This window comes from Streptomyces sp. NPDC048197, from assembly GCF_043202395.1.
In the GTDB taxonomy this organism is placed as follows: domain Bacteria; phylum Actinomycetota; class Actinomycetes; order Streptomycetales; family Streptomycetaceae; genus Streptomyces; species Streptomyces siderophoricus.
In genome coordinates, this window is sequence record NZ_JBIDAJ010000031.1 from 55,589 (window position 1) to 97,518 (window position 41,930).

The 41,930-nt window shown below is 71.3% G+C and carries 51 protein-coding genes and 1 riboswitch (1 of these 52 cut by a window edge); of the genes, 38 read left to right on the forward strand and 13 right to left on the reverse strand.

The window, feature by feature from the left end; translation table 11 throughout:
• The 21 genes from ACGF4C_RS30490 to ACGF4C_RS30590 form a co-directional block, all read left to right on the forward strand.
• On the forward strand, nt 1–317 hold the 3' portion of the coding sequence (locus ACGF4C_RS30490; protein WP_393570477.1) for a DUF2637 domain-containing protein. It extends 586 nt beyond the left edge of the window; 317 of the gene's 903 nt are visible here — the last part of the coding sequence; the start codon falls outside the window, past its left edge; it ends in the stop codon at nt 315–317.
• 135 nt (nt 318–452) lie between these two features.
• Entirely contained in the window at nt 453–974 is a 522-nt protein-coding gene (locus ACGF4C_RS30495) for a helix-turn-helix domain-containing protein (protein ID WP_393570479.1), read from the forward strand.
• A gap of 4 nt (nt 975–978) precedes the next feature.
• Nucleotides 979–2,226, forward strand: coding sequence for a PBSX family phage terminase large subunit (locus ACGF4C_RS30500; protein ID WP_393570481.1), 1,248 nt, complete (start codon nt 979–981; stop codon nt 2,224–2,226).
• Nucleotides 2,227–2,232: 6 nt separating this feature from the next.
• The gene (locus tag ACGF4C_RS30505) at nt 2,233–3,747 is read left to right on the forward strand and encodes a phage portal protein (protein WP_393570483.1); all 1,515 of its coding nucleotides are present in this window, start codon (nt 2,233–2,235) and stop codon (nt 3,745–3,747) included.
• A gap of 16 nt (nt 3,748–3,763) precedes the next feature.
• Nucleotides 3,764–6,025 (forward strand): phage minor capsid protein, encoded by a 2,262-nt coding sequence (locus tag ACGF4C_RS30510; protein ID WP_393570485.1) that lies wholly within the window; start codon nt 3,764–3,766, stop codon nt 6,023–6,025.
• A gap of 8 nt (nt 6,026–6,033) precedes the next feature.
• Nucleotides 6,034–6,201, forward strand: a complete 168-nt coding sequence (locus ACGF4C_RS30515; protein WP_393570487.1) for an Rmf/CrpP fold protein — start codon at nt 6,034–6,036, stop codon at nt 6,199–6,201.
• Nucleotides 6,202–6,277: 76 nt separating this feature from the next.
• Nucleotides 6,278–6,889, forward strand: coding sequence for a hypothetical protein (locus ACGF4C_RS30520; RefSeq protein WP_393570489.1), 612 nt, complete (start codon nt 6,278–6,280; stop codon nt 6,887–6,889).
• A gap of 15 nt (nt 6,890–6,904) precedes the next feature.
• Nucleotides 6,905–7,915, forward strand: a complete 1,011-nt coding sequence (locus ACGF4C_RS30525; RefSeq protein WP_393570491.1) for a major capsid protein — start codon at nt 6,905–6,907, stop codon at nt 7,913–7,915.
• 13 nt (nt 7,916–7,928) lie between these two features.
• On the forward strand, nt 7,929–8,189 hold the full coding sequence (locus tag ACGF4C_RS30530) for a hypothetical protein (RefSeq protein ID WP_393570493.1): 261 nt from the start codon (nt 7,929–7,931) through the stop codon (nt 8,187–8,189).
• 13 nt (nt 8,190–8,202) lie between these two features.
• Entirely contained in the window at nt 8,203–8,583 is a 381-nt protein-coding gene (locus ACGF4C_RS30535; protein WP_393570495.1) for a hypothetical protein, read from the forward strand.
• Nucleotides 8,577–8,897 (forward strand): hypothetical protein, encoded by a 321-nt coding sequence (locus ACGF4C_RS30540; protein ID WP_393570497.1) that lies wholly within the window; start codon nt 8,577–8,579, stop codon nt 8,895–8,897. Before ACGF4C_RS30535 ends, ACGF4C_RS30540 begins: the two co-directional genes overlap by 7 nt.
• A complete protein-coding gene (locus tag ACGF4C_RS30545) occupies nt 8,894–9,247 on the forward strand; it encodes a minor capsid protein (RefSeq protein ID WP_393570499.1) in 354 nt (117 codons plus the stop codon). The genes ACGF4C_RS30540 and ACGF4C_RS30545 overlap by 4 nt, the downstream gene beginning before the upstream one ends.
• Complete coding sequence (locus ACGF4C_RS30550; RefSeq protein WP_393570501.1) at nt 9,240–9,671, forward strand: minor capsid protein; 432 nt, start codon at nt 9,240–9,242, stop codon at nt 9,669–9,671. Before ACGF4C_RS30545 ends, ACGF4C_RS30550 begins: the two co-directional genes overlap by 8 nt.
• A gap of 23 nt (nt 9,672–9,694) precedes the next feature.
• Nucleotides 9,695–10,180, forward strand: a complete 486-nt coding sequence (locus ACGF4C_RS30555) for a phage tail tube protein (protein WP_393570503.1) — start codon at nt 9,695–9,697, stop codon at nt 10,178–10,180.
• Nucleotides 10,177–10,617, forward strand: coding sequence for a hypothetical protein (locus ACGF4C_RS30560; RefSeq protein ID WP_393570505.1), 441 nt, complete (start codon nt 10,177–10,179; stop codon nt 10,615–10,617). Before ACGF4C_RS30555 ends, ACGF4C_RS30560 begins: the two co-directional genes overlap by 4 nt.
• A gap of 254 nt (nt 10,618–10,871) precedes the next feature.
• Complete coding sequence (locus ACGF4C_RS30565) at nt 10,872–13,238, forward strand: hypothetical protein (protein WP_393570507.1); 2,367 nt, start codon at nt 10,872–10,874, stop codon at nt 13,236–13,238.
• The gene (locus ACGF4C_RS30570) at nt 13,235–14,146 is read left to right on the forward strand and encodes a hypothetical protein (protein WP_393570509.1); all 912 of its coding nucleotides are present in this window, start codon (nt 13,235–13,237) and stop codon (nt 14,144–14,146) included. The genes ACGF4C_RS30565 and ACGF4C_RS30570 overlap by 4 nt, the downstream gene beginning before the upstream one ends.
• Nucleotides 14,147–14,162: 16 nt before the next feature.
• Nucleotides 14,163–15,281, forward strand: a complete 1,119-nt coding sequence (locus ACGF4C_RS30575; protein WP_393570511.1) for a hypothetical protein — start codon at nt 14,163–14,165, stop codon at nt 15,279–15,281.
• A complete protein-coding gene (locus tag ACGF4C_RS30580) occupies nt 15,262–16,128 on the forward strand; it encodes a hypothetical protein (RefSeq protein ID WP_393570513.1) in 867 nt (288 codons plus the stop codon). The genes ACGF4C_RS30575 and ACGF4C_RS30580 overlap by 20 nt, the downstream gene beginning before the upstream one ends.
• Nucleotides 16,129–16,142: 14 nt before the next feature.
• A complete protein-coding gene (locus ACGF4C_RS30585) occupies nt 16,143–16,430 on the forward strand; it encodes a hypothetical protein (RefSeq protein WP_393570515.1) in 288 nt (95 codons plus the stop codon).
• Nucleotides 16,427–16,672 (forward strand): hypothetical protein, encoded by a 246-nt coding sequence (locus ACGF4C_RS30590; protein WP_393570517.1) that lies wholly within the window; start codon nt 16,427–16,429, stop codon nt 16,670–16,672. The genes ACGF4C_RS30585 and ACGF4C_RS30590 overlap by 4 nt, the downstream gene beginning before the upstream one ends.
• Nucleotides 16,673–16,816: 144 nt before the next feature.
• Here ACGF4C_RS30590 and ACGF4C_RS30595 read toward each other — a convergent pair whose 3' ends face one another.
• Nucleotides 16,817–17,026 carry a DUF397 domain-containing protein gene (locus ACGF4C_RS30595; protein WP_393570519.1) on the reverse strand — a complete coding sequence of 70 codons (210 nt, stop codon included), beginning with the start codon at nt 17,024–17,026 and terminating at the stop codon, nt 16,817–16,819.
• The gene (locus ACGF4C_RS30600; protein WP_393570521.1) at nt 17,013–17,900 is read right to left on the reverse strand and encodes a helix-turn-helix domain-containing protein; all 888 of its coding nucleotides are present in this window, start codon (nt 17,898–17,900) and stop codon (nt 17,013–17,015) included. The genes ACGF4C_RS30595 and ACGF4C_RS30600 overlap by 14 nt, the downstream gene beginning before the upstream one ends.
• A gap of 232 nt (nt 17,901–18,132) precedes the next feature.
• Here ACGF4C_RS30600 and ACGF4C_RS30605 point away from each other — a divergent pair, with 232 nt between their 5' ends.
• The 11 genes from ACGF4C_RS30605 to ACGF4C_RS30655 all read left to right on the forward strand — a co-directional run bounded on the left by ACGF4C_RS30605 (nt 18,133) and on the right by ACGF4C_RS30655 (nt 23,250).
• The gene (locus ACGF4C_RS30605) at nt 18,133–18,276 is read left to right on the forward strand and encodes a hypothetical protein (RefSeq protein ID WP_393570523.1); all 144 of its coding nucleotides are present in this window, start codon (nt 18,133–18,135) and stop codon (nt 18,274–18,276) included.
• Entirely contained in the window at nt 18,273–18,734 is a 462-nt protein-coding gene (locus ACGF4C_RS30610) for a DUF6415 family natural product biosynthesis protein (RefSeq protein WP_393570525.1), read from the forward strand. Before ACGF4C_RS30605 ends, ACGF4C_RS30610 begins: the two co-directional genes overlap by 4 nt.
• Nucleotides 18,731–18,970: a hypothetical protein gene (locus tag ACGF4C_RS30615; RefSeq protein WP_393570527.1), complete on the forward strand. Its 240-nt coding sequence runs from the start codon at nt 18,731–18,733 to the stop codon at nt 18,968–18,970. The genes ACGF4C_RS30610 and ACGF4C_RS30615 overlap by 4 nt, the downstream gene beginning before the upstream one ends.
• Nucleotides 18,967–19,140, forward strand: a complete 174-nt coding sequence (locus ACGF4C_RS30620; RefSeq protein WP_393570529.1) for a hypothetical protein — start codon at nt 18,967–18,969, stop codon at nt 19,138–19,140. Before ACGF4C_RS30615 ends, ACGF4C_RS30620 begins: the two co-directional genes overlap by 4 nt.
• On the forward strand, nt 19,137–19,343 hold the full coding sequence (locus ACGF4C_RS30625; RefSeq protein ID WP_393570531.1) for a hypothetical protein: 207 nt from the start codon (nt 19,137–19,139) through the stop codon (nt 19,341–19,343). The genes ACGF4C_RS30620 and ACGF4C_RS30625 overlap by 4 nt, the downstream gene beginning before the upstream one ends.
• Before the next feature lie 137 nt (nt 19,344–19,480).
• The gene (locus ACGF4C_RS30630; protein WP_393570533.1) at nt 19,481–19,993 is read left to right on the forward strand and encodes a DUF6624 domain-containing protein; all 513 of its coding nucleotides are present in this window, start codon (nt 19,481–19,483) and stop codon (nt 19,991–19,993) included.
• Between the two features lie 82 nt (nt 19,994–20,075).
• Nucleotides 20,076–20,465 (forward strand): hypothetical protein, encoded by a 390-nt coding sequence (locus ACGF4C_RS30635; protein ID WP_393570535.1) that lies wholly within the window; start codon nt 20,076–20,078, stop codon nt 20,463–20,465.
• A gap of 199 nt (nt 20,466–20,664) precedes the next feature.
• Nucleotides 20,665–21,768 (forward strand): radical SAM protein, encoded by a 1,104-nt coding sequence (locus ACGF4C_RS30640; RefSeq protein WP_393570537.1) that lies wholly within the window; start codon nt 20,665–20,667, stop codon nt 21,766–21,768.
• Between the two features lie 14 nt (nt 21,769–21,782).
• Nucleotides 21,783–21,911, forward strand: coding sequence for a hypothetical protein (locus tag ACGF4C_RS30645; protein WP_393570539.1), 129 nt, complete (start codon nt 21,783–21,785; stop codon nt 21,909–21,911).
• Nucleotides 21,912–21,992: 81 nt separating this feature from the next.
• Nucleotides 21,993–22,793, forward strand: a complete 801-nt coding sequence (locus tag ACGF4C_RS30650) for an aminoglycoside phosphotransferase (RefSeq protein ID WP_393570576.1) — start codon at nt 21,993–21,995, stop codon at nt 22,791–22,793.
• Between the two features lie 13 nt (nt 22,794–22,806).
• On the forward strand, nt 22,807–23,250 hold the full coding sequence (locus ACGF4C_RS30655) for a hypothetical protein (protein WP_393570541.1): 444 nt from the start codon (nt 22,807–22,809) through the stop codon (nt 23,248–23,250).
• Nucleotides 23,251–23,589: 339 nt separating this feature from the next.
• Here ACGF4C_RS30655 and ACGF4C_RS30660 read toward each other — a convergent pair whose 3' ends face one another.
• The 8 genes from ACGF4C_RS30660 to ACGF4C_RS30695 all read right to left on the reverse strand — a co-directional run bounded on the left by ACGF4C_RS30660 (nt 23,590) and on the right by ACGF4C_RS30695 (nt 32,201).
• A complete protein-coding gene (locus tag ACGF4C_RS30660; protein ID WP_393570543.1) occupies nt 23,590–24,561 on the reverse strand; it encodes an exopolyphosphatase in 972 nt (323 codons plus the stop codon).
• Nucleotides 24,558–25,148 (reverse strand): DUF501 domain-containing protein, encoded by a 591-nt coding sequence (locus ACGF4C_RS30665; RefSeq protein WP_393570545.1) that lies wholly within the window; start codon nt 25,146–25,148, stop codon nt 24,558–24,560. Before ACGF4C_RS30665 ends, ACGF4C_RS30660 begins: the two co-directional genes overlap by 4 nt.
• A 137-nt stretch (nt 25,149–25,285) precedes the next feature.
• Entirely contained in the window at nt 25,286–25,747 is a 462-nt protein-coding gene (locus ACGF4C_RS30670) for a septum formation initiator family protein (RefSeq protein ID WP_393570547.1), read from the reverse strand.
• Between the two features lie 178 nt (nt 25,748–25,925).
• A complete protein-coding gene (gene eno / locus ACGF4C_RS30675) occupies nt 25,926–27,206 on the reverse strand; it encodes a phosphopyruvate hydratase (protein ID WP_030414325.1) in 1,281 nt (426 codons plus the stop codon).
• Between the two features lie 312 nt (nt 27,207–27,518).
• Nucleotides 27,519–28,175 (reverse strand): transglycosylase family protein, encoded by a 657-nt coding sequence (locus tag ACGF4C_RS30680; protein WP_393570550.1) that lies wholly within the window; start codon nt 28,173–28,175, stop codon nt 27,519–27,521.
• Nucleotides 28,176–28,182: 7 nt separating this feature from the next.
• Nucleotides 28,183–28,391, reverse strand: a riboswitch (cyclic di-AMP (ydaO/yuaA leader).
• A 213-nt stretch (nt 28,392–28,604) separates the two neighbouring features.
• On the reverse strand, nt 28,605–29,648 hold the full coding sequence (locus ACGF4C_RS30685) for a transglycosylase family protein (protein WP_393570552.1): 1,044 nt from the start codon (nt 29,646–29,648) through the stop codon (nt 28,605–28,607).
• Nucleotides 29,649–29,898: 250 nt separating this feature from the next.
• Nucleotides 29,899–31,242, reverse strand: a complete 1,344-nt coding sequence (locus ACGF4C_RS30690; protein WP_393570554.1) for a cytochrome P450 — start codon at nt 31,240–31,242, stop codon at nt 29,899–29,901.
• Nucleotides 31,243–31,319: 77 nt separating this feature from the next.
• The gene (locus ACGF4C_RS30695) at nt 31,320–32,201 is read right to left on the reverse strand and encodes a LysR family transcriptional regulator (RefSeq protein WP_393570556.1); all 882 of its coding nucleotides are present in this window, start codon (nt 32,199–32,201) and stop codon (nt 31,320–31,322) included.
• A 168-nt stretch (nt 32,202–32,369) separates the two neighbouring features.
• On the opposite strand from ACGF4C_RS30695, the gene ACGF4C_RS30700 reads away from it, so the two are divergent.
• Complete coding sequence (locus ACGF4C_RS30700) at nt 32,370–33,650, forward strand: MFS transporter (RefSeq protein ID WP_393570558.1); 1,281 nt, start codon at nt 32,370–32,372, stop codon at nt 33,648–33,650.
• Nucleotides 33,651–33,813: 163 nt separating this feature from the next.
• Here the strand turns inward: ACGF4C_RS30700 and ACGF4C_RS30705 are convergent, their stop codons facing one another.
• From ACGF4C_RS30705 to ACGF4C_RS30715, 3 genes are all read right to left on the reverse strand, one after another.
• Nucleotides 33,814–36,048, reverse strand: a complete 2,235-nt coding sequence (locus tag ACGF4C_RS30705; protein WP_393570560.1) for a tetratricopeptide repeat protein — start codon at nt 36,046–36,048, stop codon at nt 33,814–33,816.
• A 34-nt stretch (nt 36,049–36,082) separates the two neighbouring features.
• Entirely contained in the window at nt 36,083–37,096 is a 1,014-nt protein-coding gene (locus ACGF4C_RS30710; protein WP_393570562.1) for a nucleoside triphosphate pyrophosphohydrolase, read from the reverse strand.
• 72 nt (nt 37,097–37,168) lie between these two features.
• Nucleotides 37,169–37,807 (reverse strand): SurA N-terminal domain-containing protein, encoded by a 639-nt coding sequence (locus ACGF4C_RS30715; RefSeq protein ID WP_393570564.1) that lies wholly within the window; start codon nt 37,805–37,807, stop codon nt 37,169–37,171.
• A gap of 279 nt (nt 37,808–38,086) precedes the next feature.
• Here ACGF4C_RS30715 and ACGF4C_RS30720 point away from each other — a divergent pair, with 279 nt between their 5' ends.
• The 5 genes from ACGF4C_RS30720 (at nt 38,087) to ACGF4C_RS30740 (ending at nt 41,786) form a co-directional block, all read left to right on the forward strand.
• Nucleotides 38,087–38,317, forward strand: a complete 231-nt coding sequence (locus tag ACGF4C_RS30720; RefSeq protein WP_030414316.1) for an acyl carrier protein — start codon at nt 38,087–38,089, stop codon at nt 38,315–38,317.
• A 77-nt stretch (nt 38,318–38,394) separates the two neighbouring features.
• Nucleotides 38,395–39,603, forward strand: a complete 1,209-nt coding sequence (locus ACGF4C_RS30725; RefSeq protein ID WP_393570567.1) for a beta-ketoacyl-[acyl-carrier-protein] synthase family protein — start codon at nt 38,395–38,397, stop codon at nt 39,601–39,603.
• 43 nt (nt 39,604–39,646) lie between these two features.
• On the forward strand, nt 39,647–40,522 hold the full coding sequence (locus ACGF4C_RS30730; RefSeq protein WP_201803710.1) for an alpha/beta fold hydrolase: 876 nt from the start codon (nt 39,647–39,649) through the stop codon (nt 40,520–40,522).
• An 84-nt stretch (nt 40,523–40,606) separates the two neighbouring features.
• Complete coding sequence (locus tag ACGF4C_RS30735) at nt 40,607–41,272, forward strand: CatB-related O-acetyltransferase (protein WP_393570570.1); 666 nt, start codon at nt 40,607–40,609, stop codon at nt 41,270–41,272.
• 64 nt (nt 41,273–41,336) lie between these two features.
• On the forward strand, nt 41,337–41,786 hold the full coding sequence (locus ACGF4C_RS30740; RefSeq protein ID WP_393570572.1) for a hypothetical protein: 450 nt from the start codon (nt 41,337–41,339) through the stop codon (nt 41,784–41,786).
• Nucleotides 41,787–41,930: the final 144 nt, after the last annotated feature.

The window sequence follows — 41,930 nt, forward strand, 5'->3', positions numbered from 1 at the left end:
CCGCGGTCGACGATGAGGTGCCGTTCACCGCCGCCGACACTGACGCCGCGCCGCCGGCGCCGTTGCCGCACTCGGCGACGTTTGCCGCCCCGCCGGCGCCGGCGAGCGAGGACGACGGCGCCGGGGGCGACGCCGAGTTGCTCGACGACGTCGAGGTGCCGCAGGAATGGGTCGCCGCTTACCGGCGCGTCCAGCGGGTGACCGGCAAGCGTCCAACGGCCGAGCGGCTCGGCGCAGAGTTCGGGCTGAAGCGGACGCGTGGCAGGGAGATTCGCGAGCAGGTCGAGGCACACCTCGATCAGGTTGCGATTCGATAACGAAGTGTCGTAATGTTGGGGGCGCTTCCGGCGTGCCCGAAAACCGGGCCGCCGCCGCCAACTTCATAGACCGAGCGCCCGTCATGTTTCCCCCGGCATGGCGGGCGCTCGCCGTTGCCCGGGAGGTGACCGCCCTTGACGCGCCGACCGGTCACCGACACCGAGCGCGACGGGATTCGCCGCCGCCACGCCGCCGGCGAATCCCGCAACACCATCGCCCGCGCCATGGGACGCAGCGCCTCGACCATCTCGCGTATCGCCGACGAGCTCGGGCTGCGGTTCGAGGGCGGCGCCCGCGTCGCGCCCGCCACCGCGGCGCGGCAGCTCGACCTCGCCGAGCAGCGCCGGCAGTTGGTCGCCCGCCTGTATGCCCGCGCTGCCGCGAACCTCGACCGCGTCGAGGCCGGCGCATACGTCCGCGTCGAGCTGCTGCCCGACGGCCGTACCCGTCGGATCACGACTGACGACCCGCCGGCCCAGGACGAGCGCCACCACTCGCAAGCGATCGGCTCGTATCTCACCAGCGCGGCGCGGCTGGCCGAGATCGACGCCGGCAACTCCGCCGGCGAGGTCCGTTCCATGCTCGGCGACCTCGCCCGCGGACTACGCGAGGCGTTCGGCGAAGACGAGCCCGAGGGGGACACCGGCGGGGGGTGAGCGCGTGCTCGACCTCGATTCCCTGCCCCTGTCCCGCAAGCAGCTGCGCAGCGTCGCGCGGGCAACGGCCCGTATCAACCTGTGGCACGGCGCGGTGCGGTCCGGCAAGACGATTGCCTCGCTGGTCGCATGGCTGCTCGCCATCGCCGAGGCACCGCCATCGGGCTTGATCATCGTTGTGGGCCGCAGCCTTCAGACCATCGAACGCAACGTGTTCGAGCCGCTGCAAGATCCCGCGCTGTTCGGGCTGGTGGCGCAGCAGGTGCGGCATACCCGCGGCGCGACGACCGCGACAGTACTTGGCCGCACCGTCCATCTGATCGGCGCCGCGGACGCGCGGGCCGAGGGCCGGCTGCGTGGACTGACAGCCAGCCTCGCGTACGTCGACGAGGCAACGCTGCTGCCCGAGAGTTTTTGGACGCAGCTACTGGCCCGACTGTCGGTGCCCGGGGCGCGCCTGCTCGCCTCCACGAACCCGGACTCGCCGCGGCACTGGCTCAAGGTCGGCTACCTCGACCGGGCGCACGAGCTCGACCTCAAGGCGTGGCACTTCCGCCTCGATGACAACCCGTCGTTGTCGCCGGCCTACGTCGCAGCCCTCGCGGCCGAGTACGTCGGGTTGTGGAAACGCCGGATGATCGACGGCGCGTGGGTGGTCGCCGAGGGCGCGGTGTTCGACATGTTCGACGAGCAGCAGCACGTCGTCGACACCCTGCCCGATATCCGGCGCTTCTTCCTAGGCATCGACTACGGCACCACGAACGCGACCAGCGCGCTCCTTGTCGGTCTCGGCACGGATGATCGGCTGTACGCCGCCGGCGAGTGGAGATGGGATTCCCGCAGTGCGCACCGGCAGTTGACCGACGCGCAGTACAGCGCCCGTATCCGGGCATGGCTCGACGAGCAGGGCATCGTGCCTGAGTGGACGTTCGTCGACCCGAGCGCCGCGTCGTTCATCACGCAGCTTTGGGCCGACGGGCACCCCGGCGTCGCCCGCGCCAATAACGACGTGCTCGACGGGATCCGGAGCACGGCGACCGCGCTCGACTCCGGGCTGCTGCGCATTCACCGCTCGTGCTCCGGCCTGCTGGATGAGCTACCGGCGTACGCATGGGATCCGGCCGCGTCCGAGCGCGGAGAAGACAAGCCACTCAAGCGCGATGACCACTCATGCGACGCGCTGCGCTACGCCGTGCACTCCGCCGCTCACGAGTGGCGCCACCTGCTACCCGTCCCGACCGCGAGGGGGTGAACCGACATGCCGTTGCCAGAGAACGGGACCCCGTGGCCGCCGGCGCAGTTCGCCACCGAGTACGCCGCGATGCGGGTCGACGATGCGTGGTACGCCGGGGACCGCACGCGCCTCGCCGCGGTCTACACCCGCGACCAGCTGCGCCCCGACGGACGCCGCCGGCTGTGGGGCCGACGACCGCCCGCAGCGGGCCAGCGCGACGACCGGCTGCACATCCCGCTCGCCGCCGACATCGCGAACACCTCGGCCTCGCTGCTCTTCAGTGAGCCACCGACGTTCACCGTCGACGACACCGCGACGCAGGCCCGGCTCGACGAGCTCACCGAGGCCGGCGGCGTGGCAAACGCACTCCTTGAGGCCGCCGAGGTCGCCGCCGCGCTCGGCGGGGTCTTCCTGCGCGTCACCTGGGATACCAGCCTCGCCGCGCGCCCGCTACTCACCGCTGTTCACGCCGACAGTGCACTGCCTGAGTTCCGGTTCGGCATCCTGTCGGCCGTGACGTTCTGGCACGAGCTGCCGAGCGACAACGCGACCGTATGGCGCCACCTTGAACGGCACGAGCCCGGCCGCATCCTGCACGGGCTCTACCAGGGCGACGCCGACCGCCTCGGCGTGCGCGTGCCCCTGGTCGAGCACCCCGAGGTTGCCAGCCTTGCCGACTCGCTCGGCGAGCAGGGCGACAACATCGAGACCGGGCTGCCCGACGCGCTTACCGCCGCCTACGTCCCCAACATGCGGCCGAACCGCGCGAACCGCGGCTCGCCGCTGGGGCGCAGTGACTACCAGGGCGCGCACGACCTGTTCGACGCGCTCGACTCGACGTGGTCGAGCTGGATGCGCGACATTCGCCTCGCCCGCGCAAGGTTGATCGTGCCCGATGGGTATCTGCGGTCCAACGGGCCCGGCAACGGTGCGACGTTCGATGCCGACCGGGAGATCTGGCAGACGCTCAATATCCCGCCGACCGAGACCGGTACGGGGATCACCCTGTCGCAGTTCGGTATCCGGGTGGATGAGCACCAGCAGACGGCCGAGGCCATCGTGCGCCAAGCGGTACAGGGCGCCGGCTACTCCGCGCAGACTTTCGGGCTCGGGGATGCGACCGCGGCGACCGCAACCGAGGTCGTCGCCCGTGAGCGGCGCAGCATGATCACACGGGACACCAAGGCGCGTTACTGGGCGCCGGCGGTCGCCGACATGTTGCACGTGATGCTGCGCCTTGACCGCACCCTCGGATTCTCGACGGTCGCCACGGGCGAGCGTCCGCATATCCAGTTCGGCGACGCGGTGAGCGAGGACCCGCAGAGCACCGCGCAGACCCTCGCGCTGTTGGCGCAGGCCGAGGCAGCGAGCACCGATACCAAGGTGCGCATTCTGCATCCGGATTGGTCCGACGAGCAGGTGCAGGCCGAGGTCGACCGCATCCGCGAGGAGAGTGGTACGGCCGTGCCCGATCCGATCACCGGCGCCCCGCCGGCGCCGGCCGCGCAGGGCGAGACCGAGCTGCCGTTCGCCGCGTAGGTAGAGGGGGTGCACGGTGCCCGTTGCCCCCGACATGGTCGAGGACCTGTCAGCCGGCACGTACCGGCTGTACGCGGACGCCGAGGATCGGCTGCTCGGCATCGTGGCGCGGCAGCTCGCCGCCGGCTACGACGCCCCCGGGTGGGCGCAGCGCAAGCTCGCCGCCATCCAGCCGCTACGCCGCGCGGCGCAGGCCGTCGTCGACGAGCTCGGCCGCGCGGTGAGCCTTGAGGTATTCGACGTGATCGCCGAGAGCTACAACCGCGGGTATCGCTCCGCGCTCGCCGAGCTCGGCGCTCTGCCGGATGCTGCGCGCCGGCTGGTGGATGAGATCACCCCGAATGCACAGGCTGTGGACAGACTCGCGCACGAGGCGGTCGACCTGGTCACCGCAACGCACCGCGGCATCTTGCGGGCGGTCGTCGATGCGTTTCGCGAGATCGTCGCGAAGGTGACCGCAACGCCCCTGTTGGGGACCGGCACGCGCCGGCAGGCGACACAGGATGCGATGCGGCAGTTTGCCGACCGTGGCATCAGCGGATTCACCGACCGGGCTGGCCGCCGCTGGCAGCTGACGAGCTATGCCGAGATGGCGGTGCGCACCTCGACCGCTCGGGCCGCCGTCGAGGCGCACACCCGCACCCTGACCGAGGCCGGCCTCGACCTGGTGATCGTCTCGGACGCTCCGCGCGAGTGCCCGCTGTGCCGCCCCTGGGAAGGCAAGTTGCTCGCGATCGACGGGCCCGACGGGCGCCGTACGGTCGAGGTCGAGCACGCCATCGAGGACGGGCGCACACTTCGCGTGGTGGTGCAGGGCACCCTCGACCAGGCGCGCCGCGCAGGCTTTCAGCACCCGAACTGTAGGCACAGCGTCTCGGCCTATATCCCTGGCGTCTCCTCGCTCATTCCGCCGATGCGCTCGGACGGCTCGGGCTACGAGGCCGGACAGAGGCAGCGCGAAATCGAGCGTCACATCCGCAAGTACAAGCGGCGCGCCGCCGGCGCCGCCACAGCCGAGATGAAGAAAGCGGCCGAGGCCAAGGTGCGCAAGTGGCAAGGCGCCATGCGGCAGCATCTGGCCGAACACCCGAACCTGCGCCGCAACCGCGTCCGCGAGCAGCTCGGCGCCGGCAACCTCCCGCCGGCCCGTACCGAGGCGCCGCAGGCTGCGGTCGAGGCTGCGCGGCTGCGCGCCGGCGACGAGCACACGCCCGGGGAGATGAGTGAGCAGCAGCTCGCCGACGCCATCGGTACGGGCGTGCCCGACGAGCGCGACCTCGACCGGGCAGCACGCGAGCTCGACCGGCGCGACGAGCAGGCCCTGCTCGACCGCATCCGCCCCGGCGGGCAGCTCGCCGCCAACCTGTCCGAGTTCAGCGACCGCGAGCTCGGCCGCGTGCTGCCGCGCCTGGACGACGAGCAGGTGCTGCGCGTGGCTGCGGAGATGGACCGGCGCGACGTCGCCGCCCATCTGCCCGAGGTCCGCCCGGACCTGGTCGGACTGTCCGAGGACGACCTCGCGCACCGCGTGCGCCGTGCCACGGACCCGGCCGAGTTCGCCGCGCTTGCGGCCGAGGCCGACCGCCGGCAGCTGCTCGCCGACGTGTTCCCCGGCGGGCAGCTCGCCACGGACCTTTCGCCGTTCGGCGACGAGGTGCTCGGGTGGGCCGTGCGGTACGCCCGGCCGGCCGAGGCCGAGAAGATCGCCGGCGAGATCGACCGCCGGTACCCCGCTGCCCCGCCCACCATGGCGCCCGGCGGCACCGTGGCCGACCACCTCGCCAACCGTGACGCGCTCGCCGCCGCGATGCAGCCCGTACGCCTCGACGACCCGCAGCCCGCGAACCCCGACGAGTGGGGCGCCTACGGCCGCGACGTCACCGAGGGCCCTGACGGAACCGAGCACATGTCGGCCGCCGAACGCTGGGCCTACGAGAAGGAGATCGCCGAACGTCAGGCACAGATCGCGTACACCCGAGAGGAGATACGCGAGATGTACCAGGAGCACATCTACTTGCAGTGGCTCGCCGCCGAGGACGCCACCCGCGGCAACCTGCTCAACCGCCGCGCCGAGGCCGCCGGCGTCGATCCGCGCTCGCTGTTCACCGGGCCCGCGCACGTCGCCTACGCCCGCGCGTCCGAAGACCTCGTACGGTTCTGGGCGGAGGAATCACCGCGCATCACGCTCGCCGAGTTCACCGAGCAGGTAACCGGCGTTCGCAGCGCCGCAGCCGATACCGCCCGGAACTCAGCCAACGATCAACACCGCAAGCAGTAGGGGGCATCGTGGGTTTTCGTGAAGACGCCGTACGGGCGTACCAGGCCGGATACGCCGCCGCACGCTCCGGCCGCCCGCCGACGGAATGCCCGCACCCCCGCGACTCTGCGCTGCGCCTCGCATGGATCCGCGGCTACGTCGCAGGCGAGGCACCGCCCGCCGATCCCAAGAACTGACCGCACCCGACCCGGGCCCGCCGATCCGGCGGGCCCTTTCTCATGCCCGTGACCGTGTCCGGAGGAACGATCCGCCATGCCCGAGACCCCCAACGCCCCCGCCGCCGATAGCAGCGGGCCGGGCGAGCAGCCCACCGTCGAGAACACCCCGGCCGCTGTGGCGCCGCCCGGCAGCGTGCCGGCCGCGGCCGACGAGCAGCAGCTCGCCGAGGCCAAGCAGCGCGCCACCGAGCAGAGCGAGCGCGCCGAGCAGCTACAGACCGCGCTCGACGCCGTGCACCAGGCCCTCAACCCCGACGGGAACGGGGAGGGTGGGCAGGATCCCGCGCAGCTCGCCGCGGCGGTCGCCGAGCGCGACCAGCAGCTCGCCCAGGTCGCCGCCGAGCTGCGTACGGCGCAGGTCGAGCTCGCCGCCCATCGCGCGGCCGGCGAGCACGGTGCACGGGCCGATCGGCTGCTCAACTCCCGTGCGTTCGCCGACTCCGTCGCCGGCCTCGATCCGTCCGCGCCGAAGTTCGGCGAGCAGCTCGCCGAGCAGATCCGGACCGCGGTCGAGGCAGACCCCGACCTGTACCGCGCCGCGCCCGCCGGGCCGGCCAAGGGGGGCGCGGAATTCAACGGCCCGCCCGCCGCCGATAAGCGCCCGAAGACGCTGCACGACGCCGTCGCCGCCCACCTCGGCGGCTGAACCTAGGAGCCCCTTTTGATCACTCTCGCCGATGCGCACCTCAATGCGCTCGAAGACCTTGACCACCTGGTCATCGACGAATTCCGTAAGTCGAGTTGGCTGCTGGACAACCTGACTTTTCACGATGCCGTCAATCCGGCCGGCGGTGGCTCGACGCTGACCTACACGTATCTGCGGACCGTCACCGAACGCCCCGCGTCTTTCCGGAAGTACAACAGCGAATACCCCGTCGGCGAGGCTAAGCGCGCCAAGTACGGCGTTGAGCTCGCCCCGCTCGGCGGCGCATTCGAGATCGACCGTGTACTCGCCACCATCGGGCCGGCCGCAACCAATGAGGTCACGTTCCAGATGGAACAGACCATCAAGAGCGCCCGTGCCTTTTTCTGCGATCAGGTCATCAACGGCGTACGCGTGCGCACCCCGAGCGAAGAGGAAGGGTTCGACGGCCTCGACTTCGCCCTCGCCGGATCGGATACCGAGATGGGTCTCGGGACGGTGACCGACTGGACGGGCCCCGGCCTGGACACCAGCAGCGAGCAGCACGCCGCCCTCGACCTGCTCGACGAGTTCCTCGCGCAGCTCGACGGCGTGCCATCCGCGATTCTCGGCAACAAGCAGACCATTGCCCGCGTGCGCTCTCTGGCGCGCCGCTCCGGGTACTACACCCGCAGCGAGGATGCTTTCGGCCGCCACATCGAGACGTACAACGGGATTCCGTTCATCGACCTGGGCGCCAAGGCCGGCAGCAGCGACCCTGTAATTCCCGTCGAGGCGCGACTCATTGACGCCGACGGGAATGGCGAGGGCGAGACCGTGACCGGTCTTTCGGACCTGTACGCGCTGCGCCTCGGCCTCGATGGATTCCACGGTGTGTCGACCGCGGGCGGGCAGCTCGTGCGTACGTGGATGCCGGATTTCAACACCGCCGGCGCCGTGAAGCGGGGCGAGGTCGAGATGGGGCCGATTGCCGTTGCCCTCAAGGCCACCAAGGCGGCAGCGGTTCTCAGGAACATTCGCGTCAAGTAAGGAGAACTCCCGTATGGAATACCGCATTACCGCGCCCGTTCACGGGCATTCCGGCGTCGTCGCAGGCATCACCTTTGCCGACGGCGTCGCAACGTGCTGCGACCCGCCGCTCGGCGCGATCGAGTATTTCCGCCGGCACGGCTACGAGCTCGTGTGCCTCGACGTCCCCGAGGCCGAGGTCGCCCCGATCGGCTTCACGGCCGAGGCGCCGCCGGCCGAGGACAAGCCCGCGGCCCGGTCGCGTTCCAAGCAGCGCACCGGCGACGGGGGTTAGTGCCATGGGCCGGATGTACGCCAGTGCCGAGCAGTACGTCGCACGGTGCGGGCAGCCGGCCCCGGCCGAGGTCGAGGTGCTGCTCGGCCGCGCGTCCGACGACGTCGCCGCCGCGCTGATCACCGCTGTCTACGACCCCTCCCTCGACGACGTCGCCGAGGCCCTGGTCGAGGCCGTGTGCGCTCAGGTCGAATACTGGCTCGCTACCGGCAGCGACGGCATCACCACCGGCGAAGCATGGGACGCCGTGAGCATCGGGCCGGTGTCGCTGTCCGGCCGCAGTGCGCCGGCCGCATCCCCGGTCCTGGTGGCCGGCGTCGAGCTCGCCCCGCGCGCCTACCGCGCGCTGCACCTTGCCGGCCTGCTGCCCGGGGAGGTGACCGACGCATGGTGAACCGCGTTCCCGGGTGGCTGCTGCGCCACCGGGTCACTGTCGAGCCGTACCTCGGCGACAGTGCGTACGGCCCGACCTACGGCGAGGCCGTGTGCGCGCCGGCCCTTGTCGCCGCGGTGCGCAAGCAGGTCGCCGCCAAGGACGGGCGCGAGGTGCTCGCAACCGCTCAGATCATTGCCGGCCCCGAGCTTCAGTGCCCGCCCGGCTCCCGCATCACGCTGCCCGACGGGCGTACGGCAACCGCCATCAGTACGGCGACGCACACGGCCCCCGGGCTGCCCGTGCCTGCCTGCGTGGAGGTGATGTGCCAATGACGCAGCGCACCCGTCTTTCATGGCACGGTGGGCAGGCTCTCGCCGGCACCCAAGCTGGCGCCGCCCGTGGGCTGCGCCTGGCGGCCGAGCACGTGCTCGCCAAGTCGCGTGAGCGTGTCCCGATCGAAGAGGGCACCCTCGAACGCTCCGGGGTCGCCACCGTCGATGAGAGCGCGCTTACCGCCGCGGTGTCCTACGACACCGTGTATGCGGTGCGGCAGCACGAAGAGCTCGGCTATCGGCACGATGCCGGGCGAACGGCGAAATACCTTGAGGGGCCGCTGAATGAGCAGGCCGCCACGGTCGCCGCGCTGATCGCCGCGGCGGTGCGCAGGGCGCTTGATGGGTGAGCCGCTCGACTACCTCGACGCGTTCGCCCGCTACCTGCACGAGGTAGGGCTGCTGACCTACGACCCGCACGGCGTGTTCGGCGATTGCTTCGTCGAGTCGATGCCCCCGGCCCCTGATGAGGCCGTGTGCCTGTCGCTGTACGGGGCCGGCGCCACCGACGCGCGCAACGGATGGGACGAACGGCAGCTACAGGTGCGGGTGCGCGGCAGTGCCGACCCGCGCGTCTCCCGCCGTCGCTGCGAGGCCCTCTACAGCGCACTGCACGGCCTTGCCGGCGTGGCGCTGCCCGGCGACGTCTGGCTCGTGCTCGCCGCCGCCGTTGCCGCGCCGGCATCGATGGGCGTCGACGAGGCCGGCCGGCACGAGCACGTCGTAAATCTGCGCCTCGATATCGAGGCTCCCACCCTCCACCGAAACCCGTAACACCGCAGAAAGGAAGTCCCCGCATGGGCCGACCTATAGATGCCCGCGGCTGGATTTTCGAGGTACGCGACCAGTCGACAACTGTCGAGCGGTGGCTGCCAATTGAGAATCTGACCAAGTGGACCGCTAACGCATCCGAGAACGAAGAGACCGCCGAGACCACCAGCTTTGACAGTAAGGGATGGTTCGAGCAGGACGTTATGCAGCGCGGCGGGCAGATTGAGCTCGAAGCGCAGTACGCCCTCGACCCCAAGACCGGTAGGCAGGTCGCAGGGCAGGCGTACGTCGACCAGTTTTGGGGGCAGCGCCTCGGCATTGACTCCCGCAACGAGATTCGCTACCGCCACGACTCTCAAAACATGTGGGTCATTTGGGACGCGACCGTGACGCCCGACAAGCAAGAGGGCGAGGTCAACGACAAGACCGGATGGAACGCCACGTTCACGCAGTGCGGACGCCCGCGCTACGAGCCCGTAATCCCGATCCGCATGGAGTGTGACGCCGCATGACCGAACCTACCCACAACCGCGACCAGGTCGCGGACTTCGACGCGTTTTTCGCCGAGCAGAACGAGCCCCGGTTCGGGGCAACGCTGCGCCTGTACGGGCGTGAGTACGTGCTGCCGACCAGTCTGCCGCTGCTGTTCACGCTCCAGATGGAGCGCGTACAGAACTCCACCGAACCCGACGACATTCGCCGGCTGTTGGCTTCGCTGTTCGGTCCGGCCGCGCTGGATGAGTGGGCGGATCACGGGATGACCGATCGGCAGCTCGGCGTCGTGCTGCTGTGGTCTGCGGCGAATGCCCGCGAACCCGGCTGCATTTCCATTGCTGAGGCTGTCGAGCTGTACGACGAGCAGGAAGCAGCTAAGGAAGAGGGCGGGGAGGGAAAAGCACCGCACCCGACCCCGAAGACGATCGCCAACGCTTCTGGGAAGCAGTCCTAACGAACTTTTCAGCGGTCGAGTCTGACCTCGCCCGCGAATATGGAACGACCGCCGAGCAGCTCACCAACATGAGCACTCGGCGTTTTTTGGTGCTGATCGGCGGACTTCCCGCCGAGGCTCAATTCCCGCGCATCTGGGCGGGGACACCGCGCGCTGTGACTGACCCGCGCGAAATCGCCGCGCTTACCGGCATGCCCGCATAGCCGGCCGCACGGCCACAACTTCATAGCGACAACTGAATAAGGGGGTGAACCATGGCCCTCTCGATCGGCGAACTCGTCGGGTATATCGACCTCGACGCGTCCGGCGCCCGCCGCGGCGTCACGCAGGCCGACCTCGCCATGCGCGGGTTGCAGCGGTCGGCCGACGGCCGGCTGCGGGACATGCGCGGCCGTTTCGTCGCCGCGTCCGCCGCACAGGGTGCTGCGGTCGGCGACGGGATCGCAGGCGGTGCGGGCCAGGCCCGCGCGGGGATCGACGAACTCGGCAATGCCCTGGTTGATGGCGTGGACCGCGCCGCCAACCAGGCGCGGGCGAGCGTCGACGGGCTCGGCAACCAGATCGGCGACGAGGTCGGGGGCGGGGCGGCGCGGGCGCGGGCGGCATTGGGCGCGCTCGGCCCCGCCCTGGCCGCGCTCAAGGTGTCCACGGTGGCGCTGTCGGGCGGGGCGCTGGCGGCCGGCGGGGCGCTGGCGGCGATTCCGGCGCTGTTCGCCGGGATCGGCATCAAGGCCGCCGCCTCGTCTGCGCAGGTCAAGGACGCTTTTTCGGGCCTGAAGAACCATGTGACCACGTCCGTGCAGGGCATGGTCGGGCCGATCAAGCAGCAGCTTGTCGGCATCGCCGGCGACGCGCGAGCGACGTTCGACAAGATCGCCCCGAGCTTGAAGAGCGCGTTCGCTGCGGTCGCCCCGCAGATACGCAGCGTCGCGCAGGGCGTGCTCGGGATGGTCGAGAAGCTCGCGCCCGCGCTCGCCCGCACCGCGTCGGCCGCGGCGCCTGTCATACAGGCGATATCCGGCGGGCTGGTCAAACTCGGGTCCGGGTTGGCCGGATTCTTCGATGGGCTCGCCGCCGGCGCGCAGGGCGCCGCGCAGGGCTTTTCGGGGCTCTTCAGTGGGATTGCTCAACTTCTACCCGCTTTGGGTAGGTTGCTCGGTCAGCTCGCCCTAGCCGGCGGCCCGCTGCTGTCGACCCTCGCCAGTACCTTTGGTCAGCTCGCGTCGCAGCTGCTCGGCGTCCTCGGCCCCGCGCTGAGTTCCCTTGCTGGACCACTGCGCACGCTCGTCGTGTCGCTCGGGGCTGCCTTGCGGCCCATCCTGGCCGCGCTCGGTCCCGTGCTGCGGCAGGCCGCGGTCGCCCTCGGCGAGCTCGTGCGCGCCGCCGCCCCACTTCTGGTCACCGTCGGGCAGCTCGCCGGCGCCCTGCTGCCTGCGGTAACGCCCCTGCTGCGTACCCTTGCGGCGATCTTTCGGCAGGCGGCGCCTGTTGTGCGGCAGCTTGCCAGCACTTTGCAGGCTGTGCTCGCCCCGATCCTGGCTCAACTGCCGGGGCTTATCAGCCCATTTGCGTCAGTTCTGCGGGTTTTGGCGGGTACTGTCCTGGCGATCTTGGGGCAGCAGATCAAGGCCCTGTCCCCCGCCCTGATCAGCATGGGCCGATCCTTCGGTCAGATCCTCGCCGCCGCCCGGCCCCTACTCGGCGCACTGGCCTCGCTGATCAACTCCGGGCTGCGCGCCCTGATGCCGGTTTTGACGCCGCTCATCGGCCTTGCCGGCCGGCTCGCCGCCATCCTGGCAAAGGTCTTGGCGACGCAAATCACGCTCGTCGTGATCCCAGCTCTCAAGATCCTTACCGCGCTGCTGCGCGGCGACTTCTCCGGAGCGTGGCGGCAGACAAAGGCACTCGTCGCCAACGTCGGCAACTTCCTGCGGGTGCTGTTCATCAAGCTGGGCGTTTGGGTGGCGTCCGGCATCGCTAAGGCCGTCGCGTGGGTCCGGTCGTTTCCCGGGCGCGCCATGGCTGCGCTCGGCCCGCTCGCCGGCCGGCTGTTCACCGCGGCGACCAACGCGTTTCAGCGCATGAACGCCGCGATGATCGCCAAGGGGCAGCAGGCCCTCGCGTGGCTGCGCGGGCTGCCCGGCCGCATGGCTGCCGCGCTCGGCAGCCTCGGCTCGCTGCTCGTCGGCAAGGGGCGCGACCTTGTAACCGGCCTGATGCGCGGCGTTGAGGCCATGGGCGGTTGGATCCGCTCCAAGCTCGCCGGCTGGGCCAAATCCATGATCCCCGGGCCGATCGCAAAGGCGCTCGGCATCGGCAGCCCGAGCCGTGTCATGGCACGCGACGTCGGGCGCTGGATCCCCGCCGGCGTCGTCGCCGGCATCACCTCCGGGCAGCGCGCCGTCGACACCGCAATGCGCCGCCTGGTCCCCACCCCCGCCGCGCCCGCCATGGCCGCGCCCGGCCTCGCCGGCGCCGCCCCCTACGGCCGCGCGGCCGGCAAAGGCGCCCACGGCAGTAGGTCGGGGGCGCTGCTGCACGTCGAGCACTGGCACGCCGGCTCGGCCACTCCTGATCAGACCGCCGCCGCTCTGGCGTGGAAGATGAAAGCGAGGGGATGACCCTGATAGACCGCACAACCGTCGACGTCATGCCGGCTGCGGCCGGCATGGTCGTTGGCCAACTCCGCTACGGCAACCTGCTCATTGGTGCCGGCACGCCCTACAAGTGGCGCAAGCTCACCGGATGGGAAGAACTGCCCGAGGTCGACAACGGCAGCGTTCCGCGCCCGAGCGCGCATGGCGCGTTCTTGGGCCGGCTGCTGTCCCAGACACGCACGGTCGGGCTCGACGAGATGATCGTGCGCGCCCCTGTCGAGCAGCTCGGCCTCGCCGTTGAGACCCTGTCCGCCGGTACCGCGCTCGTCGAGGACGAGCAGCCGCTGCTCGTCCACATCGACGAGCGGGGCCCGCTGCTGGTGTGGGCGCGCGCGGTGCGTCGTGCCATCCCGGTAGAGCTCGGCTACGCGGTCGGCACGGTCACCGAGGCCAAACTCGAATTCGAGGCCACCGACCCCCGCCGGTACTCGCCGGCGGTGCAGCATGCCGAGCTCGGTTTGCCCGAGCCGTGCCTGCCCTGGCACGCCGACTACGGGCACGGGCCCCGCGGCATCCCCGCCAGCGCCGGCGACCACGTCGTCTACAACTTGGGCAGCGCGCCGACGCACCCCGTCGTCGAACTGCACGGCCCCGTCGACACCCCCCGACTGACCAACGTCACGACCGGCGCCGTTCTTGAGTACGAGGTGATCCTCGACCCCGGCGAGCGGCTCGTCGTCGACACGTTCGACGGCACCGCCATGCTCCCGGACGGCTCCAGCCTGCTGACCGCCGCGAGCGTCGAATGCTGGCCCGAGCCTGCGTTCACCCTCGCCCCCGGCACCAACTGCCTGACGTTCCGGGCTGCCCCGGATGCACCGGCCGACCCGCGCGCCGCCGCCGTTCTTCGGTGGCGCTCCGCGCACTGGTGAAAGGAGGCCACCCACCGTGACGACCTCCCAATACCGGGTCCTGGTCTGCGATCTGCGTAGCGATCGACTGCTCGACGTGCTGCCTTTGCAAGAGGTGACGATCGAGGACTACATCGGCAAGGCCGGATCGCTTCAGGGCACCGTGCCGATACCCAACCGGGCCATGGCCGACCGTGCCCGCCCGATCCTCATCCCCGCGCGAACGGCTCTGTGGGTCGAGCGCGACCGTCAGATTTGGTGGGGCGGGGTGCTGTGGTCGGTCAACCCCAAGAGCGACGAGCGCGGAAGGCTGTCGGTAGAGGTGCAGGCCGGCACCTTTGACACTTACCTCGATCACCGGCAGCTGCGCACCACGCACCGCGCCACGAGCATGGACCAGCTCGATATCGCCCGCGATCTCGTCGACCAGGCCCAGAACCAGCCCGGCGGCGATATCGGCATCACCTACGACACCGAGCTCTCCGGCGTCCGGCGCGACCGGACGTTCAGCGCGTCGGATCAGCCGAAGATTCGCGAGCTGCTCGACAAGCTCGCCGCGGCCGAGAACGGGTTTGAGTGGCGGATCCGCTGCTACCGCGACCGCGGCAGCGGCGCGCGTGTGAAGCTGCTCGACCTCGGATACCCGCGGCTGCTGCGCGGCGGCGACGACGTCGTGCTCACCCACCCTGGGCACGTGCTGAGCTACGAGTTTCCGGCCGACGGTACGACCGTGGCGAACGTCTGGCAGAGCAGGGGCGCGAGCGACAACCGCAACCAGGCCGCCGCAAGCCGGCCCATTTTGTCCGAGCTGCTCGTCGCCGAGGATGACCTCGCCGCCGGCTGGCCGCGCCTGGATGGCAGCAACGATCACCAGAGCATCGACGACCCGCAGGTGCTCGCCGAGCACGCGCGGGCCGAGGCCGCGCTCGCTCGCCAGCCCCAGGTAATCCCCGAGATCACCGTGCACCTTGACGAGCAGATCAGCCCGGACCTGCTCGGCCGCACCGTCCGGATCCGCATCCGTGACGACTGGTTCCCCGAGGGGCTCGACGTCCTGCACCGGGTCGTCGGCATCTCCGTCACGCCGCCCGAGCGCGGCAAGTCCGAATCCGTGAAACTCACTTTGGAGACCCCCTATGGCAACAGTTCGCAATGACCTGCTCGACCGCATCCGAGACCTTGAGCGCCAGGTGCGCGAGATCGCCGGCCGCTCCCAGACCCGGCCCCCGCTCGACCAGATCAAGAACGGCAACGTGCGCATCTCCGAGGGCGGGCAGCTCGTTGTCGTCCCGCCCGACAAGGATTTCGCGACGTTCACCGTCGGTCAGTGGCCCGACGGGGCGTTCGGCATGGTCGCGCGCCGCATGGACGGCAGCTTTGCCCTGACCGTCGAGGGCGAGGCCGAAGACCGCGGCACGGTCCGGCTGTGGTCGCGGGACCTCGCCGAGCGCGACCGGATCCTCGTCATGGACGACAAGCACAGCCCGCGCCACCTCGGCCGGCCCTGGATGCCGCTACAGCTGCACCCGACCGCCAACCAGCGCACCACCGACACCGCGTGGGGGCACGCGTGGGTCGGCATCTCCCCCGTGCACAACGCCGTCGCCCACCTCCAGCTCACCACCTACGCCGAGGCCGGCGGGCGCGTCCGCGTCCGCATGCGCGTCGAGGGCGGCGAGGCCGAGGTAATCGACGACTGGGAGGTGCCGGCAGGGAAGTGGACCGCGCACACCGTCGAGCGCCCGCTGCACGGCTCGGCGTTCCTCGACGACGTCGCGATACAGGTCGAGCACCTCAGCGCCAAGAACCGCAAGGCCATCGAGACCCGGCTGCTGTCCGCCTACACCCGCAACACCTTCCGAGCCACCGAGGCCCCCGAGCCGCCCGCCGGCCGCGAGGGCGACACCGGCAAGCCCGACCCGACGCTGCCCGTCGAGCACGACAACGACGAGCACCAGGGCGACGGGGCCGGCAAGACCGAGCACGCCAAGACCAAGAAGTGAGAGGAGACCTCGCCATGTCGGACGCCGCCCGCCGCACGGTCCGCACGGTGGTGCAGACCCTGCTCGGCCTCGCCGCCGCACTCCCCCTGATCATCTCCGCCGCCGGCATTCCCCACACCGTCGCCGGCGTCGCAACCGCCCTCGCCGTCGCCGCCGGCGTCACCCGCGTAATGCAGCTCGACGCCGTGCAGCGGCTCATGCCCCGATGGCTGCGCAGCGCCGTACCCGACCCCGGTAACGGCGCCGCCGGCGCTCCGAGCACCCCCGCACCAAGTCGCGCCCCGAACGGGGGCGCCGTGTGACCGCTCCCGACGACGTCGCCCTCGAATTGGAGAGGCTGCGCGGCAGCGTCGAGGCAGGATTCGCGAGGCTCGATGGCCGCCTCGACCTGCTCACGCAGAAGAACGACCAGACCGACAAGACTCTCGACGACCACGAGCAGCGGCTTACCGCCCTCGAACGGGCACGGTGGCCCCTGCCGAGCCTCGCCGTGGTAATCGGCGGGGCCGGCTGCGCCCTGTCCGCATGGCAGCTCATCCGCTGAACAGCACAGCGCCCCCTGTACGGCCCACGCGGGCCGTACAGGGGGCGCGTTCTGCGTTCGCACAAGAGCGCCCCCGATCCGTCGGCAGCAGGCCGACGCGGGGGCGCCTTGGTCGTAGGTACTGGTCGTTGTAGGTGGGAGTGCTTACAGCTCGCCGAACTCGCCGTTGACCACACCAGCGATGAACGATCGCCACCCTTCGGCAGTGCTGGTCAGGATCGGGCCCGTTCCGTGCTGCTTGCTGTCTCGCATGGCGACTTCGTCACCGAGGTGCGCTACCTCGATGCAGTTGCCGTTCCCGTTGCTGTAGCTCGACTTGAACCACTGTGCCTTTTGAAGATCAACCGTGTTCATGGCTCCCTGCCACGTCAGAGATCAAGCGCCGCGACGCCTGATCATCGAGTGCTGTTTCCCAGATTCCCTGAAAGGCCGCGTCGTACTGCTCGACTTCCCGCGGCTTGTCCAGGTACAAGCCTCCCGTATAGCCGTCCGCGTAGACCGTCGGCGGCTCGCTGGCGACCCCGTCCCCGTTCACCGGGAAACGCAGGATGACGAACGGCCCGGTCACGACACCTGAGTGCATACCAGCAGCGAACGGCACTACGCGAATCGTTACGTTCGGTAGCTCCGACACATAGATGAGGTGCGCGAGCTGCTCGGCCATCACCTCGCGACCGCCGATGGACCGTCGCAGCACTGCCTCGCTCAGCGCGACCCGCAGCCTTGGCGGATCGGTGGCTCTGGTCAGCAGCGTCTGACGCTCGATACGTAGGCGTACGCGTCCATCGAGGTCCTCCTCGTCAATCCCGCGAATATGCGTGCGGGTGACCTCGCGTGCGTAACCCTCGGTCTGGAGCAGGCCGGGCACGATGTCGCTCTCGTACGACGACAGGCTCGCCGCCGCTTCCTCAAGGCCGACATAGACATCAAACCCCTCGGGGATGACGTCGCCGTAAGCGTGCCACCAGCCGCGCGCCTTGGTCTCCTTTGCGAGGCCCATGAGCGCCTCGGTCAACTCCGCCGACGCCCCGTAGATCTCGCACATGGCCTTGACGTCGAGACTCCGCAGCGAGGTCTGCCCCGTCTCGATGCGCCAGATCTTCGGCTCGGACCATTCGAGCTTCTGCGCTGCGGCTTTGACCGTCAGCCGCGCACGCCCTCGTAGGTCACGCAGATAGCGCCCGAGCTGGCGCCGCGGCACGGTCGAGCCTGTTGTTCCCTCGGCCACTGGTCCCCCCTTCCACTCCATTTTGTAGCACTCCCAACACCCGCAATGTAGTGGCCCGTTGATTCGATCCGCAATGCAAGTCAAGTGTTCGGGAACTATCTAGCGAATCCACGAAATGTAGTCTTGCACGCGCCCGGATCGGCGGGCAGTCTGATGGACGAGCCAGCGCCAACTAGGCGCCGGACCACGCACTTTGGCGCTTCATCAGGTCTGTCGACGGAAGGGCTTACGCATGTCGACGCAGCAGGAATCGCCCCAGCAGCCCGGCTCCAGCGAGCAGCCGACCGTGGACGACCTCAACCGCAGGCAAGAGAAGTTGTCCGCCGAGGTTGATCAGCACCTCGCGATGCTGCGGGGCGAGGAGAAGACGCAGTGAGCCAGCAATCGCCCTTCATGATCAACCTGGACACGATGCGTTGGACGGTCGCCGAGTCACTGCGCGAACGCAACTGCGACGGGCACCCCCGGCGCACGGTGACGACGTTGGGCCGGCTGCTGGCGCGGCTTCGCGTGCATGCTGCCGTCCTGCTCCCCATCATCGAGGGCCGGCTGCGAAAGATGAGCCCCGATGATCCCCGCCGCGGGGAAGTCACCTTGGAAGTCAAGCGCGGCCGAGGTGCGCAGGGTACGAGGCTGACCAACGACTTTCCGCGTGACGTTGCCAATCTGCGGTACCTGGCTCGCCTCGTCGCGAACCTGATCGAGATCGTCGAAGAGGGGCGCCAGCAGCGCAGCGTCGAGCACCCGAGCCCGGCCCCACACAACGACCAGGAAGACAAGTTGCCCACGGTGCAGCAGCCCCTCGCGGCACTGAGCGGGGAGGCAACGAGGTGACCCGCGCTGCCTACCGATTCCGTGCGTTCACGATCGGCCCCGACCTCGAACCCGGCTCCGAACCCTGGTCGTTCGCGATGCAGTGCACCGATTGCAACGAGGCCAGCGAACCCGGCGAGGAAATCCAAGACGCCCAGGATTGGGCCGAGCAGCACCTCAAGGCCAACCCGGCCCACCGCCACTACCGCGAGCACGTCACCCGGCCCTACCGCGCCGTACCGGGAGCGTGGCAGTGATCTACACCCCGCCGACCACATCGCCGGCCGAACCCGAACCACGCGCCGGCTGTGACCGCTGTGCCGAGTTCGCCGAGCAGCGCACGCAGGCGCAAGCAAGACGCGATCCGAGCGCCGAAACGGACTGCAACGTGCTCATGCGACGCCACATCGAGGAGGCACACGCGTGAAGACCTTGAACCAGCTCCGCGGCCGGCTGCTCGATGCCCTCGGCCGCGCTGATGAGCGGTGGTACTGGTTCTATCAGGGCGCGTTGTGCTTCCTCGACCGAGACCCGGCCATCGCCGACGCCATGTACGAGCGCGCCGCCGCCCGCCACCTCGCCACCTGCGGCGCCGCCGCCCGCCCCCGAGCTCCCCGGCCCAGCCGATGAGCCGCCTTGAGCTGCTGCCGGCCCCACCGGCAGCCACCAAGCCCCGCCCCCTGCCCCGGTCGACCCGCTATGGCTCCCCCGGCCTGGCGTCCCGCGGCGGGGGGCGGGCAGCACACCCACAATGCGAGAGAGGCCCCATGCCGCCACAACTTCCCACCGTCGCCGATGAGCTGCTGCGCCGCCTCGCCGCCGACCAATACGCCCGCGGAGTCCGCGACGACGGATCCCTCGCCGGCCCCGACTTCGAGCTGATGCGCACGGTTGACGCCGAGAACTGCGCAGCACTACAGCGGATCATCAACGAGCACGGATGGCCAGGGCACTCCCTCGTCGGCGAGCAGGCTGCACACGCCGCATGGCTCATCGCCCAGCACGCGGAACTCGACTTCCAGCTGCGCGCCCTCGGCCTGCTCCGCGACGCCGTCGACCGCGACGAGGCCACCCCAACGCAGCTCGCTTACCTCACCGACCGATGCCTTATGCGCCAGCAACGACCGCAGCTGTACGGCACGCAGTACCAGGACAGTGGCGACGGCCGCGGCATGCAGTTGTGGGACGTCGCCGACCCCGACACCCTCGACGCCCGCCGCGTCGAGGTCGGCCTCGGGCCACAGGCCGAGTACGAAGCCGCAATCCGCTCGACGTACTGACCGACGGTGAGCGCCTCGGCAGCCGTGGCACCGGCCGCCGAGGCAGAACGTCACCAGCCGAAGCAAAGGAACTGACAACGCAATGCGCGACCTTATCGCCCTCCTATCCATCTGGTTAAGGGAACCGCTCCGCCGGGGCCTGCTCAGGGCATGGCAGCGCGCCCGCACGTGGCTCTACCCGGCGCCACCGCCACCGCCGGCCCCCCTCATCCCGCCGGCCCCGCTCTACCGACGCAACCCCTGGTCCGACTACATCCGCCCCTGCCCCAACGAGCACGAGACCGAGGGCGCCCTCGGCCCCCTGCCCGAACACATCTGGATCCGTCGCCAACCCCTTGACGGGCACGAGATCCGGTTCGTGCGCCCGTATCTCCGAGTGCATGAACAGGCAGTCGCTGCCGCCTACGTGCGCCGAGCCCAGCGGAAGCACCGCAGCCCCGCTGACGACCTCTCCACACAAGTACCTGCGTGATCACACCGCACCACCCGACAGGCCAGCACAAGGACCACCCGAGCACATGAGCCCCACTGTCCGAACCTGCACCACCTGCGGCGGAAAGCAGCGCATCAAGACCATGCAGCGTGGAAAGGTCGTGGTCATTCTCTGCCGCGACTGCAAAGGGAGGGGCTACCAAACCAGCTAACCCACAACTCATCACCCAAGGGGAGCCATGCACGATCTGATCGCCGCTCCGTTCCTCAACGATCACTTACTCTTGCGCCCGGGAAACAGCAGCGGCGTCAAGATCAGGCCGCATCACTACTTAGAACTGCGCCAAGCAGTCGCCACAGACGACACCCTGCCCCATTGGCTGCACAAGGTCGCCCGCCGCCGATGGGGCCTCGACCTCGACCACCGACCGTCGAGCCAAGCCCTGCTGATCCGCGAACCCTCACCGTACGGACACGGCCGCGCCTCATACGAGGTGAACAACGGCTGCAACTGGGCGTGCGATCACTGCGTGTACGGCGCCAAACGGCACGAGGGCCTCGCATGGCCAGCCCGCGAGCAGCTGCTGCACATCCTCCGCGACGCCGGCATTCTCTGGCTCGAACTCGGCGGGGGCGAGTGCACCATCGACCGGTACTTTCCCGAGACGTACGCGCTCGCCTACGACCTCGGCATGATGGTCGAGATCCTCACCAACGGATCCACCCTCTTCCGGCCGCACATGCTCGACCTGCTCACCACGCGACGCCCCTACCGCGTGACCCTCAGCGTCTACGGCGCCACCGAGGCAACGTTCGACGGCTTCACCAACCGCCGGGGAGCGTTCAAGAAGTTCATGCGTGGCCTGGCCGCAGCACGCGAGGCCGGCCTACCCCTTTCCCTAAGCGTGGTCGTCACGCGCGAGAACGCCCACGAGGCGCCCGCCATGCGCGCGCTCGCCGCGCGGTTCGCCCCGCGCATCCGCGAGTACAGCCACATGTCACCAAGCTTCGCCGGCGGCTCTGAGCCTCTCGCGCAGCAGGCGCCCGAATACCTGCACCGAACAACACCTTTCACCGGATGCGACGCCGGCCACACGTCCTTGAACGTGAGCCCCTTCGGTCTGGCAAGCGTCTGCAAAGTCTCCCGCGACCACCCGATTCCACTCCTGAAAGAGGGGGTCACGGGCCTATCGCGGCTCGGGGATATCGCCGACCGAGCACTACAGCGTCACAGCGGGTGCAGCGGCTGCACTCTCCAAAAGACATGCACAACGTGCATGCCGCTCGTGACCCTGTACCGCAAGGCCGGCTCCCCCCTGAACCGCTACTGCCAACACGCCTGAGAGGAGGTGCACCCATGACAGCACTCGCCGTAGAGATCACCCCGCGGCCCGAGGTCGACGACGACCTCGAATTCGTCGACAACCTCGACGAGGTCGCCGGCAACGAGGTCATGCGCGGCTGCGGCAACGACAACCCGTACTAAGCCGCCGCCATACCGAGGCCGCCCGCAGCCAGCGGGCGGCCTCGCCTGTCCCCGCCCCCCTACACTCCCGCCGTGGTGACCATGAGAATGCATTGGGACGACCTACCGACCGCCACCCGCGACGCCGTCGCCGCCCGTACCGGCCCCATTTACGCAGCGACGACCGCCGAGACCGGGCTAAACAGCGAAATTGCCGCCACCCTCGAAACACGCGCCGGCCGCATCTTCGTCAAGGGCCTGCGCTGCGATCACCCTCGCGTATGGACACAGCAACGCGAGGCAACCATTAACCCCCACGTCGCCCCCCTCGCCCCCCGCCTGCTGTGGGCCATCGACGACGGCGAGTGGAACCTGCTCGCTTTCGAGCACCTCGACGGCCGGCCCGCCGACTACCGCCCCGGCGGCGACGACGTACCGCTCGTCGCCGAGGCGATCATCACGCTATCCGCCGTACGGGCCCCCGCCGACGTCGAGCTGAAACAGATCGAGCAGCGCCTCGCCGACTACCTCGACCACCCCGACGACGCCGAGCTGCTGCGCGGCGACACTCTGCTGCATACCGACTGGACGCCGAGCAACGTACTGATCGTCGACAACGTCGCCCGCGTAGTCGACTGGGCATGGCCCACCCGCGGCCCGGCATGGGTCGACGCCGCCTGTTGGGTCGTATGGCTGATCTCCGCCGGCCACAGCCCCGCAGACGCCGAACAGTGGGCCGCCAAGACCCCCGCATGGGCCACCGCGACCGCCCGCGCTCTCGACGTCTTCGCGACCGCCCAACAACGTCTGTGGGCCGGCATCGCTGCGGACGCTCCCGACATCGCATGGAAGCAGTCCCTTGCCGCAGCCGCGGACCAATGGGCTACCTACCGCCGACACTGACGAGGGGAACGGCATGCCAACCGACCCGCTCATTCACCCGCACCAAACGCTCATCACCCCCGCGGGGGAGCACGTAGACGTCGACCTAGACATGATCCCCGTCATCGGTGAACTGTGGCGCCTCGGCTTCACGACGACCGCCTGCTGCCAGGACGTAGGCGAGGCGACCGCCGGCGTACGCGAACAGCGCGATACTCCACTCGGTTACGGCGGCGACGCGTTCATCAACTACCACCGCGGTTGGGCACTGCTGAAACTCCCGACCGCCGACGCCCGGCGCCTGGTCGCCCTGCTCGCCGACGACCCGCAATTCGCCGACCGCGTCAGTCACCCATGGCGCCCCGGATCCTGGCGCATGAACGTCCCCCTCGAACCGACCGGACTCGCCGAGGCCGCACTGCTCCACTTCCCAAGCCAGCAGCTACCGCAGCTCGCCGAGTCGTTGCGGTGCCGCTGATCAGCCAGCCGCACGAGCACGTACCACACGCACCCAAGAGGCGCTTTCGCCATCGAAACGCAGGTAAAACTCGCTCATTGGTTACGAACCTTCGGTAACAAAGCGCATTCCTGTGCTGATCTTGTGAAAGCACACGATTCAACGGAATCCCCGGTTCCAAGCAGATACCGCCGGGTAGTACGTTGATCACCGCCCGCGTTCGGTCAGTCCTTCGCATGACTGCCACGCAAGCGGGCAAACCTACGGCCCCGCCGCCGCTGTGAAGCGACGCCGGGGCCGTAGCGTTTCACTGCCGCGGAATACCGCCCAGAGGATCACTCAGGCGGGCATTACCGCAGGTCAGTCCCTGTCTTTCTTTTCGTCCATGTCTTCTGCCACTTTGTAGGCAATGCCGTCCAGGATGTCGTGTTCGCTGACCACGACCTCCTCGGCGCCGGTGCGTTCCATGATCGCCAGCAGGACGAGGGCGCCCGCGCCGATCACGTCGACCCGGCCCGGGTGCATGACCGGGATGGCGGCGCGCTCGGCGTGGGTGGCGGTCAGCAGCCGGTCGGTGATCTCGCGGACCTTCGCCAGCGGGATGCGGGAGTGGTGGATGGCCTCGGAGTCGTAGTGGGTGAGGCCCAGGGCGATCGCGGCGACGGTGGTCACCGAGCCGGCCAGGCCCACCAGGGTGGCGGCCTCGGCCAGCGGGACGGCCTCCTCCGCGTGATCGAGGGCCTTGGCGATGTCGGCCTTCATGGCGGCGATCTGCGCGGCGCTCGGCGGGTCGCTGATCTCGCCGTTGTGCACCAGGTGCCGTTCGGTCATCCGGACGCAGCCGACGTCGACCGAGCGGGCGGCCCGCACGGAATCGTTGCCGAGGACGAACTCGGTCGAGCCGCCGCCGATGTCCACCACCAGGAACGGCCTGGCCAGATCGGGGCGGCCGGTGAGCTCCTTGGTGGCGCCGTTGAAGGAGAACTCCGCCTCCTGGTCGCCGGTGATCACCTCGGGCTCCACGCCCAGGATGTCCACCACGCCGCGGACGAAGTCCGCGCGGTTCTCGGCGTCCCGGGAGGCCGAGGTCGCCGCGAAACGGACCCGCTCGGCGCCCAGGCCCTTGATCACCGCGGCGTACTCCCGGCAGGCCGCGAAGGTCCGCTCCAGCGCCTCCGGTGCCAGCCGCCCGGTGCGGTCCACGTCCTGGCCCAGCCGGACGATCTGCATCCGGCGGTCGAGTTCCTTCAGCTCGCCGGTGGCGGGGTCGACGTCCGCGACCAGCAGGCGGATGGAGTTCGTACCGCAGTCGACGGCGGCGACGCGCTTCACTCGGACTCTCCCTCGTCGGTCCCGGTGACGGGCTCGGTGTCGTTGCGACCGTTGCTCTGGCCGTTGTGCTCGTTGCACGGGCTCACACAGGGGCCCTTCTTCCACCACTCCGGGAGCATGGCGATCGCCTCGTCACCGAGCGGGTTGACGCCCGGCCCGGCCGCCAGCGAGTGGCCGACGAGGACGTGCAGGCACTTGACCCGGTCGGGCATGCCGCCCGCGCTGGGGAAGCCCGCCAGCACCTCGATGGCGTCCCGCCGCCGGATGTAGTCCTCGTGGGCCGCGCGGTAGGCGGCGGCCAGCTCCGGGTCGGTCGCCAGCCGCTCGGTCATCTCCTTCATCACGCCGTTGGCCTCCAGCGTGCCGATCGCGGAGGCCGCGCGCGGGCAGGTGAGGTAGTAGAGCGTGGGGAAGGGCGTGCCGTCCTCCAGGCGCGGCGCCGTCTCGACGACGTCCGGCTGGCCGCACGGGCAGCGGTGCGCGATGGCGCGCAGGCCGCGCGGCGGGCGGCCGAGCTGCTCCTTGAAGGCGGCGATGTCCGCGGCGGTGGGCTCGGTGGGCTCGGTCTGGGGCGGAGGGGTTTCCATGGGCGCTTTCGGTGAGGTGATGGGTGGGACGACGGGACGGCGGCACTGCAGGACGGCGGCACAGCGGTACGGCGGTGCGTGCCGTCCCTGTCGACAGTACGGGGCCGCGCGCGCCGGCGGTACGGCCGGAGCCGGCGCTACCGCTTGGCGGCCTTGTCGGCCGCGTCGACCGCGTGCCAGAGGTTGTCGTACCAGGGGCGCTGCGCGGCCCGCGTCCCCTTGGGGGCGGCGGCGGTGCCGGAGCCGTCCTGGACGATGTATCCGGTCTCCCCCGGCATGACGTAGTGCAGGTGCCGGCGGGCCTGCTGGCGGACGTACTCGGGGTCCTGCCAGCGGGCCTTCTGCTCGCGCAGCCGGTCCAGCTCGGCGCCCGCGTCCCGGGCCTTGCGGCGCTGGTCGGCGATGTCGGAGCGCTGGGATACGTACTGCCTTATCGGGTACGCGAGCGCGACCACCAGCGAGCACATCACCAGGGCCAGCAGGGCGGCGCGGCCGGTGAGGCGGTTGCGGCGGGCCGGCCGGGCGCGGTAGACGCGGGCGGCGGCCTGCTCGCCGAGCGCCTTGAGTCGGGTCGCGGTCGAGAACCGGTCCGCGGGCACGTCGTCTCCCCTTCACTGACGGACGCCGGTCTGCGTCAAGCAGGTACGTCCCCGGCAACGGTACGGGACCGTCGCCGGGGACGTACGGGGCGCTGGGCGGTCGGCTCGCCCGATCAGCCCTTTCGGGCCGCGGGTCGGGCCGCCCCGGCGGAACCGCGGGGCTCCGCGCTCCGGGGCGTCAGCCCTTGAAGCGGGGGAACGCGCTGCGGCCGGCGTACACCGCGGCGTCGTCGAGGATCTCCTCGATGCGCAGCAGCTGGTTGTACTTGGCGACGCGCTCGGAGCGGGCCGGAGCACCGGTCTTGATCTGGCCGCAGTTGGTGGCGACGGCGAGGTCGGCGATGGTGACGTCCTCGGTCTCGCCGGAGCGGTGCGACATCATGCACTTGAAGCCGTTGCGCTGGGCCAGCTCGACGGCGTCCAGGGTCTCGGTCAGCGAGCCGATCTGGTTGACCTTGACCAGGAGGGCGTTGGCGGAGCCCTCCTCGATGCCGCGGGCCAGGCGCTCGGGGTTGGTGACGAACAGGTCGTCGCCGACCAGCTGCACCTTGGCGCCGAGCTTGTCGGTGATGACCTTCCAGCCGGCCCAGTCGTCCTCGAACAGCGGGTCCTCGATGGAGACCAGCGGGTAGGCGTCGACGAGCTCCTCGTAGTACTCGGTCATCTGGGCGGCCGAGCGGGACTGGCCCTCGAACTGGTACGAGCCGTCCTTGTAGAACTCGGAGGCGGCGACGTCCAGGGCGAGCGCGATGTCCTGGCCGGGGGCGTAGCCGGCCTGCTTGATGGCTTCCAGGATGAGGTCGAGGGCCTCGCGGTTGGAGCCGAGGTTCGGGGCGAAGCCGCCCTCGTCGCCCAGGCCGGTCGACAGACCGCGCTCCTTCAGGACCTTCTTGAGGGTGTGGTAGACCTCGGCGCCCCAGCGCAGGGCCTCGGAGAAGGACTCCGCACCGATCGGGGCGATCATGAACTCCTGGATGTCCACGTTGGAGTCGGCGTGCGAGCCGCCGTTCAGGATGTTCATCATCGGCACGGGCAGGACGTGCGCGTTCGGGCCGCCCAGGTAGCGGAACAGCGGGAGGTCGCTGGCCTCGGAGGCGGCGTGCGCGACGGCGAGGGAGACGCCGAGGATGGCGTTGGCGCCGAGCGAACCCTTGTTGTCGGTGGCGTCCAGGTCGAACATGGCCTGGTCGATCAGCCGCTGCTCGGTCGCGTCGTAGCCGACGAGCTCCGGGCCGATCTGCTCGATGACGGCCAGGACGGCCTTCTCCACGCCCTTGCCGAGGTAGCGGTTGGGGTCGCCGTCGCGGAGCTCGATGGCCTCGAAGGCGCCGGTCGAGGCGCCGGACGGCACGGCGGCACGGCCGGTGCTGCCGTCGTCGAGGCCGACCTCGACCTCGACCGTGGGATTACCTCGCGAGTCGAGAATTTCGCGGGCTACGACGACGTCGATGGACGGCACGTTGTCTCCTTCATGGGTGTCTGGAGTTGCAGCACGAGCCTAACGGCCCGAGGAGCGTCCGCCTGCCCTTGGCCCGCTCCGTGGGACGGAATAACCCCACAAGCAGCACAAAGGCCCAGCTCATGGGGCGTTTGCCGCAATGTTCGCCGAGCGGTGAAAGTCCGGCGGAGCGGCCGGCCGGCGGTGGCGCGGACGGCGGGGATCACGGCGGGGACGAGGGTGGGATACGGAGAAGCCCCGCCGCGGCGCGCCGGGGGGAGGGCGCGCCGGACGGGGCCGGTCTCAGCTGGGGTGTCCCGGTGCGGGGACGGCTCAGACGTGGAGCTTCTGACCCGGGAAGATCAGGTTGGGGTTGCCGCCGATGACGGACTTGTTGGCCGCGTAGACGGCCTTCCAGTGGGTGCCGTGCGCCTTGGCGATCTTGGCGAGGGTGTCGCCCGCCTTGACGGTGTAGTTGCCGTGGCCCTCGTTCTTCTTCGGGGCGGCCGGGGCGCTCTCGTGCTTCGGGGCGGCCGGGGTGCGCTTGACGGCGGCGTCGCTCTTCGCCGGCGCGGACTTGGCCACCGGGGCGCTGGTGTTCAGGTCGGGGGACGGACCGCCGGAGGTCAGGCCGCCGGCGCCGGCGCAGGACCAGGCGCCCGGGCCCTGGAGGGCGAGGAGCTTCTCGGCGGCGGCGATCTGCTGGGACTTGGTGGCGAGGTCCGCGCGCGGCGCGTACTTGGTGCCGCCGGCGGCGGCCCAGCTGGAGTTGGAGAACTGCAGGCCACCGTAGTAGCCGTTACCGGTGTTGATCGACCAGTTGCCGCCGGACTCGCACTGGGCGACCTTGTCCCAGGTGGCGACGGAGGCGGCGGACGCGGAGGTGGCGCCCATCAGCGGGACGGCCACGGCGGCACCGGCGACACCGGCGAGGGTGGCGACGCGGACGGCCTTGGAGGGACGACGGTGCTTGCCCTTGTTGATCAGCATGGTTCGTTCGTTTCCTCACCGACGCCTGCGAGGTGAGCTGTCGGGTTCGGACTGATGAGTCGCCCGGCCGGTGCCATCGGCACCGGGCTTCACCCCAAGCCGGCTGACCCGCTTTCACGGGCCGGGCCGGCGCCTACCTTGGTTCCCCCGCTCCTGCCTACGGCGCTTGCGCGTCAACTGCCTCCGACCACCGGCAGGATTCGGCGTGTGATCGAAGGGGCCCGCTTTGGCGAGCGGTGATGACCGTAATCAGGAACCCTTGTGGTGTTCAAACCCCCCCCAACTGGACCGAGTTGACCATTTTTGATCACGGAGGGGTCGTAAACCCGCAGGTGGGGACTGGTGCGACGGCGGTGGACCCTTCGGGGCCCACCGCCCCACAACGAGACGCTTGTCTCACTTTCGCCAAAGCGGGCCGAATCCGGCGAACTACCCCGCGGACTGCCCGAGATCGAGCTGCTGACCTGGTTGGATCAGGTCCGCGTCGGAGCCGACGACGTCCTCGTTGCGGTCGTAGAGCGCCGGCCAGCCACCCGGCAGCCGGTGCGCCTGGGCGATCGCTGACAGGCTGTCACCCGGCTGCACGGTGTACCCGTCGCCGCCCGCCGGGGGTGTCCGGTGCGCGTCGTCACCGCGCGAGGCGTGCCGCCCGCCGGCCGTCCGGCCGGTGCCGTCGTCCTCGCCCGGGTCCGCGCCGCCACGGTGCCGGCCCGAACCGCCCGGCACGCCGTCCGTCCCCGTACCGCCCTGCGACCCGTCCTGCGGCCCGTCGGAGGCCGTGCCGTCCGCGGAGCCCGGGCCGCTGCCGTCGTCCGTGCCGCTGCCGTTGCCCGTGCCGCTGCCGTCGTCGGAGGGGCCGGGGGTGCCGGACGGGTCCTCGCCCCGGTCGCCGGGTGTCGCGTCGCCGGACGGCCCGGACGAACCGGAGGTCCGGTCGGGGCCGGGGGACGATTCGCCGGTGCCGGCGGAGTCCGAGGGGGCGGGAGTGGACGGGGACGGCGTGGTCTGCGACGGCTCGTCACCGGCCGGCTCGTCACCCGCATCGCCACCGGGGTTGTCGGCCGTCCCGTCGTGCATCCCGGTGGAGCCGGTGGAGCCGTCGTCGTCCGAGGGGTCGGGTATCGGGGCGCTGGTGCCGCCCGGGTCGACCTGCGGCGCCCGGCCGTCCTTCGTCAGGCCGGCGTTCACCGCACAGCTCGGCCAGGCGTCCGGGCCGAGGTCGTCGAGGATCGTCTCGGCCACCGCGATCTGCTGGGCGCGGCTGGCGAGGTCGGGCCGTGAGGCGTAGGCCCCGCCGCCGTGCCGGTCCCACATGTCCTGGGTGAGCTGGAGGCCCCCGTAGAAGCCGTTGCCGGTGTCCGAGCTCCAGATGCCGCCGCTCTCGCACTGGGCGACCCGGTCCCAGGTCGCGGTGTCGGCGGCGTGCGCGCCACTGGCGGAGAGCAGGGGCAGTGCGAGTGCCGAACCGGTCACTCCCGCCGTGACAAAGATGGCCGGTGCTTGACGGGGGCGACGGTGTCGGCCGTTCCCGGAACGCATGCGGATGCCTTTCGCGCGGCGGTTGAGTTGTCGCGATCCAGCGGCTTCCTCGGCAGTGTGTTCGAGGAGCCGTCGATCGTGGATCGAAAGGTAGCCGGGGTCACGGGTAGTCACAAGTCGGTGTAGCGGAGATCACGCGCAGGTCACGTCCTGACGCTCTGTCACCATCGGCCTCCGCCGCTGGTCAGGGCCGCTCGGGCGCGAACTCCACGGGCAGCGACCGCAGTCCGCGCATGATGAGACCGCCGCGCCAGCGCAATTCGCCCGGTTCCACCGCAAGCCGGATGTCCGGAAGCCGGGTCAGCAGCGTGGCGAGCGCGGTCTGCCCTTCGAGCCGGGCGAGCGGGGCGCCCAGGCAGTAGTGGATGCCGTGCCCGTAGCCCAGATGCTGATTGTCACGCCGGGTCAGGTCGAGCACGTCCGGCTCGGGGAAGCGTGCCGGGTCGCGGTCGGCGGCGGCCAGGACGACCAGGACGGGGTCGCCCTCGGCGATCCGCTGCCCGCCGAGGGTCAGCTCCTCGGTGGCGAACCGCCAGGTCGCCAGCTCCACGGGGCCGTCGAAGCGGAGCAGCTCCTCAACGCCGGTGGTCAGCAGCCCGGTGTCGCCCGCCGCCAGCGACTTCTGCAGCAGCTCGCGCTGGGCGGGGTGGCCCAGCAGGGCGTGGATGCCGTTGCCGATGAGGTTGACGGTGGTCTCGAAACCGGCGAAGAGCAGGATGAACGCCATCGCGGCGGCCTCGTTCTCGGTGAGGTGCTCACCGTGGTCCGAGGCCCGGATCAGCCCGGAGATCAGGTCCTCGCCGGGCGTCGGCCCGGCCGGCAGCGCCTCCCGCTTGCGGTGGATCAGCTCGGCGAGATAGCCGCGCATCTTCTTCACCGAGCGCGCGACCCCGCCCCGCGGCCCTCCCCCGTGCCGGATCATCATGCCCGCCCAGTCCCGGAAGTCGTCCTGGTCCTCGCGCGGCACGCCCAGCAGGTCACAGATCGCGTAGATCGGCAGCGGGAACGCGAACTCGTGGATCAGATCGGCCTCGCCGCGGCCGGCGAACCCGTCGATGAGGTGATCGGTCAGCTCCTGCACCCGGGGCGCGAACTCGGCGACCCGACGGGGTGTGAACGCCTTGCTGACCAGCCGGCGCAGCCGGGTGTGGTCCGGCGGGTCGATGTTGAGCAGATGCGTCATCAGGTTGGCGCTGCGCTCGCCCGGGATGCCGACCTTGCCCTTGCCGTGCGCGGACTCGCTGTGGTGCACCGGGTTCTTGGAGAGCCGGGCGTCGGCCAGCGCCTGCCGCGCCTCGGTGTAGCGGGTCACCAGCCATGCCTCGACCCCGCTGGGCAGCGCCGTGCGGTGCACCGGCGCGTACTCCCGCAGCCAGGCGTACGCCGGATACGGATCGGACGCGAACTCCCAGGTGAACAGCGCGGGCGCGGGCGGGACCGGCCGGTTCGCCGGGCAGCCGGCGGGGCGGTCCGGAGCGCTGTCGGCGGGCGTGGGGTCCGTAGGGGTGGGGTGGGGCTTGTCGTGCACCCTCTGACCGTAACCGCCCCGGGGGACGCCCGGCGCACGGACGGCCGGCCCCGCCCCGGGGCACCCGGTGGTCCCCCTCAGGACGTGCCCGGATCGACTCCCAGCCCCTCCAGAAAGGCCACCGCCGCCGGTGACGGCCCCAGGGCGCTCCACACCACCCGTTCCGTACGTTCCGGCGCCGGCCGCGCCCGCACGATGTGCAGCCCGGACAGCTCGGCGGCGATGGCCTCCGGGACCATGCCGATGCCCAGCCCCGCCCGCACCAGCTTCGCCAGGAACTCCACCGTGGTCACCTCGAAGGACACCTCCGACGACAGCCCGGCCGCCCGGAACGCCTCGTCGCGCTGGCGCCGGGCCGCCGAACCCGCCGTGAAGTCCACGAAGGTCTCCCGCGCCAGCCGCGCCAGCGTCGTCCACTCCCGCCCCGCCAGTGCATGCCCCGGCGGCACGACGGCCACCAGCTCGCCGCGGGCCAGCACCCGCTCCCGTACGCCGGACGGCCGGGCGGCGGGCACCAGCCCGACGAAGGCGACGTCCAGCGTCCCCTCCCGCACCTTCTCGATGAGCGGATCGCTCATCTCCATCTGCAGGCCGACCCGCACCTGCGGATAGCGCTGGCGGAAATCGCCCAGCTCCCGGGCGAGATCGACGGCCGCCACGGTCGAGATCGCGCCCACCGCCAGCCGGCCGCGCACCTCCCCGGTCGCCGCCGCCACCTCGGCCCGGGCCCGCTCGGCCGCCGCCAGCGCCTGCCGCGCGACGGGGACGAAGGCCTCGCCGGCGGCGGTCAGCCGGACGCTGCGGCTGGTCCGGTCGAAGAGCCGCGCCCCGAGCTCCTTCTCCAGCCGGGCGATCTGGTGGCTGAGGGCCGACTGCACGACGTGGCACCGCTCGGCGGCCCGGGTGAACCCGCCCGTTTCGGCCACCGCCACGACATAGCGCATCTGCTGGAGCTCCATGCCCACCGATCCTGCCACCGGCGGGAGCAGCCGATCGTCATCCGAGATCAATCGTGATTGGAGATGGGTCCGATGAAAACGATGTGTTGGACTCATCGGTGCCGGCTGCCCGACGCTGGGTGAAGCCCGCCGCCACGGTGGCCGCGGGCACGAACGGGGAGGTCAGGTATGACAGCCGAGGACGCACATCGCTCCGCGCAGGGCCGACCGGGACGGCTGGGCCGCGGCACGCTGCTGCTGATGTCCGTCGCCACCGGTCTGTCCGTCGCGGGCAACTACTTCGCCCAGCCGCTGCTCGATGTCATCGGCCATGACCTGGGGCTTTCGGCGTCCACCGCCGCGCTGGTGGTGACCGTCGCACAGATCGGCTACGGCCTCGGGCTGCTGCTGCTCGTTCCGCTCGGGGACCTGGTGGAGCGGCGGCGGCTGGCCGTCGCACTGTGCGCGGCGACCGCCGTCTTCCTCACCGTGACGGCGAGCGCGACCAACGCCGCCCTGCTGCTCACCGGCACCGCGCTGACCGGCCTGGCCTCGGTCGCGGCGCAGGTCGTCATGCCGTACGCGGCCACCCTCGCCGCCCCCGAGGAGCGCGGCCGGACCGTCGGCACCCTCATGACCGGTCTGCTGCTGGGCATCCTGCTCGCCCGTACGGCCTCCGGGACCCTCGCCGAGCTGGGCGGCTGGCGCACCGCGTACTGGGTCAACGCCGGGCTGATGGCGCTGATGGCCGTCCTGCTGCGACTCCGGCTGCCGGCCCTGCGCACCACGGCCGGGCTGCGCTATCCGGCGCTGCTGCGCTCCACCCTCGCGCTGTTCGCCCAGGAGCCGGTGCTGCGGTGGCGGGCGGTGCTGGGCGCGCTGACCTTCGCGGGCTTCAGCGCGCTGTGGACGGCGCTGGCGTTCCTGATGTCGGGGCCGGCCTACGGCTGGCAGGAGTCCGCCATCGGTCTGCTGGGGCTGGTCGGCGCGGCCGGCTCGCTCTCCGCCTCCGCCGCCGGCCGGCTGGCGGACCGCGGACGGGTCCACCACGTCGCCGGCGCCGCGGCGTTCCTGCTGCTCGGGTCCTGGGGGCTGCTGGCGCTGGGCGGCGCGGGCGGCACCTGGTCGCTGGCGGCGCTGCTGGCCGGGGTGATCGTGCTGGACCTCGCCGCCCAGGGCATGCACGTCAGCAACCAGAACCTGATCTACGGCGTCCGCCCCGAGGCCCGTAACCGCCTCAACTCCGCCTACATGACCAGCTACTTCGCGGGCGGCGCGGTCGGCTCGGCACTGACCTCGGTGGTGTGGTCCGCCGGGGGCTGGGCCTGGGTGTGCGCCATGGGGGCCGGGCTGGCGGCGGCCGCGGTGGCGGTGTGGCTGCTGGACCGGCTGGCGCGCCGCCGTGCCCGGCCGGCCGGGGCGGGGCGGGAGCAGGAGCCGGCCGCGGTGACGGTACCGGTCACACGATGATGGTGCCGCCCTCTTCGCGGAGGGCCCGCTCGGCACCGGGGTGACCCAGGGCGGCGGCCTTGCGGTACCAGGCCCGGGCCTCGGCGGGCTCGCCGGCCTTCTTGTGCAGCTCGGCCAGGCGGAAGGCGCCGTGGGGGTCGCCGGATTCGTAGGCCTTCTCGTACTAGGGGCGGGCTTCTTCCGGACGGTCCCGGCACTCCAGGAAGATGCCGAGGTTGGCGGCGGCGAGGGCGCTGCCCTCCTCCGCATCCTCCTGGAGTTCCAGGTCGGTGCTGTCCACGGGCGACACCGCATCGAAGTGGTCGCGCAGCCGCTGCGCCGCCTGCTCGTCGCCGGAGTCCGCCGCGCGCCGCAACCACACCTCGGCGGTTCCGCGGTCGTTCCACAGCAGGAGCATGCTCGCCCAGCGCCCCGCGGCCTCGGCGCAACCGGCCCGGATCGCGTCGTAGTAGCTCCCGAAGGCGCCGTTGTCGTCCCCGGCGGCCAGCCGCAGATCACCCCACAGATACGCCGCCTCCACGCTCCCGCCCTCCTTCCCGACGCCCAGCCAGCGCTCCGCCCGCTCCCGCAGCAGCTTCCCCAGCAGCGTGGCCGCCTCCGCGTCCCCCGCCTCCGCGGCGAGCTCCAGGTACGGTTCGGCGGCCTTGCCCTCGCCCCGGTCGGCCAGCATCCGGCCCAGCCGCCCCGCGGACTCCGGACGCCCCGCATCCGCCGCGCGCCGGAACCACTCCTCGGCCTCCGCCCGCTCCCCCAGCGACTCGGCCACCAACCCGAGGTTGTGCAGCGCCGTGCCGTCGCCCGCCTCGGCGGCCCGCCGGAACGCCTCGCGTGCGGCGGCCGCGATGGCCGGGTAGTCGTACGTGTCGTCCGTCCGCGCCACCGCCAGGGCGAAGCGCCAGATCCGGCCGTCCACCGGCGGCAGGGTCTCGTGCCGCTCGGCCGCCTCCAGCAGGAAGGGGGCGACCCGCCAGGTGTCACCGGTGCCGCGCACCAGGAACCGCAGCAGGCCGTGGCGCCGTTCCCTCGCCCAGGCCTGGGCGTCCGGCACCGCCTCCCGGTCCATACCGGTCACGTCCGCATAGCCCTCGTGCGCCTTGACCAGCAGGTCCATCGGCAACGGGCCCCGCAGACCGCAGCGGGCCAGGTCGAGGGCGGCCCGGACCAGGGCGTGGCCGCGCGGGTGGCGGTCGGCGCGGCGGGCCCGCCACCACTCGTCCCAGAGCAGCGGCCCGAGCGTCAGATAGGCGGCCACGCCTTCCGGGCCGCTGGAACAGAGCGCGTCGACCAGCCGCGGGTCGCCCGTCCGTCCGGCGCGGTGCGCCAGCCGCGCCCGCTCGGCCGGGCTCCACTCGCGGGCCAGCTCGATGACGGTCGCCAGGTCCAGTACCCGGCCGTGCGGGGTGTGCCGGTGCTCGTCGTAGGCGTCCTCGCGCATCGTGGCGAGCACGGTCACGCCCAGCGCGGTGAGCTGGGACAGCAGCCGTGGCTCCAGGCCGCCTCCTCCGCCCCCGCCGGCGGCGTCGCCGAGGTGCCCGTCGAGGTCGTCCAGCCAGAGGACGTACCGGCCCGGGCGGCCCTGTAACAGGGCGGGCAGCCCGCGCAGGTCCGCGCCGCGCGCGGGCGCGAACACCCGGAATCCGGCGAGCCCTTGGGCCATCGCCTCCAGGGCGGTACGCGACTTGCCGGCGAACGGTTCCCCGAGCACCAGCACCAGGCCGCCGGCCTCCCGGGCCCGGGTGACCGCGGCGATGAGGGTGTCGTCGCGGTCCCGGAGGACATACGGCGGCAGCGGCGGGAGGGCCGGGATCCGGTGTGTGGGGCGCACGCCCAGGGCGACCGGGTCGACGTCCTCGGCCCGCGGCCAGCCGTCGGGGTCGGGCAGCGCGGCGGGGAACGAACTGGCCTGGAACGTCAGGGAGTTGATGGTCTCCGCCTGGATGAGGTGGCCCGCGCTGCCGCCGGTGACGGAGTTACGCACCCGGGGGGCGGGCCGGCCGGCCGAAGCGTCGGACAACTCCTCGCAGAGCGCCCGGAGTTCGCCCGCGGCCTCGGGGTGCTGCTCCAGCAGGCCGCGCAGACTGGCCTGCCAGCGCGCGGTGGCTTCCTCCGGCGACTCCGGCGGCTCCGGCGGCTCCGGGGCCGTACCGGTGGACGGCTCGTCCGCCGGCCGCGGCGGCGCAGCGGCCTCCGTCCCGTGCGCGGCCTCGTGAGGGGTGTCGTGCGCCGCCTCGTACGGGGTGTCCGAGGTGTCGTGCGCGGCCTCGGACGGGGCATCGGCCGCCGCCCGCCGGAAAAGCTCCGCGACCCTCAGCCGGGCGTCGGCCCAGGCGTCCGTCGCCATGGCCTGCACCACTGCGCTCGCCCCCACGCTCGCCAGCGCCGCCAACTCCGCTTCCACGCCCGCCCCCTCAACACGCCCTGCACCAACGGTACTAAGGGGTGCCGCCCTCCGCCGCCAGCACCGCGTCGCGGTAGGCGCGGGCCGCCGCGCGGAGCGCCGCCTCCGGGTCGGTGCCCTCCGCCTCGGCGCGGAGCGCCATGGCCAGGAGCTCGTACCCGATGCCCCGGCCGGCCGGCAGCGGCACGTCCAGGCCCGCCGTGCGCACCCGCGACGCCAGCTTCGCCGCCAGGGCCAGGCCGGGCTGGGCCAGCGGCACGCCCTCGGTCACCGATCCGCGCTGCTTCTCGACGGCCTTGGTGCGTATCCAGTGCGCCTTGACGTCCTCCGGGGTCGCCGCCTCGGCCTCCCCGAAGACATGCGGATGGCGGTGGATCAGCTTCTCCACGATCGTGCCCGCCACGTCGTCGATGGAGAACGGCTCCTCCGGGTCGTCCTGGGCGATCCGGGCGTGGAAGACGACCTGGAGGAGCACGTCCCCCAGCTCCTCGCGCAGCTCGACCCGGTCACCGGCCTCGATGGCCTCGACCATCTCGTACGCCTCCTCCAGGCCGTACTTGGCGAGGTCCTGGTGGGTCCGGATGCTGCTCCAGGGGCACTCGGCGCGGATCTGGTCCATGACCTGGACGAGGTCGAGCAGCCGGGCGCCGGGCAGGTCGTACGAGCCGGGCAGCAGCTCCAGGTCGGGCATGGTCTCGCGGCCGGAGCCGGCCAGCCGGGCGAGTCCGTCGGTGAGCGCGCTCTCGCCCTCCGCCGAGGTCAGCACGACGGCCGTACGGTCCTCGGGGACGCAGTAGTCGACCAGCTCACGGGCGGTCGGGGCGGCGGTCTCCACCGCGATCCCGGCCTCGCGCAGATACGGCAGCTGCGGATGGTCCGGATCGGCGCACAGCACCCGCTCGGCGGCGCGCAGGACCTCCCACGCGGGCCAGGACAGCAGCCCGGGGGCGACCCGGTGGCTGGTGGTGAGCAGGACCAGGCGTCCGGTGCCGGGGCCCTCGGGGCGGGCGGCGGCGCCGGCGTCGGCGGCGGAGGCGTCAGCGTTCACCCATCGAACGTAACGCACCCCACCGACAACCCCACCGGCACCGCCCGGCGCCCGCGCCGCCGCCCGCCCGGATCAGGTCTGCTGCCGCACCGGGGCGGCGGCGATCCACGGGTCCTTGGTCTCGCCGAGGATGACCTGCCGGTCGTCCCACTTGCCGAAGCGCGGATTGACGTCGATCCCCATCGACCGGGACGTCCGGGCCAGCGACCGGGCCAGCTTCTGCTGGCCCTGCGGCTTGCCACGGTCCGCGCCGAGGTGCCGGGCGATTCCGTCGAGCAGCAGCTGGTTGCGGACCGTGCCGTCGACCTCGTCGGGGGCGATGCCCTGCTGCAGCCACATCGCCTGCAGCCGCTCGGCCCCGCCGGCCTGCTTCTCGGCCTTGCCGCGCCACGCCTGGACGTCCTTGCGGCTGACCGTCACCCCGGCGTCCTTCGCGCCGCGCGCCAGCACCTCGTCGAAGATCATGCCGTTGAGCGTGGCCAGGCTGAGCCGGCCGGTGTTCGTGATCAGCTGGCCGCCCTGCGGGGACCTGGCCTGCGCGGCCCGTACGTCCCGGACCTTCGCCTGCAGCTGGGCGACGGTGATCCGCTTGCCGTCCACGATGGCGGCGGCACCGGGGTGCGCCTGGCCCCCGCAGGCGGTGAGCAGCGGTGTCGCGGCCAGCAGAGCGGCGGTGGCGGATACGGAGAGCGCTGTCCTACGGCGGAACACATGGCCTCCCGGCAGATCGTGCGACGGAGTCTCGACCTTGAGTGATCGATGCTATGAAGTCGGCGTGGCCCAGGCCACTGCTTCGGCCAACGATCTGCGCCCTGGTCGGTTTCTGCGCCCCGCACCCGGCCCCGCCCGGCCGCCCGGCCGATCCGGACGGTCTGCGGCCCGCCCCGCACGGCGCACCGCACGAACGCCGGGCGTGGCGTGACTCAACGGGCGTCTGTGGCGTTGTCCCCATAGTCCGGCGGGCCCCAACCGGTGAGAAAGGTGGCTGGAGTGGACATCGCGGAACAGGTGCGGACCCTGTTGACGACGAAATTCGGGGTGGATCCCCTCTCCGTGAATCCGGAGGTCCCGTTGCGGAAGCTGGGGGTCGACTCGCTGGCGCTGGAGGAGCTGCGGCTGCTCATCGAGGACGGTCTCCAGGTGGATCTGGAGGACGTCGAGCTGACGCCCCGGGACAGTTACGGCCAGCTGCTGGCGGCCGTGCACGTGGCGGCCGCGTGAGCCGCCCGGGCCGGGAGCCCCGCCCGGTCCCGGGCGGTTGCGCGACCGGCCCCGCGCAGCAGCCGTACGCGGCTGCCGTGACCGGTCTGGGCATGCTGACCGCCGCCGGCGCCGGGTCGGACGCAAGTTGGCGGGAGATCACCCGCGCCACCACACCGTCCGGGGTGCGCCGGCCGGCCGAACTGCAGGACCTGCCCACGGACTTCATGTACCTGGTCGACGGCCTGGACGTCGACCAGGCTCTGGACGTCGCCTCCCGCCGCCTGATGGACCGTTTCTCCCAACTGGCGGTGCTGGCCGCCCGCGAGGCCGTGGCCGACGCCGGGCTGGACCCCGCCGGGTGGGACGGCGACCGGGTCGCGGTCCTCATCGGGACCGCCAACGGCGGGCTCCCCGCCTACGACGAGCAGCACACCGTCCTCCTGGAGCGCGGGCCGCGCCGGGTCTCCCCCGTGCTGGCCGCGCTCACCACCGGCAACAGCGCCGCAGCGAGCGTCTGCCGCGATCTGGCCGCCCGCGGTCCGAGCCTCGCGGTGAACACCACCTGCGCCTCCGGTACCGACGCCATCGGCCTGGCCCGTCAGCTGCTGCGGGCCGGCATGTGCGACATCGCCCTCGCCGGCGGCGCCGAATCGGCCTGCTCCCGGCTGCTGGTGGCGAGCATGTGCAAGATGAAGGGCCTCTCCACCCGGCGGGACGACCCGGCCGCGGCCTGCCGCCCGTTCGACGCCGACCGGGACGGCTTCGTGCTGGGCGAGGGGGCCGGGCTGCTCGTCCTGGAGCGGCCCGAGCACGCCCGGGCCCGGGGCGCCCGGATCAGGGCCGAGATCACCGGCTACGGCTCGTCCAACGACGCCTACGCCCCGGTCGCCCCGCATCCCGACGGTGCCGGCGCGGAACGCGCGCTGCGCGCCGCGCTGGCCGACGCCGGCGCGGACCCGGCCGACATCGGGCACGTCAACGCGCACGGCACCTCGACGGTCCTCAACGATCTGATCGAGGGCACCATGCTGCGCCGGGTGCTCGGCGAACACCCCCTGGTCACCTCGACCAAAGCCATGACCGGCCACACCCTCGGCGCGGCCGGCGCCATCGAGACCGCGTTCACCGTGCTGGCGGTGCAGCACCAGCTGGTGCCGCCGACGGCGAACCTCGTGTCGCCCGACCCCGACATCCCCGTCGAGGTGGTGGCCAAGGAAGCCCGGCCGGCGCGGCTGGACTGCGCGGTGAAGACCTCACTGGGGTTCGGCGGGCACAACGCCGCCCTGGTCGTCAGCCGCGGGTGAGCCCACCGCCGGTCCCGGCGTGGCACCCACGCGAAGGAGACGCATGAGCAACGAAGCGGTCCACGCCCTGAGGGTGGACGGGCTGTCCTACTCCTACCGGCTGGTGCGGCAGCCGGCGCCCCGGACCGAACCGGTGCTGGTGCTGGGCGGCGCGCTGCAGGACAAATACGGCTGGCAGCACCTCGACGAGCCGGTGTCGCCGCTGGCGAGCCTGATCACCATCGACCTGCCGGGCTCCGGCAACGCCGATCCGCTCCGCCCCGACCAGGGCCTCGCGACCATGTGCCGGGCGGTCGAGCACGTCCTCGACGACCTCGGGGTGGCCCGGGTCAACCTCTTCGGGTACTCGTTCGGTTCGGCGATCGCCTTCGCCTTCGCGCAGCGCCGGCCGCACCGGATCGCGCGGCTGCTGCTCGGCGGCGTGCCGGCGCACATCACCCACGCCCAGCTGTCGTTGTGGCGGCAGGCCGCGGCCCGGATGGCGGCCGGTGAGCCGGAGGAGTTCGTCGACCTGGCGCTGAAACTGTGGCTGTGCCAGGACGAGAGCCGCTTCGTACGCCACCGCAAGCTGGTGCACCGCTACGTCAAGCGCCTGATCATGCATGCCGTCACGCACATCCCGCACGGCTTCACGGTCCTGGACCGCTCGGCCACCGAGGAGCTCAACCCCTCGGGCGGGCTGACCGGGGTGCCCGCGCTGGTCTTCTGCGGTGAGCACGACACGGTGTCCTCGCCCGAGAAGCAGCGGGAGTTCGCGGCCACCATCGAGGACAGCCACTTTTTGACCATCGCCGAGTCCGACCACTGGGTCGCCCTCGAACGCGCCCAGGCGGTGGTCGACCTGGTCGTCAGGTTCTTCACCGATCAGCCCCTGGACACCGCGGACTACCTGGTCACCTGCGAGCCGGCCGGACTCTGAAAACTCACGGGCGCCCGGCACCGAAGCCAGCGATCATGGCCCGCGCGAGGAATCGCGTGAGAAGTCGTCCGAGGAGTGATGTCCATGACCGCTGTCCCCGATGGTCCCACCGGTGTGCCCGCCGATCCGACCGTTCTCCACCCGATGCCGGAACAGCCCCGGGTCGTCCTGCTGAAGCCGCTGGTCACGTCGCCGCTGATCGAGGTCGGCGACTTCACGTACTACGACGACCCGGACGACCCGACCGCGTTCGAGACCCGCAACGTCCTCTACCACTACGGGCCGGAGAGGCTGGTCATCGGGAAGTTCTGCGCGCTGGGCGAGGGCGTGCGGTTCCTGATGAACGGCGCCAACCACCGCATGGACGGCCCGTCGACCTTCCCGTTCCCCATCATGGGCGGCTCGTGGAGCGAGCACTTCGACCTGATCACGGGGTTGCCGGGGCGCGGTGACACGGTGGTCGGCAACGACGTCTGGTTCGGCCACCGGTCGATGGTGATGGCCGGCGTCCGGATCGGCCACGGCGCGGTCGTCGCGGCCGGCTCGGTGGTCGTCGACGACGTCCCCGACTACGCGATCGTCGGCGGCAATCCGGCCCGCGTCATCCGCCACCGCTACGACGCCGCGGACATCGCCCGCCTCCTGGACCTGGCCTGGTGGGACTGGCCGGTCGACCACCTCACCGCGCATCTGCGCACGGTCATGTCGGGCACCGTCGACGCGCTGGAGGCGGCGGCCCCGAAGCCGTAGCCCGCGCCGGGCGGAGCCGGTTGTCGGTGGGCCGGTTGTCAGTGGCGGCTGCCATGCTCGACGTATGGGAGTGCTCTACGGCTATTACGCCGCCGCCGACGACGAAGAGGCCGCCCGGGCCGTGCTCCGGGACGGCGACCGGCCGACCGGAGGTGACGACGACGAACTGGTCGTCAAGGGCGTCGATCCGGCGGACGACCTGCTGCTCGCCGAGTCCCTCATCACGGGCACCGCGGCGAAGGCGCTGCTGACCACGCCCCGCCGGTGCTCCCTGATACCCGTGCGCGGCGGGGGCGAGGTGGTCGCGGTCACCCTCACCGACGACTTCCGCGACGCCCTGGCCTCCTTCGACGCCGCGCTGCTGCCCGACGTCGCCCAGGGCTGGGCCGCCGCCGGCGACTTCTTCACCCCGCCCGACCCGGACTCCCTGGCCCGCTTCCTGACCGGCCTCGCCGCGCTGGCGAGGCGCGCCGTCAGCCGCGGGCAGCACCTCTACTGCTGGATATGCCCGTAGCGGGCGCCCTCACGGCGGACTCCACCACGAGCGCCCTCGACGTGCGCCCCTAGATGAATGAGTCCGATGTTCTCAGTGGTCGAAGGCGATCAGGGATCGTTTGATCTTGGCGCCAGTGGCCCAGTTGTGCCAGATGCAGGCTGC

Bases quoted from the DNA above. Each gene is read 5' to 3' on its own strand.
- ACGF4C_RS30505 (WP_393570483.1), top strand. From the start codon at position 2,233: ATGCCGTTGCCAGAGAACGGGACCCCGTGGCCGCCGGCGCAGTTCGCC.
- ACGF4C_RS30520 (WP_393570489.1), top strand. From the start codon at position 6,278: ATGCCCGAGACCCCCAACGCCCCCGCCGCCGATAGCAGCGGGCCGGGC.
- ACGF4C_RS30530 (WP_393570493.1), top strand. From the start codon at position 7,929: ATGGAATACCGCATTACCGCGCCCGTTCACGGGCATTCCGGCGTCGTC.
- ACGF4C_RS30535 (WP_393570495.1), top strand. From the start codon at position 8,203: ATGTACGCCAGTGCCGAGCAGTACGTCGCACGGTGCGGGCAGCCGGCC.
- ACGF4C_RS30540 (WP_393570497.1), top strand. From the start codon at position 8,577: ATGGTGAACCGCGTTCCCGGGTGGCTGCTGCGCCACCGGGTCACTGTC.
- ACGF4C_RS30545 (WP_393570499.1), top strand. From the start codon at position 8,894: ATGACGCAGCGCACCCGTCTTTCATGGCACGGTGGGCAGGCTCTCGCC.
- ACGF4C_RS30550 (WP_393570501.1), top strand. From the start codon at position 9,240: ATGGGTGAGCCGCTCGACTACCTCGACGCGTTCGCCCGCTACCTGCAC.
- ACGF4C_RS30555 (WP_393570503.1), top strand. From the start codon at position 9,695: ATGGGCCGACCTATAGATGCCCGCGGCTGGATTTTCGAGGTACGCGAC.
- ACGF4C_RS30560 (WP_393570505.1), top strand. From the start codon at position 10,177: ATGACCGAACCTACCCACAACCGCGACCAGGTCGCGGACTTCGACGCG.
- ACGF4C_RS30565 (WP_393570507.1), top strand. From the start codon at position 10,872: ATGGCCCTCTCGATCGGCGAACTCGTCGGGTATATCGACCTCGACGCG.
- ACGF4C_RS30570 (WP_393570509.1), top strand. From the start codon at position 13,235: ATGACCCTGATAGACCGCACAACCGTCGACGTCATGCCGGCTGCGGCC.
- ACGF4C_RS30580 (WP_393570513.1), top strand. From the start codon at position 15,262: ATGGCAACAGTTCGCAATGACCTGCTCGACCGCATCCGAGACCTTGAG.
- ACGF4C_RS30585 (WP_393570515.1), top strand. From the start codon at position 16,143: ATGTCGGACGCCGCCCGCCGCACGGTCCGCACGGTGGTGCAGACCCTG.
- ACGF4C_RS30595 (WP_393570519.1), bottom strand. From the start codon at position 17,026: ATGAACACGGTTGATCTTCAAAAGGCACAGTGGTTCAAGTCGAGCTAC.
- ACGF4C_RS30605 (WP_393570523.1), top strand. From the start codon at position 18,133: ATGTCGACGCAGCAGGAATCGCCCCAGCAGCCCGGCTCCAGCGAGCAG.
- ACGF4C_RS30630 (WP_393570533.1), top strand. From the start codon at position 19,481: ATGCCGCCACAACTTCCCACCGTCGCCGATGAGCTGCTGCGCCGCCTC.
- ACGF4C_RS30635 (WP_393570535.1), top strand. From the start codon at position 20,076: ATGCGCGACCTTATCGCCCTCCTATCCATCTGGTTAAGGGAACCGCTC.
- ACGF4C_RS30640 (WP_393570537.1), top strand. From the start codon at position 20,665: ATGCACGATCTGATCGCCGCTCCGTTCCTCAACGATCACTTACTCTTG.
- ACGF4C_RS30645 (WP_393570539.1), top strand. From the start codon at position 21,783: ATGACAGCACTCGCCGTAGAGATCACCCCGCGGCCCGAGGTCGACGAC.
- ACGF4C_RS30650 (WP_393570576.1), top strand. From the start codon at position 21,993: ATGAGAATGCATTGGGACGACCTACCGACCGCCACCCGCGACGCCGTC.
- ACGF4C_RS30655 (WP_393570541.1), top strand. From the start codon at position 22,807: ATGCCAACCGACCCGCTCATTCACCCGCACCAAACGCTCATCACCCCC.
- ACGF4C_RS30665 (WP_393570545.1), bottom strand. From the start codon at position 25,148: ATGGAAACCCCTCCGCCCCAGACCGAGCCCACCGAGCCCACCGCCGCG.
- ACGF4C_RS30680 (WP_393570550.1), bottom strand. From the start codon at position 28,175: ATGCTGATCAACAAGGGCAAGCACCGTCGTCCCTCCAAGGCCGTCCGC.
- ACGF4C_RS30695 (WP_393570556.1), bottom strand. From the start codon at position 32,201: ATGGAGCTCCAGCAGATGCGCTATGTCGTGGCGGTGGCCGAAACGGGC.
- ACGF4C_RS30700 (WP_393570558.1), top strand. From the start codon at position 32,370: ATGACAGCCGAGGACGCACATCGCTCCGCGCAGGGCCGACCGGGACGG.
- ACGF4C_RS30730 (WP_201803710.1), top strand. From the start codon at position 39,647: ATGAGCAACGAAGCGGTCCACGCCCTGAGGGTGGACGGGCTGTCCTAC.
- ACGF4C_RS30735 (WP_393570570.1), top strand. From the start codon at position 40,607: ATGACCGCTGTCCCCGATGGTCCCACCGGTGTGCCCGCCGATCCGACC.
- ACGF4C_RS30740 (WP_393570572.1), top strand. From the start codon at position 41,337: ATGGGAGTGCTCTACGGCTATTACGCCGCCGCCGACGACGAAGAGGCC.